This window comes from Staphylococcus sp. HMSC14C01 (assembly GCF_001808085.1).
Taxonomy (GTDB): domain Bacteria; phylum Bacillota; class Bacilli; order Staphylococcales; family Staphylococcaceae; genus Staphylococcus; species Staphylococcus hominis.
In genome coordinates this window covers 1-41,223 of the sequence record NZ_KV792012.1, presented here as the reverse complement: position 1 = coordinate 41,223, position 41,223 = coordinate 1, and the positions used below count along the sequence as shown (strand labels likewise).

The 41,223-nt window shown below is 31.7% G+C and carries 34 protein-coding genes and 1 pseudogene; 23 read left to right on the top strand and 12 right to left on the bottom strand.

Annotated elements, in window-relative coordinates; genetic code table 11:
- The first annotated feature begins 168 nt into the window (after nucleotides 1–168).
- From HMPREF3131_RS01335 to HMPREF3131_RS01305, 7 genes are all read left to right on the top strand, one after another.
- The gene (locus tag HMPREF3131_RS01335) at nucleotides 169–2,955 is read left to right on the top strand and encodes a Z1 domain-containing protein (protein WP_083277824.1); all 2,787 of its coding nucleotides are present in this window, start codon (nucleotides 169–171) and stop codon (nucleotides 2,953–2,955) included.
- Nucleotides 2,952–4,988: a hypothetical protein gene (locus HMPREF3131_RS01330; protein ID WP_048682693.1), complete on the top strand. Its 2,037-nt coding sequence runs from the start codon at nucleotides 2,952–2,954 to the stop codon at nucleotides 4,986–4,988. The genes HMPREF3131_RS01335 and HMPREF3131_RS01330 overlap by 4 nt, the downstream gene beginning before the upstream one ends.
- A gap of 2 nt (nucleotides 4,989–4,990) precedes the next feature.
- Entirely contained in the window at nucleotides 4,991–5,947 is a 957-nt protein-coding gene (locus HMPREF3131_RS01325) for a hypothetical protein (protein WP_049379296.1), read from the top strand.
- A gap of 1 nt (nucleotide 5,948) precedes the next feature.
- Entirely contained in the window at nucleotides 5,949–6,635 is a 687-nt protein-coding gene (locus tag HMPREF3131_RS01320) for a DUF6339 family protein (protein WP_048680958.1), read from the top strand.
- A gap of 5 nt (nucleotides 6,636–6,640) precedes the next feature.
- Nucleotides 6,641–7,603: a phospholipase D family protein gene (locus HMPREF3131_RS01315; RefSeq protein ID WP_070436371.1), complete on the top strand. Its 963-nt coding sequence runs from the start codon at nucleotides 6,641–6,643 to the stop codon at nucleotides 7,601–7,603.
- Nucleotides 7,604–7,802: 199 nt separating this feature from the next.
- Nucleotides 7,803–8,873: a DNA (cytosine-5-)-methyltransferase gene (dcm, locus tag HMPREF3131_RS01310; protein ID WP_240930025.1), complete on the top strand. Its 1,071-nt coding sequence runs from the start codon at nucleotides 7,803–7,805 to the stop codon at nucleotides 8,871–8,873.
- Nucleotides 8,874–9,132: 259 nt separating this feature from the next.
- Nucleotides 9,133–9,324, top strand: a complete 192-nt coding sequence (locus HMPREF3131_RS01305; RefSeq protein ID WP_002448449.1) for a hypothetical protein — start codon at nucleotides 9,133–9,135, stop codon at nucleotides 9,322–9,324.
- A 155-nt stretch (nucleotides 9,325–9,479) separates the two neighbouring features.
- On the opposite strand, the gene HMPREF3131_RS01300 is transcribed toward HMPREF3131_RS01305, so the two are convergent.
- The gene (locus HMPREF3131_RS01300; RefSeq protein ID WP_049382416.1) at nucleotides 9,480–9,761 is read right to left on the bottom strand and encodes a DUF1413 domain-containing protein; all 282 of its coding nucleotides are present in this window, start codon (nucleotides 9,759–9,761) and stop codon (nucleotides 9,480–9,482) included.
- 156 nt (nucleotides 9,762–9,917) lie between these two features.
- On the opposite strand from HMPREF3131_RS01300, the gene HMPREF3131_RS01295 reads away from it, so the two are divergent.
- Nucleotides 9,918–10,613, top strand: a complete 696-nt coding sequence (locus HMPREF3131_RS01295; RefSeq protein ID WP_070436370.1) for an SDR family oxidoreductase — start codon at nucleotides 9,918–9,920, stop codon at nucleotides 10,611–10,613.
- Between the two features lie 124 nt (nucleotides 10,614–10,737).
- The gene (locus tag HMPREF3131_RS01290; protein ID WP_017175013.1) at nucleotides 10,738–11,970 is read left to right on the top strand and encodes an acetylornithine deacetylase; all 1,233 of its coding nucleotides are present in this window, start codon (nucleotides 10,738–10,740) and stop codon (nucleotides 11,968–11,970) included.
- 56 nt (nucleotides 11,971–12,026) lie between these two features.
- Here HMPREF3131_RS01290 and HMPREF3131_RS01285 read toward each other — a convergent pair whose 3' ends face one another.
- A complete protein-coding gene (locus tag HMPREF3131_RS01285) occupies nucleotides 12,027–14,192 on the bottom strand; it encodes an RNA degradosome polyphosphate kinase (protein ID WP_070436369.1) in 2,166 nt (721 codons plus the stop codon).
- A gap of 102 nt (nucleotides 14,193–14,294) precedes the next feature.
- The gene (gene ppx / locus HMPREF3131_RS01280; RefSeq protein WP_070436368.1) at nucleotides 14,295–15,836 is read right to left on the bottom strand and encodes an exopolyphosphatase; all 1,542 of its coding nucleotides are present in this window, start codon (nucleotides 15,834–15,836) and stop codon (nucleotides 14,295–14,297) included.
- Nucleotides 15,837–16,051: 215 nt separating this feature from the next.
- On the opposite strand from ppx, the pseudogene HMPREF3131_RS01275 reads away from it, so the two are divergent.
- Nucleotides 16,052–16,870 (top strand): annotated as a pseudogene (locus tag HMPREF3131_RS01275) (SDR family oxidoreductase).
- 387 nt (nucleotides 16,871–17,257) lie between these two features.
- Here the strand turns inward: HMPREF3131_RS01275 and HMPREF3131_RS01270 are convergent.
- Nucleotides 17,258–18,334, bottom strand: coding sequence for a M42 family metallopeptidase (locus HMPREF3131_RS01270; RefSeq protein ID WP_070436367.1), 1,077 nt, complete (start codon nucleotides 18,332–18,334; stop codon nucleotides 17,258–17,260).
- A 164-nt stretch (nucleotides 18,335–18,498) separates the two neighbouring features.
- Between HMPREF3131_RS01270 and HMPREF3131_RS01265 the strand changes: the two genes are divergently transcribed.
- Nucleotides 18,499–18,957, top strand: a complete 459-nt coding sequence (locus HMPREF3131_RS01265) for a DUF1307 domain-containing protein (RefSeq protein WP_029376762.1) — start codon at nucleotides 18,499–18,501, stop codon at nucleotides 18,955–18,957.
- Between the two features lie 53 nt (nucleotides 18,958–19,010).
- Here HMPREF3131_RS01265 and HMPREF3131_RS01260 read toward each other — a convergent pair whose 3' ends face one another.
- Nucleotides 19,011–20,591, bottom strand: a complete 1,581-nt coding sequence (locus tag HMPREF3131_RS01260) for an FMN-binding glutamate synthase family protein (protein WP_070436366.1) — start codon at nucleotides 20,589–20,591, stop codon at nucleotides 19,011–19,013.
- 183 nt (nucleotides 20,592–20,774) lie between these two features.
- Between HMPREF3131_RS01260 and lnsB the strand changes: the two genes are divergently transcribed.
- From lnsB to HMPREF3131_RS01235, 5 genes are all read left to right on the top strand, one after another.
- Nucleotides 20,775–21,557, top strand: coding sequence for a CPBP family lipoprotein N-acylation protein LnsB (gene lnsB, locus HMPREF3131_RS01255; protein ID WP_049382412.1), 783 nt, complete (start codon nucleotides 20,775–20,777; stop codon nucleotides 21,555–21,557).
- A 22-nt stretch (nucleotides 21,558–21,579) separates the two neighbouring features.
- Nucleotides 21,580–22,389 (top strand): CPBP family intramembrane glutamic endopeptidase, encoded by an 810-nt coding sequence (locus tag HMPREF3131_RS01250; RefSeq protein WP_048762199.1) that lies wholly within the window; start codon nucleotides 21,580–21,582, stop codon nucleotides 22,387–22,389.
- Between the two features lie 129 nt (nucleotides 22,390–22,518).
- Entirely contained in the window at nucleotides 22,519–23,181 is a 663-nt protein-coding gene (locus tag HMPREF3131_RS01245; RefSeq protein ID WP_049382411.1) for an ABC transporter ATP-binding protein, read from the top strand.
- Complete coding sequence (fetB, locus tag HMPREF3131_RS01240; protein ID WP_019835004.1) at nucleotides 23,174–23,950, top strand: ABC transporter permease; 777 nt, start codon at nucleotides 23,174–23,176, stop codon at nucleotides 23,948–23,950. Before HMPREF3131_RS01245 ends, fetB begins: the two co-directional genes overlap by 8 nt.
- Before the next feature lie 131 nt (nucleotides 23,951–24,081).
- On the top strand, nucleotides 24,082–25,257 hold the full coding sequence (locus HMPREF3131_RS01235; protein ID WP_070436365.1) for an MFS transporter: 1,176 nt from the start codon (nucleotides 24,082–24,084) through the stop codon (nucleotides 25,255–25,257).
- Nucleotides 25,258–25,305: 48 nt separating this feature from the next.
- On the opposite strand, the gene HMPREF3131_RS01230 is transcribed toward HMPREF3131_RS01235, so the two are convergent.
- The 3 genes from HMPREF3131_RS01230 to HMPREF3131_RS01220 all read right to left on the bottom strand — a co-directional run bounded on the left by HMPREF3131_RS01230 (nucleotide 25,306) and on the right by HMPREF3131_RS01220 (nucleotide 29,758).
- Complete coding sequence (locus HMPREF3131_RS01230) at nucleotides 25,306–26,655, bottom strand: carboxylesterase family protein (RefSeq protein WP_070436364.1); 1,350 nt, start codon at nucleotides 26,653–26,655, stop codon at nucleotides 25,306–25,308.
- Nucleotides 26,656–26,756: 101 nt separating this feature from the next.
- Nucleotides 26,757–28,400, bottom strand: a complete 1,644-nt coding sequence (locus tag HMPREF3131_RS01225) for an APC family permease (RefSeq protein WP_049379308.1) — start codon at nucleotides 28,398–28,400, stop codon at nucleotides 26,757–26,759.
- A gap of 302 nt (nucleotides 28,401–28,702) precedes the next feature.
- Nucleotides 28,703–29,758 carry a 2,3-butanediol dehydrogenase gene (locus HMPREF3131_RS01220; protein ID WP_002448606.1) on the bottom strand — a complete coding sequence of 352 codons (1,056 nt, stop codon included), beginning with the start codon at nucleotides 29,756–29,758 and terminating at the stop codon, nucleotides 28,703–28,705.
- A gap of 447 nt (nucleotides 29,759–30,205) precedes the next feature.
- On the opposite strand from HMPREF3131_RS01220, the gene HMPREF3131_RS01215 reads away from it, so the two are divergent.
- Genes HMPREF3131_RS01215 through HMPREF3131_RS01200 form a run of 4 tightly spaced genes read left to right on the top strand, consistent with a single transcriptional unit; the run spans nucleotide 30,206 to nucleotide 33,782 of the window.
- Entirely contained in the window at nucleotides 30,206–31,504 is a 1,299-nt protein-coding gene (locus HMPREF3131_RS01215) for a betaine/proline/choline family ABC transporter ATP-binding protein (RefSeq protein ID WP_070436363.1), read from the top strand.
- Entirely contained in the window at nucleotides 31,504–32,139 is a 636-nt protein-coding gene (locus HMPREF3131_RS01210) for an ABC transporter permease (RefSeq protein WP_017174996.1), read from the top strand. The genes HMPREF3131_RS01215 and HMPREF3131_RS01210 overlap by 1 nt, the downstream gene beginning before the upstream one ends.
- A 24-nt stretch (nucleotides 32,140–32,163) precedes the next feature.
- Nucleotides 32,164–33,102 carry an osmoprotectant ABC transporter substrate-binding protein gene (locus HMPREF3131_RS01205; protein WP_048762189.1) on the top strand — a complete coding sequence of 313 codons (939 nt, stop codon included), beginning with the start codon at nucleotides 32,164–32,166 and terminating at the stop codon, nucleotides 33,100–33,102.
- Nucleotides 33,103–33,104: 2 nt separating this feature from the next.
- Nucleotides 33,105–33,782, top strand: a complete 678-nt coding sequence (locus HMPREF3131_RS01200) for an ABC transporter permease (protein ID WP_070436362.1) — start codon at nucleotides 33,105–33,107, stop codon at nucleotides 33,780–33,782.
- Nucleotides 33,783–33,845: 63 nt separating this feature from the next.
- Here HMPREF3131_RS01200 and lrgB read toward each other — a convergent pair whose 3' ends face one another.
- The 4 genes from lrgB to HMPREF3131_RS01180 all read right to left on the bottom strand — a co-directional run bounded on the left by lrgB (nucleotide 33,846) and on the right by HMPREF3131_RS01180 (nucleotide 37,763).
- A complete protein-coding gene (gene lrgB, locus HMPREF3131_RS01195; RefSeq protein WP_002448343.1) occupies nucleotides 33,846–34,547 on the bottom strand; it encodes an antiholin-like protein LrgB in 702 nt (233 codons plus the stop codon).
- A complete protein-coding gene (lrgA, locus tag HMPREF3131_RS01190) occupies nucleotides 34,547–35,002 on the bottom strand; it encodes an antiholin-like murein hydrolase modulator LrgA (protein WP_017174993.1) in 456 nt (151 codons plus the stop codon). The genes lrgB and lrgA overlap by 1 nt, the downstream gene beginning before the upstream one ends.
- A gap of 235 nt (nucleotides 35,003–35,237) precedes the next feature.
- Nucleotides 35,238–36,008, bottom strand: coding sequence for a response regulator transcription factor LytR (locus HMPREF3131_RS01185; RefSeq protein ID WP_017174992.1), 771 nt, complete (start codon nucleotides 36,006–36,008; stop codon nucleotides 35,238–35,240).
- Nucleotides 36,009–37,763, bottom strand: a complete 1,755-nt coding sequence (locus tag HMPREF3131_RS01180; RefSeq protein ID WP_054105857.1) for a sensor histidine kinase — start codon at nucleotides 37,761–37,763, stop codon at nucleotides 36,009–36,011. It lies immediately after the preceding gene.
- 264 nt (nucleotides 37,764–38,027) lie between these two features.
- Between HMPREF3131_RS01180 and HMPREF3131_RS01175 the strand changes: the two genes are divergently transcribed.
- From HMPREF3131_RS01175 to HMPREF3131_RS01165, 3 genes are all read left to right on the top strand, one after another.
- A complete protein-coding gene (locus tag HMPREF3131_RS01175) occupies nucleotides 38,028–39,428 on the top strand; it encodes an MFS transporter (RefSeq protein WP_049379311.1) in 1,401 nt (466 codons plus the stop codon).
- A 256-nt stretch (nucleotides 39,429–39,684) separates the two neighbouring features.
- On the top strand, nucleotides 39,685–40,617 hold the full coding sequence (locus HMPREF3131_RS01170) for a 2-dehydropantoate 2-reductase (RefSeq protein ID WP_017174989.1): 933 nt from the start codon (nucleotides 39,685–39,687) through the stop codon (nucleotides 40,615–40,617).
- 100 nt (nucleotides 40,618–40,717) lie between these two features.
- Nucleotides 40,718–41,191 (top strand): DUF1440 domain-containing protein, encoded by a 474-nt coding sequence (locus tag HMPREF3131_RS01165; protein WP_017174988.1) that lies wholly within the window; start codon nucleotides 40,718–40,720, stop codon nucleotides 41,189–41,191.
- Nucleotides 41,192–41,223 lie beyond the last annotated feature (32 nt).

Sequence of the window (41,223 nt, the reverse complement as noted above, 5' to 3'; positions counted from 1 at the left end):
ATCCAGATACTTTATGTCCCGAACTCTTTTTAATAATTAAACTTCTTTAAAATTTAATTATTGAAAAATATATAAAAGAATTATTGAAAATTTATTTTTAGGTTTATTTATATAAGAAATACTATATTATATAATGATTTATATATATATTAAAATAAGGAGGACAATATGAATATCGATATAAACAACGAAAAATATTCCAAATATATACTTTTCATTGAAAATCAAAGAACATCAAATAAATCTTGGGATGATATAAAGTTTTTTAATCAAAAAAATGGAAATATAGAAGAAATGTTAAATAATTTTGCATTAATGTGGGGTATAGAAGCTATAACGGTAGATGAATGGGAAAGTCTTATAGAAGATATTATAAAACGAGATAAAGAAATAAAAATAAGTAAACTAGGAAGAAATGCAGAAAATGATGCGACTATTTCTGAAAATTATTTTTCATCATGGCAATCTTATAGACGAAGTCTAATTAAAAAGGGATTTTCAGAAAAATCAATATTAAATATTGAAAAATCTTCGTTAGAAATACTTAAATCTTTAAAATTCTCTACACAAAATAGTGGTCCGGTAAAAGGATTAGTAGTGGGTAATGTACAATCAGGAAAAACAGCTAATATGGCTGGATTAATGGCGATGGCAGCAGATAATGGCTTCAATTATTTTATTATTTTATCTGGACTCATAGAAAATCTAAGACAACAAACTGCTAATAGACTTTACAGTGATTTAAAAGGTGAAAATAGAAGTAGCTTACATTGGAACCATATAGATAATCCTAGTTTAGGTAAAAATAGTATTGACTATAGTATCGAAAACTTAAATTTAAGTAAAAACTCGAAAGAAAGATATATTACAGTTTGTTTAAAACATTATTCAAGATTAAACAAATTAAAAAAGTGGCTAACTTTCGATAAAAATCAAGCAAATAATATGAAAATTTTAGTTATTGATGATGAGGCAGATCAAGCAAGTATAAATACAAAAGACATAAATACAGATGTATCAAGAATAAATGATGAAATAAAAGATTTAGTAAATAATAATTCATTTAAAGCAATGAATTATGTTTCTTATACTGCCACACCATATGCAAATGTTTTAAATGAAACTACTGAAGATTCACTTTATCCTAAAGACTTTATTACATTGTTAGAACCCTCAGAAGACTATATTGGGCCTACTCAAATCTTTGGTATGGAAGAACCTGAAGTTAGTCCACATATAGATATTATTAAAGAAATTAACGAAACAGATGCCAATTTAATTAAGGATATTCAAAAAGGAGATACTAATCAAGACATACCTAGAAGTTTTAAAAAGTCAATCCAATGGTTTTTATTGACTGTATGTGCTATGAGGACTTTGAATTATAAAAAGCCCATTAGTATGTTAGTTCATACTAGTTTTAAAGTTGAACACCATGAGAATATTGCTAGAAAAGTTATAAATTACATCAAATATATAAAAGAAAATTTCCAAATTGTTATTAAAGAAATGAAAGAATTATATTTAAATGAACAACATTATTTAAATAAAGAACTTTTTATTAAAGAAATGCCTAACTACTCTACAAAAGATAATATTCCTCAATACCCAGTGTGGAGTGATGTTCTTAAAGAATTAAAGTATCTAGTTTCTCTTAATGAAACTGAGTATATTAATTATATATATTTAGATGAAGATGATGTTCCTATTTTTAATCAGGGTATTCACTTATCAATTGATAATAGTAGAACTAGAATAAATAATGAAAAAGTTAGACTTATTTATCCAGATAAAAATAATATGCCAAATGTAGCACCTGCATTTATAGTTATTGGTGGAAATACTTTGTCAAGAGGATTGACATTGGAAGGCTTAACAACTACTTATTTTTTAAGAACAACCAATCAAGCTGATACTTTGATGCAAATGGGACGATGGTTTGGTTATAGAAAGGAATATGAAATCTTTCCAAGAATATGGTTAGATGATTTAGCTTATCAAAGATTTTTATTTTTAAGTCAATTAAATGAAGAATTAAAAGATGAAATAAAGGAATTTTCAAAAACTGGAAATACTCCTAAAGATTATGCTCCTAGAATTAAAAATTCACCTAATTATAAACTAATTAGAATTACTTCAAATAATAAACAACAATCTGCTGAAATAAAAGAATTTGATTTCTTTGGTTTTAATAGCCAAACTATATATTTCGAAAGGAATACGAAAATATTAAACGAAAATTTAAATTTTACTAAAGAATTTTTAAATAGTTTATCAGAACCAAGTGTGAAGAAAAATAAACTTATATGGAGAAATGTAGAAAATAATAAGATAAAAGATTTTCTTACTAAATATCAGGTTTCTAAGAAAGATAAAAAAATGAAATCTTTACCTCAATTAATTGAATGGTTAGAAAAAAATAGTGAAAGTTTAAAAAATTGGAATGTTATTTTATCAGGTAAAGGTGAAGTAGAAAAAATTGATAGTTCATTAACAGATGAATTTAATATACATGGATATAAGGTGGAATCAGTAGTTCGTACCAAATTAAGAGAAAAAGAAAATGTAATTTCAATAGGTACATTAAGAAGACCAGAAGATTTATATGCAGATATAGAAGAAAATTTATCTATTGATGAAGGTAAATCTGCGAAAATGATTGATGTTCGTAGCACCCGAGAAAAATATGGATACGGTAATATTCCCCAACTTATCATTTATAGAATAAATAAAGGTAATAAAAAGTTTGATTTAAAAAAATCACCTAATGGCGAATATTCTAGAAGAGAAAAATTAGACTTTCCTCAAGATATAATTGGCATAAATATAATGTTACCTGGAGTTTCTAAAGGTAACAATGCAACATATATAGCAGCTAATATTGATTTTACTGATGAAGTTATTGATGAAGATGAATTTAAAGAAGATTTTAAGAATGAGGAGAAAGAAAAATGAAATTAAAGAATGCTCCCAATGACTTACAAAGCATGGCTCAAGATGGTGATGCAATTTTAAGATCGTTACAAAATAAGAGTTTACCTATTGTAGATCTTATGGTTAGAGAGTCTTTACAAAATAGTTTAGATGCTACACTACCAGAAAGTAGTGAAACAATTGTAGATTTTACATTAGGAAATTTCAATTCTTATCAACTTGCAACTAACCTTGAAGGTGTAGAAGACAATTTAAATAGTAAATACAAGGAATATGAAAATTTCATTGCAATAAGAGATAAAAATACTTCTGGTTTAACAGGGAATTATAGTTCTACTGACCCAGAAGAATTAAATAAAAGTAATTTTTATAAATTAGTATTTGGTATAGGCAAAAATCAAGAAGCAGAAGGAGCAGGTGGTAGCTGGGGTTTAGGAAAAACGAGTTATTTCAGAATTGGAGCAGGAATAGTTATCTATTATACTCGCGTGAAGACTGATAATGGTTTTGAAGAAAGACTAATTGCTTCGCTTATAGAAAGTCCAAAACAAAAAGAAAAACTATTACCGAATAATGTAAGAGGTATTGCTTGGTGGGGAGAATATAAAGATGAATCAGATGAAAGAATCTTTCCTCTGACTGATTCAGAAAAAATTAAAGCGTTCTTAGAAATATTTGGATTAAGTCAATATACAAACGAAGAAACAGGAACAACGATTATCATACCTTACTTAAAAGATTTTAATTTAAATGAAGATGAAGAAAAGCTTTATCCTTGGGAAGAAGATAAAGAGATAGCATTAAAATATGCAATTCAAAGATGGTATAACCCAAGATTAAATAATGAAGAATATAGAAAGTTAGTTAATAATTCTAAATTAATTGCACGAGTAAATGAAGAACCATTACTTGATAACTATAATATAGAACCATTTTTTGAAATGATGAAAGATTTATATACAAGTGCTTTAAAGGGAGAAAGTGGAGACAAAACAATAGTCACTCAACCCATTTATCTAAAGAAAAATGGTATGGATAAGCCGAGCAAGACACCGGTAGGACATATTGCTTTTAAAAAAATTTCTAAAGAAGAGCTTAAAATGACGCCCCCTGATAATAGATATTCACCGCTAGAATTAATTGGCCTAAAAAATGAGAAAAAAGTTTTAGAAAATAGTTCTAAAATAATTGCTTATTGTAGAAAACCAGGGATGATTGTTGAGTATAGTATTGATGGTGAATGGGCACCTAAAGCAAGTTTGTTTAATGAAAATGATTTACTAATTGGTTTTTTTGTGCCTAATTCAGAAGGACCATTAGCAATAAAATTTCAAAAAGAAGGCTATGATAAGCTTGAACAATATTTAAGAGCAACAGAAAATGCTGATCATGCTAATTGGATAGACGAAGATGGATTCGGTATTATAAATAGAATGAAAATTACAACAAGTAAAACAATAAGTGATTTTTATCAAGGTAATGATAGTGAAAAACAATCATCAGCTACGTCAGGCATTTCGAGAAAATTTGGTAAGTTATTTTTACCTCCAAAAAATTACGGAAGAACTTCTACAAGTAAGAGAAAAAATATTACTAATTCTAGAATCTCAAGTGATAAGAATAGATTAGCTGATATCAATATTTTATCTTCTGAACCAATTGATAGAAATACAGTGAAAGTAGAGTTTGAAGCAAGTATTAAAAATACAGCTACTAGTGTTGTTTATCTTGAAGTTTTATCTCAAGAGAAAAAAATGACGAAAAAAGACTGGATAAAAACGATGGGAGAAGAAATTCAGTTTCCTTTTGAAATTAGTGACATTAAAATAAATAAAATTAATGAACAGATTTTAAATAAAAATATTAAACAATTTAATGATGAACAAATATCAATTTATCAAGAGTCTAATAATTTAGATGAATTTATTATAAAAAATATGAGTAACGATAAAGTTATTGTCTCTGGAGAAATGGTTATAAAAACTAATACCTTAGACTTTATACCTAATGTTTCTATAGCTTCAGATAAATATAAAGAGAAAGGAGATGATTAATTTTGACTCTTTCGACAAATCAAATAGCATTATATAGAAAGCTAAATGAGAAGTTTATTGATGAAGCAGGGGTTAAATTCGAACAACTCAGACTATATTATTCTTCTAATGATTTGGAAGAAGAAAAAGAAATTTCAATAGATAGCGAAAATGGAGTTTCTATTAATATTAATGAATTTGACTCAATGTGGTCTCCTTACGATAACAATCTTAGATTAGAGCAAAAATTGATTATTGAAAAACCATATTTATTATTCGGTAAAAATGGTATCACATGTACTGATAATACTATAGGTTTAGCAGTACATATTTATTCAAAAAGCTCTAGCTTTCAAGAAACAGTGAGAATTGCATCTTTTAAAAATCAAGCAAATAAACTAGAAATTACATTTGATTATAATTTTGAGCCTTCAACGATTAGAGGAGTAATCAATCTAGATTTCTTTTTATACTTAAAAGAAGTAAAAGATACGCTACCATATATGGCAAATACACAAGGAATGACTTTATCTTATGAAGATTTAAATCCTATTGAATTAGTAGTGGATGGAGTAGGATCTAGTTTTCCTATTACAGAGTTTGAAGATAAAGAAGGACCATTGTGGAAAATTGAAAAAAATTGGATATCGCCAGATGAAGATACATTAGATGCATCTAATGTAAGTATTGCATTTAATATTAAACATCCTCTGTTTTCAGAAGTGAAAAAAGAAACAAGAAAAATTAATCTTGGATATATGAATCATATTATTATGCAAGCTATGGCACTTATTATTCAAGAGGTAATTCTCATTGAACAATATTCTATAGACGATGAAGAAAATTTACTTCCTGGTACAATTCTTTCAGCTGTTTCATATTGGGTAAAAACTTTTAATGTAGATACTAGTGATATATTTTCTATCCAAAATAGCCTTATGAATGGTATTGAAAATTTAAATCAGGAGGAAACAAATTAATATGATTAATTGGGAAAATATAAGATACGATATAAGTAATGCCAATAAAGACTTTGATAAACTAATCGTTAATATAAATGAAATTGAACCTATTAATCCTCCAAAAGAATTTGAACATTTACGTGAACAATTAATTGAAGCTAGAGATTCATTATATGATGAATATAATTTTGATAATGCGAATAAATTGGACTATCAATTTGACGTTTTATTTGGATTAAAGTTATATGATATTTTAAGAAAAGATGATAATTTTTCTAATAGAGTAGCGGCAAATGACGAAATTTGGAGATTTTTATCTATTAAAGTGATACCAGATATTGTACATGCTAGATGGGGAATGAATGCTTCTCATTTTTATCAAACATCACGTAGAATTTGGTTGAAAACGATATGGTGGTATATTCATTTGTCATGGCAAAATAGTATTGACGAAACTTACAAAATTTTAATAGGTAATACTACTGATACTATACTTCAATTAGTTGAAAGACCAGGTTTAGGATATAATGTTGAATTATTTAGAGAAATTATGAAACAATATGCAAATTATAGTGATAGCTCAAGAAATTTATTTAGAACAGTTTTAAAATTAAATACTGCCAAAATTCTTACTACATCTCCTGAGTTAGTAGATGGAGGAATTGAAAAATATGTTGATAGTTTGTTTAAAATGGCTAAGGTCTAATAGTAATGATTTATAATAATGAACTATATTTAAATGTACTAAAAGAAAACTGTAAAATTTATGATAAGTTATCGATTATTTCAGGATATGCTTCAGCATCTTTTTTAGAACGAATTATAGAAGAATTTCCTGATTTAAAAATAGAGTTATTCATTGGTATGAGTCAAGAAGGCGTATTAAAAGCTAATCATAAACAGTATTTAAGAATTATGAGTATAAATAAAAATGTAAATATTTATTATCAGTATAAGGCAGCTTTAACTCATATTAAAGCATATGTTTTTTCTAACTATGAAGAGACTAAAAGCTTCGTGGGCTCTGCAAACTTTACAGAAAATGGATTTATATTTAATAATGAATTATTATGTGAAACTAATGAGTCTTTAAATGAATTATTCAATGATCAAAAAGAGAAGTCAAAATTATGTAATGATAACTCGATAAATGAGTATTTGCAAATTGTAGATAAAAGAAATTTAAGAGAAGATATTTTTAATGATATCGATTCTATTAAAAAAAATATTAAAGAATTTAATAAAAAAAATAATATAAAATCTGACTTAAAAGTGGATAATTCAGATGTTTTTATTAAATTACCAATTGTTGTACCTTTAAAAGCTAATAAGAGATGGGATAGTTCAGGAATAAATGGCGAATTTTCTAATAGGAAACCTCATTTAATTAAATCTAATTATAATAATGTAGCTGATATGAAAAGCTTTTTTATTCAAGATGCTGAACTTGACATCATTGATTTTAAGGGAGAATCTATAAAAGGTAAATTAGATGGGGAATTTAATAGAGAATTACATTTTCTAAATATTAATTTGTATGATTATTTTAGTAATATAATTGGTTTAAAAGAAAAAACCCCTATAACTCACGAACATCTAGAGTATTTTGGTTATAAATTCTTTACTTTCAAAAAAGTTGATAGTAATAAATATTTATTAACATTTACAAATTAAAGGGGGAATTAAAATTTTTAGAGTAATAGAAACGTTTAGTGGTATAGGCAGCCAAGCTCAAGCATTAAAAAACTTAAATATTGATTATTCAGTAGTAGCAACTGTTGAATGGGAAATTGGCGCTTTATATGCATATGATATCATTCATAATGGTTCACAAGATCTTAAACCACTAAGACATCATACGAGAGAATCTATTTTGAAGGTTTTATCAAAATATAGTTTATCTAATGATGGAAAACAACCGATGACTCAAAGAGGTTTAAGTGCATTAAATATGACTCAACTTAAGTCAATATTAATTGCAATTGGAAGAACAAATAATTTAGTAGATATCACTTCGGTAAAAGCTATAGATTTGCCTGATGCTGATTTACTTACATATTCGTTTCCATGCCAAGATTTATCAAAAAGCGGTCATTGGCATAAAAATGAAGGTGGTATAGATAGAAATGCCAATAATAGAAGCACATTGTTATGGCAAATTGAAAGAATATTAAAAGAGTATGTTGAACAAGATAAAACGCTACCTAACTTCTTATTAATGGAAAACGTAAGTGAAATTTTATCAGATAAGCATAAAGATAATTTTATTGAGTGGTGTGAGTTTTTAGAATCTTTGGGATATGTAAATCAAATATATACATTAGATTCTAGAAATTTTGGAGTGCCACAAAGTCGAATAAGAACTTACATGATGAGTATTAAAGTCAATAATGAATATCAACAAAGAAAATTAGAACAATACTTATTTGAAAATAACTTAGAACATTATCAGTCTATTAACTTTCATCCTTTATCTGAGTATTTAAAGCTTGATTATAATAATGATATATATAGACATGAAGCTATAGAAAGCACTCCAACCTTTACTCCATCTCGAGAAAAAATATTAAAATTAAATAGACATCTTGCTAAAGATAATATTGCATTTGATAATACTATTGCTAGAACTATTACTACCAAACAAGATAGACATCCTAATTCGGGTATTATTTTATATGATCAAATTAAGTTGGTAGAAAAAAATAAAATGTATCGAAACCTTACTCCTAGAGAATGTTTTTTATTAATGGGTTTTGATGAAAAAGATTTTGATAACTTAATGAGAAATAATATTGTTTTTGAAAATGATAGAAAAATCTTACCTAATTCTAAGCTTATTCGTTTAGCTGGTAATAGTATCGTTGTGAATGTTCTTGAAAAAATATTTTCTCAAATGCTAGAAATTGAAAAGACGATTATAAATAATCAATTTCTTAAAAGCTAAGACTTAGTATGTTTTTAAGTCTTTTATTTATGCGTGCATTTGCGACATTCCTGAAGGAACAGGATAAGGAGCAAAATAGCACGCATTTTTTCTATTCACTAACATACTTGTCATTTAAATTCAACTTACATGTGAAAAAATGAACAAACAAATTTTTAAATTATTGAACTATTTGTGAAAATCATCACATACCCCTTTTAAAATAAAAAAAAGCGTGTATGATAAGAATTGTAAGGAATAAGTAATTGGAGTGATACTAATGAGAAAGGTAATAGAAGGCGTTATTTTTTCTGAAGAAGGTAGCTACGATATTTATTTAAAAACAGGCGTAAACCAAGGATTAATTAGTGATATAAAAGATGGATATATGACAATTGATTCAATGTCTTATTTAGATGCTGAACGTTTATACTTCTATGGTCTCGAACGTAAAACACTAGTTACAAATTAAAATACAGAATTGAATGACCTCCTATAACATTCATGAACGTATAATATCATGCCCTCGTTGGTGAGCAATCGAGGGCATACCCTAAATATACCCCCAATCATTTTTGGATAATGTGTTAAAACCCACATCTCACTTCCCTTGATGTGGGTTTTTTATTATAAAGATTTAAAGTTGTTCTTCACTTCGTTATATTGATACTCTTGATTATACAATTTGAACTTATAGCCATCTTCACTAGAAAAAGGCATTCGAATATTTGGAATGTGATCCATTCGTGCAATAAATTCTCTTTCTTGACGTGTGCGTTCTTTGACACTCATGTTTAACCATTCTTCTTTAGTAAATAAATCTTCGAAACGAAATGAAAAACTTGTGCGGCCTACTTTTTGACGTAATGCTTGAACTAATGGACTAAAATCTTTCGCAATCACAGACATATTCTATTCCCCTTTATTTATAGTCATATATATCTTCACTTTATTACGTTTACTTTTAAATTACAATCTATAATTGAGACTTTAAATTGATACAGACGTTTATTTATAGAGAATTATGGAAATTGAATGAATAAACAACAATAAAGGATGATGAATATGGCTAAATTAACAGATAAAGTTGCGATGATTACAGGTGCGAGTAGTGGAATTGGTGAAGCAACAGCCAAACGACTTGCTGAAGAAGGCGCTAAAGTTGTACTAGCTGGTCGTAGTGATGAGAAGTTACAACGTGTTGCAGAACATTTGAATGAAGGAGACTACCTTATTACGCCAACCAATGTGATGTATCGTGATGACGTTGATGCTCTTGTAGAAAATGCGATTGCTAAATTTGGAAAAGTCGATATCTTTGTCAATTGTGCAGGCATTAACTTATCTTCTAAAATCACAGATTACAAAGTAGACGATTGGGATAAAATGGTTGATACGAATATTAAAGGGTTATTATATGGTCTGAATGCCGTACTTCCTCATTTTGAAGAACAATCTAGTGGTCATATTGTCAATATGGCATCTATTTCAGGCTTTGAAGTTAATAAGACAAGTGCATTATACAGTGCAACGAAATCTGCTGTATTACGTATTGTAGAAGCTTTAGAAAAAGAGCTTGCGCGAACGGGTATTAAATCAACCAGTATTTTACCAGGAATGGTAGATACACCTATGACAGAAGGATATGACTTTGGTGATAGAAAGAAATTAGATCCTGAGAATATAGCTGATGCGGTAATCTATGCAGTGACGCAACCTGCACATGTAAACGTTAATGAAGTCGTCGTTCGTCCAGTTTAAATCTAATGAGAATAAGAGCGTTTCTTGCCTATGGTAGGAAACGCTCCTTTTTACCCTTCAATATTAGTGTTGAAATGTTACACTTATATTGAAAGATCATATAACTTAAAAGGGTGATAAAGTGATGGAACAACGTTTATTTGAATTGTTAGATGGATTAGTTAAATATAATACGGAAAGTCCTCCTGGACGTAATACGGATCCTTTACAAGATGACATTGAACAATTATTAAAAACACTAAATTTTGATATTCAACGTGAACATTTATATGAAAATGATAGTGTTATCGTCGCAACATTAAAAGGGGAAGATGAGGATGCACCTAAATTAATTCTCAATGGTCATGTAGATGTGGCGAATGTGGACGATGATTCTAATTGGCACTATCCACCGTTTCAATTAACTGAAAAAGAGGGATGGCTATATGGTCGTGGTGTGAGTGATATGAAAGGCGGTATGGCCTCGCTGTTTTATGTGCTTGAAAAACTACATCAAGAAGGACGACGACCTAAAGGAGATATTGTCGTGCAATCTGTAGTAGGAGAAGAAGTGGGTGAAGCGGGAACAAAACGCGCATGTGAAATCGGTCCTCAAGCAGATTTAGCATTAGTATTAGATACAAGTGAAAATATGGCACTTGGACAAGGCGGGGTCATTACAGGGTGGATTACGGTTAAAAGTAAGAATACCATTCATGATGGTGCACGTAGTCAAACGATTCATGCTGGCGGAGGTTTATTTGGTGCAAGTGCAATTGAAAAAATGACTAAAATCATTCAAGCACTGAATGAACTTGAACAACACTGGGCAGTAATGAAACATAGTCCTGGGATGCCACCAGGTGCGAATACGATTAATCCAGCAGTTATTGAAGGGGGACGTCATCCTGCTTTTATTGCTGATGAATGTCGTTTATGGATTACGGTTCATTATTTACCTAATGAAAGTTATGACGACGTTACAAAAGAGATAGAAGCGTATTTAAATCGTGTTGCAGATGCAGACATTTGGTTGAGAGAGAACCCGTTACAGTTCGAATGGGGCGGTGAATCAATGATTGAAGATAAGGGAGAAATTTTCCCAAGTTTTACTATTCCATTAGAACATCCCGGCTTTAAACAATTACAAGATGCGCATTATCACGTTCATCACAGCGAAATGAAACATGGTATGAGTACCACAGTGACAGATGGAGGTTGGACAGCTCATTTTGATATTCCAACCATTTTATATGGTCCAGGTAGTTTAGAAGAAGCCCATAGTGTAGATGAAAAGATAGAAGCACAAGAACTTCAAACTTATAGTGATGTGTTATATACATTCTTAAAACACTGGTATGAACATCCTGAGAAATAAATTAAAAAGCCAAGTCGTGCTTATGAATGACACGACTTGGCTATTTTATAGTCATATTATTTTTTTAATGTTTTTCGAAGACGATTGACCCAGCTAGCTCTTCTTTTGGAAACGACGGGCATTCCTGAAGGCTGGGTTGTCTCCTTTTTTAGCTTTTTACCATATTTAACTGCTTCTTTCATCAAGTAAGCTTGTGAATTTAATGGTGATAAATCATTTTGAACGTAATGATAATCACCATATTGATCTTGATAACGTCCTTTTTGATTATCAGATAATTGTAAATTCATAAAGTCTACAAGACGTTTACCGATTTCTTTATCTTCTACAGGGAATAAGATTTCAACACGTTTAATCATGTTACGTGTCATGACGTCTGCAGATGATAAATAAATACGTTCGTCACCATTATTGTAGAAGTAGTAAATACGAGAGTGTTCTAATAGACGACCTACAATACTGACAACTTCAATATTTTCGCTGACCCCTGGAATGCCTGGTTTTAGGCAACAGATACCGCGAATAATGAGTTGAATTTTAACACCTGCTTGAGATGCTTCAAATAATTTTTCAATGATGGCCTTATCAGTTAAGGAATTCATTTTCATCATAATTTTACCGTTACCATGTTGACGATGACTTGCAATTTCTTTATCAATGCGATCAATAAAGACGTCACGAATATCGAATGGTGCGACAATTAATTTATTATATTCAGGTTTAACTGAGTAACCACTTAAATAGTTAAAGAAATTAATGGCATCTTCAGCAATTAATTTATCTGTCGTAATGACACCCATATCTGTGTATAGTTTTGCAGTTTTATCGTTATAGTTACCTGTACCTAAGTGTACGAATGAAGTTAATTTGCCTCCGATGCGTTTAACGACTAGAGCAATTTTACTATGCGTTTTTAAATGGGTCATACCATAAATAACGTGACAACCTGCATCTTCTAACATACGTGCCCAATGAACGTTATTTTCTTCGTCGAAACGTGCTTTTAATTCTACAAGTACAGTCACTTGTTTACCATTTTCAGCCGCTTCTTTTAAGCTTTTAATAATGGGTGAATCTTTACTTACACGATAAAGCGTTTGTTTAATCGCAATCGTGTTAGGATCTTCAGCTGCTTCACGAATAAAGTCTACGATAGGCTCAAATGATTCGTACGGGTGATGGAAAAAGACATCACGTTTTAATGCAAGATCATACACATTATTGTTACCTAATGAACGTGGAATTTGTGGTGTATATTTATCATATGTTAAATATTTCAATTTATGGGATAGATGGTCAACTAAGCCAAAGATAAATGTTAAATCTAAAGGTCCATTAAGTAAGTAAACGTCTTGTTCATCTACTTCTAAAGTGTCTGTTAACCATCCTAAATCTTCGATAGACGCTGTACGATTGTCGACTTCTAAGCGTACAGCAGAACCACTTTTACGTTCTTTTAAGAAGCGTTCAATTTCGATAAGTAAGTCTTCAGCGCCATCTTCATGAATCGTTAAATCAGCATTTCGAGTAATTCTAAATGTAAAGGTATTTAATACTTCATAGCCTGTAAATAAGTGATTGATGAAGTGTGTAATGACATCTTCTACCATGACTACATATTGTTTTGAACCTTCATTATAAGTTAAGAATCTAGGGATAAGAGATGGAATTTGAACAATCGCTGAGTTAATGGCATCATCAGTATCGATATCTACGAAGATATTTAGACTTTTATTATTTAGTTTTGGGAAAGGATGGTATGCATCTATACCAAGTGGTGTTAACGTTGGTAAAATAGTTAGTTTAAAATCTCTTTCTAACTTGCTTAAAATAGAGTCAGATAAGTTTTCTGGTTTACACATAACAATGTCATAATTGCGTAATTCTTCGATAAGTTCGTTATAGCGTTCATATTGCATATTGACATATTTTTTAGCTTTTTCTTGAATAGCATCTACTTGTTCTTGTGGTGTCATTTGTGTTTTGTTTTCAGGTTTATCGAATCCCATTTTTACTTGGTCTTTTAAACCAGCCACACGCACCATAAAGAATTCATCTAAGTTCGAACTAAAGATAGATACGAAATTTAATTTTTCTAATAGTGGATTGTTGTTATCATAAGCTTCTTGTAATACACGATAGTTGAAATCTAACCAACTGAGTTCGCGATTATTATAGTACTTCGGCAAGCTAATATCATAGTCTCCCAATTGAGTTTGCATATTCAAAATACACCTCGTCATTTCTTCGATTATCAATCTTTCTATTTGTAAAAATATATAGTCTATGACAGAACTATCTACCTATAATATAGCATACAAATTTTAAGATTTTGTAAAGACAATGGATACTGATCCTTTAAGAATCTTTTCGATATGCTTTTTCTGTCTTAATGCTTGATATTTCTCAGCAATCGGTTCACCTTCAGTATAATGTACGGTCAGTTCATAATCGTCATTGCCTTTTTTCGTTTCTTTTAAAGTCACGTCTTCAACAAAGCTAGTTTGTGAAATATTTAAAGCATTCACAAATTTAATAATGCCACCTAGTGCTTGAATTGTTTCAATTTCCTTATTACTGAACCAATCTGTTTCTTTACAATAGAACTTAAGTAAAGATTTATTTTTAAAACTTGCTAAAAGGGCAAGTTTAACGCGATCTTTATGTGTATAACCATTAATCATTGAGTTCGCAATAATATAATACGTATGTGGAGAACTTGAATCTGAATCAATAAATCTACCTAAATAATAAATATAGGTCGCTTCTTCAAAGAGACGTTGCTCTGTGTCATTAATCTTTAAATCACCTAAATCCATTAATTGTTTTAATAAAGATTGCGCTAATTTTAGACGACCTTGTGAGCTATGTTCTTCGATGTGATAATCATGGGCTAAGAAATAAATCGATTCTTTACGCACATTATTTTTGTCAAATACATCTGGATAGCGTGAGCGAATTTGTTTAATAATATAACCTTCACGTAAGCCATTTCTTGAAAATGTGAATTGCTTCGCATCTATTTTTTTATAAAGTGTCTTAAATACTGACACCGCTGGAAGAATAATATCTGCACGATCGCGACTTAATCCATCTAGGTTATTTAACTCATCACGTGAACTTTTACGTATAATATCGTACACTTCATCAATATCTTTATCTGACATTGTATAATTGTGTACGCCACTTATAGGATAAGTGTGTTCAGATTGATGGATACGTGCTACGTTACGTGCGGAACCACCGACGCCGACTAATGCAACATCTTGATCTTTAAGCCAATCTAATGTACTAAATTGTTGAGATAGAAATTTCTCCATATCTTTGATCGCGCCTTTATCATTGTGGTCTTTGCCATCAAAGAATTTACGTTTTAACGTTACTACACCGAAAGGAAAACTATGTGATTCAAATAATTCTTTATCCTTAAATAAAGTAACTTCAGTTGAACCACCACCGATGTCTACAGATACACCATTTTCAATTTCCGTAGTATGAGTAATAGCATAGTAACCATAATATGCTTCGTCTTTTTCAGGAATAATTGAAATTTCAATATCAAGTTCATCTTTCACTTTTTTAACAATGTCATCCTTGTTCTCAGATTGACGAATCGCTGCTGTTGCGATAGGATGCAATTCTTTTACTTCAAATTTTTCAGATACAGATTTAAAACTGCGTAATGCTTCAATGAGCACTGTAATACCTTCTTGGCTCATTTTATTTTCTTTTGTCAAATATTGACTCAAGCGAGCAGGCGTTTTAATGTTGAGCAATTCATTTAATCCTGCATCTTTGCTAAATCTAAAGATAACTAATCTAATCGTATTCGAGCCAATATCTATTAATCCTATACGTTCTTCCATCATGCCCTCCTAAGTCTTTCAATACTTCCTAATATAGTTTTATTTTACATGAATTTTATTAATAGAAAAAGATACGAATCATATTTACATTTCTTTGGATATAGAAAAGAATTCAAATGTAAAACGATTTCATTTTTAGTATCACGTTTAATCTAAACTGTTTAGTGGAAGAATAAGGTTGTATTAGAAAACATGTTCACTAGGAGTGTGACAAGATGAAACGTTTAGAGAATAAAATTGCAGTCATCACAGGTGCAAGTACAGGTATTGGACAAGCATCAGCAAAAGTGTTAGCGCAAGAAGGAGCGCATGTCTTAGCACTTGATATTTCAGATGAATTAGAAAAAACTGTAGATGACATTAATCAAGAAGGCGGTAAAGCGACAGCTTATAAAGTTGATATCTCTCAAGATTAACAAGTGAAAGATTTTGCTGATAAAGTTAAACAAGACTATGGTCACATTGATATTATCTTCAACAATGCAGGTGTAGATAATGGGGCAGGACGTATTCATGAATATCCAGTTGAAGTATTTGATAAAATTATGTCTGTCGATATGAGAGGTACATTCTTAGTAACGAAATTCTTATTACCATTAATGTTGGATAATGGAGGTTCAATCATTAATACAGCTTCATTCTCAGGACAAGCAGCAGACTTGTATCGTTCTGGTTATAATGCCGCTAAAGGTGGCGTCATTAATTTCACTAAATCGATTGCGATTGAATATGGACGTGAAAATATTCGTGCGAACGCGATTGCACCAGGTACCATTGAAACACCGCTTGTAGATCATTTAGCTGGTACATCTGAAGATGAAGCGGGTAAAACATTCCGCGATAATCAGAAATGGGTCACTCCACTTGGTCGTTTAGGACAACCTGAAGAAGTAGGTAAATTGGTTGCTTTCCTAGCATCAGATGATAGTTCATTTATTACAGGTGAAACGATTCGTATTGATGGTGGTGTGATGGCATACACTTGGCCTGGTGAAATGTTAAGTGAAGATAAATGGAAACATTCTGTAGAATAAATCATAGTGGATATATTAGCGTTTAAGTGTGAGAGATGGTTTCAGTATGAGGCTGTCTCTCACTTTTTATATATTTAGATAAATTATTCTAATTTATAAAAATGTTATAATGTTGTTGTCGTCTTTCCTTTAGACAGTAGTACGTTTAAAGGAGGTGAAGTTATGACGTTAATATTTGTACTCGTTATTGCACCTATATTAAATAGGTGGCTCAATATATTGTTTGATTATTGGTTTGAACAATATAAGAATAAAAAAGACGGCAGATAATCCAATACACAAAGAACCCCTAGTCTAGGGCAATAGACTAGGGGTTCGTATCGTTATGACGTTAATACTCGTTAATGTGATATTAACATAAGTAGATGTAACATTTCAATATTCAAATTACCAGTTGATTTGATTATACGTTTGATCATTTAAAGAACGTACAATTTCAGTGATTAATCGTACTGAATTTTCATAATCATCTGTATGGAGAACAGATACATTTGAGTGCATATAGCGTAATGCCACACCAATAGCAATTGTTGGAATACCATCGTTAGCAACATGGATACTACCAGCATCTGTACCACCGCGTGGTGTGGTATCCCATTGAACCGTAATATAATGTTTTTTTGCCACTTCTTTAATATGTTGACGTAAGCCTTGATGTGCCACATTTGAAGCATCCATTAAAATAATTACTGGGCCGTCACCAATGGCTGTATCACTACCATATTGTGCCATTCCAGGTGTATCATATGCGACCGCAACGTCGACTGCGATAGCTAAATCGGGGTTGATTTTATTTGCTGCGACTTTAGCGCCACGTAAACCAACTTCTTCTTGTACAGTGCCACCTGCATATAAATTAATACCGATCGATTCATCTTTAAGATTGTTAAGTACGTCAATAGCAAGTGCACAACCGTATCGATTATCAAATGCTTTGGCAGTTAAATATTTACCATTTGCAAGTTGTTCAAACTCACTATAAGGTGTAATCATATTTCCAATTTCAATACCGTATTGTTCAGCATCTGCTTTACTTCTAACACCAATATCAATAAACATATCTTTGATATCGATAGACTTTTTACGTGCTTCTGGTTCAAGTACATGTGGAGGTTTAGAACCAATAATACCTCGTATTTCTTTACCATCGTCAGTCGTGATGGTTACTTTTTGAGATAACATCACTTGGCTCCACCAACCGCCAATAGGTTGGAATTTAATAAATCCATTATTATCAATTTTAGTGACGATGAATCCAATTTCATCTAAATGACCAGCTAACATTAATGATTTAGATCCCGTTTTACTTTCCTTTTTACCGAAGATACCACCCAAACCATCTTCGATAATCTCATCACTAATAGGTGTTAAATAGTCTCGCATTTTTTCTTTAACTTGGTACTCATAACCAGCGATACCATTAACATCTGTTAATGTTTTGAGTAATTCGATAGATTCTTTCATACATTGAGTCCTCCTAAAAAATTCGTTAAGTGTATTGTAGCATGGATAAAATGAATTTTATGAACAATAGTTTATCATATCTATGCAAATTAAATGTATCCCATTCATAGTTGGTAAGTGATATAATTTGTTTAAAATTAAAGATGGGGAAGTAGATGAGCATAATGAAAAAAGTCTTAACATTATTTGTGTTGTCAGTGTTAAGTGTTTGTATATTAGGGGCTTGTAGTCAATCACGTTCAAAAACATACGAAGGTGATATTGATGGTAAGCATGTTCTTACAACATTAACTTATAAAAAAAATAAAGTGATTAAACAATCAACTGTCAGTACTTTAAAATATGATGATCTGGGAATGTCTAAACAAGAAGGTGAAAAATCTTTTAAAGACTATCGTCCATTAAAAGGGGAAAAGGGCGTAACATATACGCTAAGTAGTAGGCATCAAAAAATAGTTGAAAACATAGATATTGATTATAACAAAGCAAACTTAAAAGATGTTAGTCGTTACTTTGCATTAGCACATTATTCTAAAAACTATAAAAAAGTGACAATGGATGGTACGGTCAAAGAACTTAAAAAAATTGGATTCAAGAAAAAAAGCAATATGAATGAAGAATAATAAAAAAGTGAGACAACCTTTCGATGATATAGATTGTCTCACTTTTTTGTTGACTATTGAATAAGTTTTAATTTATAACTTGCGATATCTTCAATATATCCATTTTTTCTTTTAATCACAATATGATCTTCTGTAATTTCATTTGGACTTTTAACACCTACTGCAGCTGCAACATTAAATAATCCCTCATGTAAACTAGTCACATAGTTTGTGACACGATATTGCTTTTCTTCAACAATTAAAGCTTTTTCTTTTTTAGGATCAGTTGTTGCGACGCCAACTGGGCAAGTATTTAAATGACATTGTTGGCTCATAATGCAACCAATACTGATCATCATACCTCTTGCAATATTACATAAATCAGCACCAAGTCCAAGTGCAATGGCTATTTTATCTGGTGTAATAAGTTTTCCAGATGCGAATATCTTCATATATTTGCGTGCATCATAACGTTCTAAAACACCAGTAACGATTGGAAGGGCAGTAAAAAGTGGGAGGCCAACACCATCTTGTAATTCTTGGAATGTTGCCCCTGTTCCACCTTCACCACCATCAACAGTAATAAAGTTTGGATAAATATCTAGGTTAATCATTTCTTGAACAAGGGCCTCAATTTCATCAACTCTGCTTACCACAATTTTAAATCCCACAGGTTTCTGACCGAGTTTTTGCAACTTAGCTACAAATTCTAATAACTCTTTCGGATTATTAATGAAATCGAAGCGGTTAGGTGAATTGATTGTCTTATAGGGTTCGATATTACGAATTTTAGCAATTTCTTCTGTAACTTTATTGCCCTCCATATGACCACCACGTGTCTTAGCACCTTGTGCAAGCTTAATTTCAAATGCTTTAACTTCTTTATGGTTTGCCACATTTAAGAAAGCTTCTTCGCTAAAATCACCGTCTTTATTTCTTACGCCGAATAAACCTGGTCCAATTTGATAAATGATATCGCAGCCACCTTTAAGATGATATTCAGATAATCCACCTTCCCCTGTATTCATCCATGTGCCAGCACGTGCAAGTCCTTGAGATAATGCAGTAATCGCGCGACTACCTAATGAGCCATAACTCATACCAGATTGGCCTACTAAACGTTTGACTTTAAAGGGATGTGCTAATTCTTCACCTATAACAACTGCATGATCATCTGATAAATAATAAGGATCAATGTTTTTGTTCTCACGATGCTCTTCACGCTTAAACAATCGTTCATTATCGATTGAATAAATAAACGTTGAAATCATTGAATGGTTATCAATTTGAAGTTCTGACTTTTGTAATGGAAACATAGCGTTTCGAATATAAAAACCTTCTTCATAATTTTTTTCTGTACCAAAACTAGTCATTCTTGAATGATATTTACCTGCTAAAACGATATCAGTATATTGATTTCTTGAAAATGGTTTTCCTTCGGTATCATTTGCAAATAAATATTGACGTAATTCTGGTCCTATTTTTTCTGAAAAGTAACGTACTCTTCCTAATACAGGAAAGTTACGTAACACACTATGTTGTTCTTGTCTTTTATCTTTGAATAAAAGAAATAATCCAACAATTAATATAGAAAGTAACACCATAATAATAAGAATATTAACTATAAATTGCATGACAGTAAGTAAAGTTGTCATGCCCATCCCCCCTCAATTCTCTTTATATTGTAAATCTTACATCAAAAAATTTTATTTACAAATATAAATAAATAGATTTAATATTTATCTTTGAATATCAAATAATGGAAAAGTTAGAATCTCTTATGACAATAATGTGTTTAAATGATAAAGTACTATATACGTAGATCGTTGAGGTGATATATGAAACAAGAAAAAGATGTGATCACACAAGTGGTATCAAAAAATCGATGGGGTAATCCTGAAATAATAAAAAAAGATTTTCTACTCATTCCTTTGTTTATCTTTTTCCAAATTTTAACGCCTATTATTATTGTTTTTGGTGTATTAGGTGTGACGGCTATGGTTACCCAACAACCACCGCCATCTTATTTATATAATGTGATGCTAAGTTTAAGTTTTGTGATTGCTCAATGTATTGTGTTAGGATTATTTTTCACATTACATAAGTTTTATATTGCGAGTGTTGTACGACGACAATATCGTATTGCGATTCATCAGTATTTGAAATTGATTATAATCACCGTAATCGTTAGTGTGATGTTATATTATGGTTTTAATGCATTGGCACACATGTTACCGCATCCTTTTGGCTATGTAGACACACAAGCACAACGTCGTTTAGAAGGATTGTTTATTCATCCAAGTGCACTGATATTCACTTTTATTTCAGTAGTATTATTACGACCCTTAATTGATGAGTTACTATTTCGTCATCTATTGATTCATGAATTAGGCAAAAAATTTAATCTTTTAGTAATGATGATTGTTAGTGTTTTAATAGAAACCATTGTCCAAATATATGATTTAATTTCAATATTGGAAGCCATGCCTTACATGATTATTTCAATAGGTGCAGTGATTGTATATATGAAAAGTGGGAAAAATTTAGCAGCGTCCTATCTTTATCATAGTACTGTACAACTCATCATATTTATTATTACAATGATTGATAAGCTTGTTTAAATAGAAAGAATAGGAGAGTTATATGACTTCGGAACATAATGATACATACTACCAAACCTCAGAGCAACGACCGATAAGAAATGAATTTGATTCAAAACGTATTGTTAAACGTGATTTTTGGCTAATACCTACATATTTAGTCATGAATATAGTTTTTCCGTTGATTCTTACATTTATTGTGATGGGAATAATTTCAGGCATCACAGGTGGTCATATATCGGAAAGTAAGTTTACAAAATATTATTTAGGATATGCCCAAGTCTTTACGTTAATTGGTCAATGTCTTGTATTAGTAGTCTTTTATTTAATGCATCGCAAAACCATTATTCCTATTGCCATCTCACGATTCAAAGCTTTAAAAAAACATATTCCACTCATTATCATTGTGATGGTGGCCCTTTATTTGTTGCAAGGCGCATATGGTTATTTAATGGAATTTTTACCGAAACAATATCAGTTTGATGATACAGAAAATAACAAAATGATTATTAAAATGTTTGAAATCAATTGGCTTTGGCCTGTTTTATTTTTAGATATTGTAATTATTACACCTTTTGTAGAAGAATTATTATTTAGACATTTGTTAATTCATGAGTTAGGTAAAAAATTAACGTATGGTGTGATGTATGTCGTGTCAGTGCTCGGATTTGCAGGATTACATATGACAAGTGCATCCTCACCATTTGAAGTTGGCCCTTATTTAATTATGGCTACAGGATTTGTTGTGGCATATCACTTAAGTGGTCGAAATTTAGCGATGACAATTACCCTTCATATGATAAATAACTTTGTTTCTTTTATAGCGATTATTATGAGTATCATTTGGGGTTAAGAGTAAGAGGTAGAGTCATTGAAATTCAAAAAATAGTAACATTGAATTTCATTACTTTGCCTCTTTTTTTGTTATGATAAAAAAGAATATATCATCCCATTAAAAAGTAAAGATAAGGAGGAAACGCTTGTGTTATTAGAAGTAAAACATCTGACCTACAAAGCAGATCAACGAACGATACTCAATAATATTAATTTTAAATTAGATCAAGGTGAAACCGTTGCAGTAGTTGGTCCTTCTGGAAGCGGAAAAAGTACATTCTTAAAGCAACTCAACAATTTAATTAGTCCGACTGAAGGAGAATTATTATTTAAAGGAAAACCATATGATGAGTATCGTCCTGAAGAATTACGTTCTAAAATTAGTTACATGATGCAACAAAGTGAATTATTTGGAACGACAGTAGGCGACAATATGGCTTTCCCAGCATTAACGCATCATGATCAATTTGATGAAGATAAAGCGAATGATTTACTTAATAAAGTCGGCTTATCAAATTATAGTCTAGATTCAAAAATAGAACATATGTCTGGCGGAGAACGTCAACGTATTGCTATTGCACGCCAGTTAATGTATCAACCAGAAATATTACTTCTAGATGAATCAACGAGTGCACTTGATACGCAAAATAAAGAAAAAATTGAAGATATTATCTTTAAATTAGCAGATGAAGGCGTCGCTATATTATGGATTACGCATAGTAATGATCAAAGTATGAGAAATTTCCAAAGAAGGATTACTATTAAAGATGGTCAGATTACAAATGAGGAGGTGTTAAATCATAATGAGTAATACAGCGCTTTGTTTAACAGCATTATTATTATTAATTCCTATTATTATTTCATATAAAGAAGGCTTACATATTATCAAAGATTTAGTCGTCGCTTCGATTAGAGCGGTGGTTCAATTATTAATTTTAGGATTGATATTAGAATATATTTTTAAAATTGATCAAGTATGGATATTATTGATTGCAGTATTAGTCATTATTATTAACGCTTCTTGGAATACCATTAATCGTGCATCGCCTGTTATGCATCATGTGTTTTGGATTTCTTTTGTTTCTATATTTATATCAACAGCAATTCCATTAGCATGTGCAGTGCTTGCTGGTGCCATCGATTTTAAAGCAAATGATGTCATTCCTATCGGCGGTATGCTTGCAAATAATGGTTTAATTGCCATTAATTTGGCATATCAAAATTTAGATCGTGCGTTCGTTCGAGATGTAGACGATATTGAATCTAAGTTAACATTAGCAGCAACGCCAAAGCTTGCGTCTAAAGGGGCGATTCGTGAAAGTATTCGTTTAGCGATTGTTCCAACAATTGATTCTGTAAAAACATATGGGTTAGTGTCTATTCCGGGTATGATGACAGGATTAATTATTGGAGGTATGGCACCATTACAAGCCATCAAATTCCAATTACTTGTTGTGTTTATTCATACTACTGCAACGATTATGTCTGCATTGATTGCAACGTATTTAAGTTATGGTCAATTCTTTAATGCACGTCATCAACTCGTAGCACGTACAACTAATATAAAAGACAATAACTAAATCTCAATGACATATTTTTTCGCACAAAAGTTTAAGAAATTATTATATAATGAAACAGTTACGAATGATAAAGGTTACCATTGCGTAACTGTTTTTTTATGCCAAAATATAGAAAGAAAGGAGTTCTATGCATGTCTGTCATGCGAGTGGCAACCTTCATTATTAGTGTGTTTATCGTCGGTATGGTTGAGATGATGGTTGCAGGAATTATGAATTTAATGAGTGAAGACCTCGGTGTCTCTGAAGCGATTATTGGTCAGCTTGTGACTTTATATGCATTAACCTTCGCTATTTGTGGACCCATACTTGTTAAGCTTACGAATCGCTTTGCAGTACGACCGGTCTTAATATGGACACTCGTTGCATTTATCATTGGAAATGCAATGATTGCGATGGCGCCTAACTTTACTATCTTAGTGATTGGACGTATCTTATCTTCAGCAGCCGCTTCACTCATTATCGTTAAAGTTTTAGCTTTAACAGCGATGTTAACGATACCTAAAAATAGAGGGAAAATGATTGGTGTCGTTTATACTGGATTTAGTGGGGCTAACGTATTTGGCGTCCCAATCGGTACGATGATTGGGGATGCAATAGGTTGGAGATTTACGTTCTTATTTATTATTATTGTGAGTGTGATAGCCGGTGTACTGATGATGGTATATTTACCATCAACATCAGAATTAAATCAAGTTCAACGTCAATGGGGTTCAACTTCAAATAAACAGCTAAATACATCTAAAATTTTAAGACCAGCAGAGGTAGTCAAATATTTAGCGATTACTTTTTTAATTTTAGTAGCAAATTCTGTGACATTTGTTTATATTAATCCTCTTATTTTGAATCATGGTCATCAAATGGGATTTGTATCATTGGCGTTATTAGTGAATGGGATTGCAGGAGTGATTGGTACGTCGTTAGGTGGCATATTAGCAGATAAACTTAGCAGTAAACGTTGGCTAATTATTGCCTTTTCTATTTTTATAGTTATGATGTTGATAATGAATCTTATTTTGCATACTGTTACCATATTATTAATAGGATTGTTTATATGGAATATTGTACAGTGGAGTACCAATCCAGCAATTCAAAGTGGTATGATTGAACACGTTGAAGGTGATACTAGTCAAGTGATGAGTTGGAATATGTCGAGTCTGAATGCGGGAATAGGATTTGGAGGCATTATTGGAGGACTCGTTGTTTCAAATATCTCTGTTCAAGCAGTCACGATTGTGAGCGCAATAGTTGGAACTATGGGTCTTATTATTGTCATAAGTTTAAAAAATATGTCTTATATAAAAAATTAAGTAGGAAGTGGAACAGAATTCATTTTGAATTCATCGTTCCGCTTCTTTTTATTTATATATATAACAATAAGGTGTTTGAGGAGAATAAGATGACCACGGCATAGTGTGGTATGTTGCAAAATAGATTAAATCATCTATCATATGTTTACTGAGATGACGTTCATGTTCTAATGAGTTCACACCATGCGCTTTTAAAATCTCTAATTTTCCAAACCAAAACACTAAATCTAAAATATGATAAGCAGATTGAAACGGTGATACATTAGAAAGGCACCAGTCAAAACGTAATTTCCAACAATGGGGATTGTTTTCAAGTTGATTTAAAAATGAAATCGCAGGTGTTTCAAAATAATGCGTTGTCACCATACGGGCTTGGTCTTTACCAGTTTGAACTTGAGAAATGTGAAGGTGTATATCATTTAATTTCATAACTTCTACAAAGCGTTCAGATGATAGTTTTCTAGATTCATTACGAATATAGATATTGCCTTCCTCTTTCGTAGTACCTATAACAACTGGTTTAGTAAATTGAGAAAGGGGACGAGACATGTTTGACTCTTGAATAGGTGCATAAATCAATTCAAGACCTTTTGATTTCCCACGTGATGCTTCATCATAAGCCATTAATGATAATATATCTAAAGTTGTTAAGTGAGTCATTCTTTTTTTAGGAAAATAGGTATCTTTCAGATAGGCAAAATGGGCTGCTTTCTTTTGTCCTAATAAATGAGAATCAAGACGTAGCGTTCCGCTTAATAACATCACTTGATGATAGTATTTGTCTAATTCTGGTCGTTGCATTAATGCCATAATACTCATACTACCAGCAGACTGTCCCATTAATGTTATATTGTTTGAATCTCCACCGAAATATTTAATAAACGTATGTACCCATTTGAGTGCATTAATTTGATCAGACAAACCATTGTTTTTATTATAATCGCTATTGAAGTAAGACCAGTCTAAAAACCCTAAAGCACCTAAACGATAATTAAATGTAATTACAATGACATCATGTCGAGCAACGATATGTTCAGGTGTATAAAGTTCCTGAGAACCATGTCCGTTCACAAAGCCACCACCATAAAAATAGATAATGACAGGCTTATTGTTATATTGATTGTTTTGACACCAAATATTTAAATATAAGCAATCTTCACTTTGGTTAAATAATTGAGCATGTGATGAGAAGAAGGTTTCGAGTTTGTTGTGTGGTTGTGGTGGTATAGATTTAAACGATGTTGCCTCAATGGTCTTATCCCAAGTTTTTAAGCATTTCGAGTGTTTAAATCGATGTTCATTGATAGGTTGATTAGCATAAGGAATCCCGAGAAAGTAATTAATTTTCTTTTTAGTATAGCCTTTAATATCTCCGGCATGTGTTTTAATTAAAGTCAATAGTATCATCTCCATACTTATCTTATGTCTAATATAACATTAAAAAAAACGTCTGAAACAAGTTGAGACTATTCTCTAACTTATTTCAGACGTTTGAATGATTATTCGTTACCTTTAGCAGCTGCTTCAGCTTCTTCTGGTGAGCCGTCTTTCATTTTTTTATTGATTTTCTTAGCACGTTTGAAGTAAATACTATTGAAGTGACTTGAAGAACCAATTTTATAAAAAATGAGTGACAACACAATAATAGCAATAAAGTCATATGGGTAGTGAATCCAGTTCATACCTTTAAATTCCTTACTACCTACAAATGACATAGCAGCTAATAAAATAAGATAGACAATAATCCATAAGCTACCGCCAATTTGTTTTTTAGTATTTTTCCAATTCATTTTATATTCATAGAAGAAGTAAATTGGTAAACCTAAAATAATAATTAAAATAACTTCTGCTGTAGTAGGCCACATTGCCCAATAAATGGCCAGTGATGCTAATACGAATGATAAAGGTGCCATGATTTTTAATAATTTACCACGGAAGGGACGATGCAATTTAGGTCCCATTTTACGTAACGAAATAACTGTAGTAGGGCCTGTAAGATAGGCTACTAATGTTGCAGTCGAAATAACAGCTGCAAGTACGCCCCAATCACGGAATAACGTTACCATGATCATACTCATGACAGCATTAAATGCAATCGCAACACGTGGAATATTATATTTTGAATTAATTTTTCCTAAGAATTTAGGAATATGACCATTTTTTTCCATAGCGCTTAATACGCGACCAGTAATGGCTACAAATGATACACCAGTACCAAATGGAGATACTACGGCTTCAATATAAAGTAAAATGGCTAACCAATTAATACTTAATAAAATTGCCATGTCTGCAAATGGTGAATTAAAGTTAATACCGTGCCAACCATGTGAATGAATCATTGATTGTGGCATTGAAGTGATAAATGTACTTTGTAAGATAATATATAAAATTGCACTTAATATTAGTGAAATGCCGATACCACGTGCAATGTTTTTCTCAGGATTTTTAATTTCTGAGCCCATATTAATGATCGTTTGGAATGCATTAAATGAGAAGATAATACCTGATGTTGTTGTTGCTGCAAAGATAGGAGCACTACCATATGGCATAAATGTATTCAAGGAATGACCATAGTTTCCTGAATCAAACCCTGAGATCGTTAACATAATAATTGTTAGGAGTGGCACCCCTAATTTAAATACAGAAATTAAACTTGTAAATGAGGTTAATAATTTTACAGACCAATAATTTAATAATGAAAAGACAATGATGATAATGTAAACAACAAATAAACCAACTGTACTTATAGAACCATTATGCATCAATGCCTGAGTTGGCTTAGCCCAGTCCCAAGGCCAAGAGCTGATATATTGGACTGCAGATACTGCTTCAATTGGAATAATCGTTACGAGTGAGACCCAATTTGCCCATGCAGCAATGAAGCCAAGTAATGAACCATGTGTATATTGAGCATAGTTACTCATGCCACCAGATTGTGGAAACATTGTTCCTATTTCAATATAGTTATAAGAAATCGTTCCAATAACTATGAAGCCTATGACCCATGAGATAATGGCTGCTGGTCCAGCAACTGAAGATGCTTCCCAAGCTCCAAAGAGCCAACCAGAACCAATTAACGAACCTAAACCGAGTAACACGAGTTGCGTCAAGCTAATTTTATTATCGTTTTTATTCTTTCCCATAAATACTCCTTTTAATTTATTTTATTTTTTATAAAAAAAACACGATATAATTATACGCTTATCATTTAATTAGTCAAACTAAATATTTAATAGATTTCAAAATATTATTAAAAGGAGTTTATTAAATTTTTTCTATAATATAATGATGATAATGTTATGAAAAAGTATGTAGTGAAACCGATGTAGAAAGGGAATAAATGATAAATAAAAATAGAGATAACAGGCATAGAATCGTATGATTTGAAATAATACAAAAAACCCTGTAAAGCAGTTTTCCTGCTTTACAGGGTTAAAACATTTAATTAATATTTTTGGTCACCATTTAATTTCACTAGGATTTTAGCTTGTGATTTATCATTCACTAATTGATTGAATCCTGATTCAACGATGTCAGCTAATTCAATTTTATCTGTTACAACGCTCTTAACATCTAAGCTGCCATTTGCGATTAAATCAATTGTTTGTTGGAATGTTGTTGGTGTATAAGCAATAGTAGACGTTAATTTAACACCAGAGTTTGTCAATAACATTGGATCAAAGTTAACTTCGTGTGCAAAGATTGAAACAATGACAACACTACCTCTTGGGCGTGTTACTTTTACAGATTGTGCTAATGTTACGCCAACACCAGCTACTTCAAAGGTTACATCTACACCGTTTTCAGTATGTTCGTTTACGAATTCTAGTGGATCAGTATGACCAGAGTTTACAACGTGAGTTGCGCCCACTTCTTTAGCTTTAGCTAAACGTTCTTCTGATAAATCAAATACAAAGATTTTACTAGCACCAGCTGCTTTAGCTGCAACGACTGTTAATAAACCAATTGGACCTGCACCAAAGATAGCCACTGTATCACCAAATAATAAGTTACCTTCTTTAACAGCTTGCACTGCTACTGCTGTTGGTTCAACTAATGCACCTTCTTGAGCAGACACATTTTCAGGTAAGTGATACACATTGTCTTCAGGTGCATTAGTAAATTCAGCGAAACCACCATCTGAACCCAATCCGATGAATGTATACCCATCATATAAATCTAAATTTTCTTCTTTTTCACGTGCAGAAACAGTTGGGTTTACAACGACACGGTCACCTTTTTTATATTTTGTAACGTCTTTCCCCACTTCTTCAACGATACCTGAGAATTCATGTCCTAAAGTTACAGGTGCTTTTTGACCTAAGAATGGATCAGGTTTGTCAGTTGAAATAAATACTGGACCTTCTAAATATTCGTGTAAGTCAGTACCACAAATACCAGCCCAAGATACTTTAACTTTTACTTCGTTATCTTTTAATTCTTTTGGTTCACGATCTTCAACGCGAACATCTTTTTGACCATACCATACTGCTGCTTTCATGATATATAACATCCCTTTCATAATAAAAAACACTTTGTAATTATAGATTAATACTAGGAACTCAGAAATTCAAATATATATAAATGAATTGTTAAACACTTTAGAAAAATTTGACAATTTTTCGAACTTTAATTGTAGACAATATAAAAAAGTTGGAATGTACTATTTACAAAGAATAGTTGTATATAAGTAATGTTAAATTTAAAAACTTAAAAAAATAATTAGGTAAAAAAATTAATTATTACATATAAATAATGTTTCAAAAAATTATAAAGGGTATATAAGTATAGGTGGTGGAATTTTAACGATTTCTATTAAAATGCAATTTTTTAAAACTTTATTACGCAATGGCCATATGGTTCTTGATTGAGACAATCAAAAATAGAATACTTTGGCTTTTTTGTATTTAAAATTTTCCATCATTAATACGATAGAAGGGGACATCCTATGACGCTTAGTATAAAGAACCTTACTAAAATTTATTCTGGAAATAAGAAAGCAGTCGATAATATTTCTTTAAATATTGAAGCTGGAGAATTTGTTGCATTTATTGGAACAAGTGGTAGTGGTAAAACAACAGCATTAAGAATGATTAATCGCATGATTGAACCTACAGAGGGTTCAATTGAAATGAATGGTAAAGATGTACGTAACATGAATCCAGTAGAATTACGTCGTAGTATTGGATACGTGATTCAACAAATTGGATTAATGCCACATATGACTATCAGAGAAAATATTGTGCTCGTTCCAAAACTTTTAAAATGGTCTAAAGAAAAGAAAGATGCTAAAGCAAAAGAGTTGATTAAATTAGTCGATTTACCTGAGGATTACTTAGATCGTTATCCGTCTGAACTGTCGGGTGGACAACAACAACGTATTGGTGTAGTTAGAGCGCTTGCAGCAGAACAAGACATTATTTTGATGGACGAACCGTTCGGTGCATTAGATCCTATAACTAGAGATACGTTACAAGATTTAGTTAAAGATTTACAAAAAAAGTTAGGAAAAACGTTTATTTTTGTAACTCATGATATGGATGAAGCGATTAAGCTAGCAGACAAAATTTGTATTATGTCGAAAGGCCAGATCGTTCAATATGATACACCGGACAATGTTTTAAGATATCCAGCAAATGATTTTGTTAGAGAATTTATTGGACAAAATAGACTGATTCAAGATCGACCAAACATGAGAACGGTTGAAGATGCAATGATCAAACCAATTACTATTCAGGCTGACGATTCTCTTAATGATGCAGTCAATATTATGAGAACCCATCGTATAGACACTATTTTTGTAGTGAATAATAAACATCGTCTTTTAGGGTTTTTAGATATTGAAGATATAAATCAAGGATTACGTCAAGGTAAAGAATTAATTGATACGATGCAACGAGATGTTTATCAAGTACATATCGATTCAAAACTACAAGATTCAGTACGAACTATTTTAAAGCGTAATGTACGTAATGTGCCTGTAGTAGATGATCATGATACATTAATTGGACTGATTACACGAGCAAACTTAGTAGATATTGTGTATGACTCCATTTGGGGTGAAGAGAATGAAACGAGTCACTCTTCTAAAACCTATTCAAATGAAGTTGAGCGAGAGAATGAACGTCAAAATGAAACACAACAACGTTTAACAACACAAGGTACACAACGTTATCATGAAGATATTATGAACGGAACAGATAGAGAACATACCCATAATACGGATGATACGGGAGTGGATCGTTAATGAGAGACTTTTTTGCACAATACGGAGAAGAACTCGTATCGAAAACGATAGAACATTTCTATATTTCTATTATTTCGTTACTTATTGCTATTGTCGTAGCTGTACCACTTGGTATTTTATTATCAAAAACAAAACGTACGGCGAATGTTGTATTGACTATTGCAGGTGTACTTCAAACGGTACCAACACTTGCCATTTTAGCGCTTATGATTCCAATTTTTGGTGTAGGTAAGACACCAGCAATTGTAGCTTTATTTATCTATGTATTATTACCTATCTTAAATAATACAGTATTAGGAGTTCAAAATATTGATAAAAACATTATTGAAGCTGGAACAAGTATGGGGATGACAAAACTTCAATTAATGAAAGATGTGGAATTACCCCTTGCCTTACCATTAATTATTAGTGGTATACGTCTTGCAAGTGTATATGTCATTAGCTGGGCTACACTTGCGAGTTATATTGGTGCAGGTGGTCTAGGTGATTTAGTATTTAATGGCTTAACTCTCTATGAACCACCAATGATTATTAGTGCTACAATTTTAGTGACTTGTTTAGCACTAATTGTGGATTTCTTATTATCTTTAGTTGAAAAATGGGCTGTACCTAAAGGTCTTAAAGTATCTAGATAGTTTAAAAGGGAGGAATGAACAGCTATGAAAAATATTAAATATATATTTATCGTTCTTACATTGTCTCTCGTAGTATTATCTGGATGCGGCTTACCCGGTTTAGGTGACAGTAATTCGAAAGACAGTGTGAAAATTACAGCGACTGAAAGTAGTGAAACCAAAATAGTAGCAAATATTGAGAAATTAATGATTGAACATTATACAAATGGAGATATCAAACCAATCATTATTGGAAATTTAGGTTCAAGTATTGTTCAACATAATGCACTTATGCGTGGAGATGCTAATATGTCAGCGGTGCGTTTTACAGGAACAGAGTTAACCAGTGTACTCGATGCACCCCCAACTAGAGATGCGAATAAAGCCATGGATGAGTCACAGCGATTATTTAAAAAGAAATATGATCAAAAATATTATCATTCACTTGGCTTTGAAAACACGTATGCGTTTATGGTAACAAAAGAAACTGCTGATAAATATCACTTAGAAAAAGTATCAGACTTAGAAAAATATAAAGATCAGTTACGCTTGGGTATGGATACGCAATGGATGAATCGTGCCGGAGATGGATACCCAGCTTTCCAAAAAGAGTATGGCTTTAAGTTCAAAAGTGCACGTCCAATGCAAATTGGTTTAGTGTATGATGCACTTAAAAACAAAAAATTAGATATTGCCGTTGGTTACTCCACAGACGGACGTATTGCGGCATATAATTTGAAAATCTTAAAAGATGACCGTAACTTTTTCCCTCCATATGATGGCAGTCCATTAGCCACAGAAGAATTAATTAAAGACCATCCAGAGATTGATAAAGCTTTAACAAAATTAGAAAATACAATAAGTACAAAAGAAATGCAAAAACTGAATTATGAAGCAGATGGAAAAGGAAAAGAACCAGCCGTCATTGCAGAAGAATTTATTAAAAAACATAACTATTTTGAAGATAAGAAAGGTGGTCAATAACAGTGAAAGGGAATTTGTTAAGTTCGCTTTATGAATATTACACTTTGAATTTTGGCTATCTGATGGAACTCTTTTTTAAACATTTATTAATGTCTATATATGGAGTATTGTTTGCATGTATTATTGGCATTCCAATTGGTATTTTAATTGCACGTTATTCAAAAATAGCATGGCCAGTGATTACTATTGCTAATGTTATTCAAACCGTGCCAGCCATTGCAATGCTTGCTATACTGATGTTGGCGTTAGGGCTCGGTCCATCAACGGTTGTATTTGCAGTATTTTTATATTCCTTGCTACCGATCATAAAAAACACCTACACAGGTATTACAGAAGTTGACTACAATATTAAAGACGCAGGTAAAGGTATGGGAATGACCAATAACCAAGTTATGCGTATGATTGAGCTTCCACTATCGCTATCTGTAATCATCGGTGGTATTCGTATTGCACTTGTTGTAGCAATAGGAATTGTTGCTATTGGTTCATTTATTGGTGCACCGACGCTAGGAGACATTATTATTCGTGGAACGAATTCTACTGATGGTACAGTCTTTATTCTTGCAGGTGCGATTCCAATTGCATTAATTGCGATTTTAATTGATATTGGTCTACGTTTATTAGAGAAAAAATTAGATCCCACACATCGTTCTAGTAAACAAGTACAAAGTTTAAGATAAATTAAAAGCGTTGCTTAGACGATGACTAAGTTGTTACTTAGTTCGTCAGCAACGCTTTTTTTATTAGAATAATAGTGAAGCAAGTGGTGGTACGATTACAACAATAATCACACCTACAATTACTACTGCAATACTTCCCATTGATTCTTCTGTTTCTCCTAGTTCTTTAGCAGCGGCAACACCAAGTGTGTGTCCACTTGTACCAAGAGCTAAACCACGTGCAATTGGATTTGAAATTTTAAACATTTTTACAATTTTTCCACCTAATGCTGAAATAACGACAGCGTTAAGGATAACTGCTAATGATGTTAATTCTTTTACACCACCGATACCGTCAGATACTGGTAAGGCAATCGCAGTTGTTGCAGCTTGAGGTAACATAGACGCACTAATTTGATCACCTAAGTGGAATAATGTTGCAACTAAATAGATTAAGATTAAAGCTACTAGTGTACCCACAGCAATACCACCAAAAATTTGTAACCAATATTTTCTAAGTACTTGACGTTTTTTATAAAGTGGAATCGCGAAACTAATTGTTGCAGCTTCTAAGAAGAAGTTGATAATATCTCCACCAATTTTATAGTTATCATAACTAATACCTGTTACTTTTAAAAAGACAATTCCTGCCACCATCGCTACAAATAAAGGTGCCAGTAGGAAAAAGCCATTTGTTTTTTTATAGAAATATTGTGCAATAATATATGGAATTAATGAGACTAAAATACCAAAATAAGGTGTTGTAATACCTAAGTGATCAGCCATTAGTTTTCCTCCTTAAGTCGTGTTTTTTCATTTTGTTCTTCAGTAGGGAATAATGTTTTTGTTACAAATAATTGTGATACATAGCCCACACTGACTAATAATAATAATGTTGAAATAATAATTAATAGAATAATTAAAATTGGATGTTGACTTAAAAGTGGTAACGAATTAATAACTGATACACCGGCTGGTACGAATAAGAAGCCGATATTATTTGTTAGAGCGGTTCCCACACCCTCTACTTGACGTAATTTTACGACTCCTGAACTTAATAAAATAAATAATAATACGAGTCCGATTACCGATGCAGGCATTGGAAACGGAATAAATGATTCAATAATTTTTGAAACAAATAATACAGCAACAATAGTTAATACTTGGATAAAGAAATTGTAAGTTTTACCTGCTTTCTTATTTCCTTGAGTATTAGCGGTAGTTGAATTGTTTTTCGCCATATTGATACTCTCCCTCTTTTTCTTTTCTCTTGATGTTAGTATAAAATGAAACCGCTTTCTTGAGTTATATTTAGAAGTGAGTTACGAAAATTAATAGGTGAGTTGCAGTATTTTCCAGTTGAAAATCAGAAAGTGTTTATAGAACAATAAATGAACTGTGATGTCATTAAAAAAGCTTTTAATCTAACACTTGATCATATGAAGTGTTAGGTTAAAAGCTAACTTAGAATATATATTAAGCAAGACCAATTTCTTGTTTAAATGATTTCATAAATGAACGACTAACTTGAAATTTAACATTCGTTGTCATTGTCACTTGATACGTATAATTAAACCAGTGTTCGACACTTTCGATATACTGCTTGTTAATAATCGTAGCTCTATGAATTTTTATAAACAACTGCTTAGGTAATTTCTTCTCATAATAATTGAGCGGTTCTGTCGTTTCATATGTTTTTTTTAAAGTCGTAATAGTCGAAATTCCATTGTTCACAGAAATCGCAACAATATCGTCTAAATTGATGACATAAATACGCTCATCCACTTCGATAGGAAGTACACTTTGATGATTAGTATAAGAAGAAGTATTCGTTTGTGATTGTGGAGAGTGGATAGGGTCTGACAATGTTTGAATCTGTTGTTTAGCGTTTAATAATCGTTTTACTTTTTGAACTGCTTGTTCAATTCGTTCTAATTCAAAAGGTTTTAATATATAATCAACTGCATCTAATTCAAATGCTTTGACTGCAAACGTATCATGTGCCGTAGCAAAAATGATATAAGGGGGTTGTTTCATTTTTCGAATTTTATGAGCTAAATCAATCCCATTTTCATCCATTAAATTAATATCTAAAAACACTAAATCATAGGTGTGACAGAGCAGTTTTTCTAAAGTGTCTTCAATATTTTCAGCTTCATCGATTATTTCGAAATCAGATATTTCATTTAATAAGTAATGTAATTCATTACGTGCTAATGGCTCATCGTCAACAATAAGTGTCCTCATTTAACGTTCCTCCTTGATTAAATGATATGGAATCTTACAGGATACTGTTGTTCCGTAATTAGATGTATCAAAGTGTAATTTTGCATTAGAACCATATAAACCAGTGAGACGGCGATTTAAATTTTCTAGTGCACTACCAGTTCCAGTTTCTGAAGCCACACTGATTTGTCCAAGTGAGGGTAATTTTTCAGGCGCTATACCATGTCCATTATCACTAACTGATAGTTTTAATGAGGCTTCTTTGTATTGAACGTCTACACAAACAATGTTATCTTTTCGTCGATGTTTGAATGCGTGTTTAATTGCATTTTCCACCAAAATTTGAATGATGAATGGTGGAATTAATACTTGTTTATAGGCATCATCAATATGATATTTAATTGTAAATCGATCTGGAAAACGTGCTTGTTCTAATGATAAATATGCTTTGACTTGTTGTAATTCTTTTTCTAAAGTAATCGTGCTATTACGCGCACCTTGTAAGTTTGATCTGAAAAATTGACTCAATTGCAAAAGTAACTTGCGTGCTTTTTCACTGTCAATACGTACAAGTGCTGAAATGGTGTTAATCGCATTAAAGAAAAAGTGTGGATTAACTTGAGCTTGTAGAGACTTAATTTCAGCATCTCGTAATAATTTACTTTGCGTTTCGGCCAGTCCCAGTTCTAATTGACTTGAAAAAATATCTGCTAAACCCCGAGCAAGTTGTTTAGTTGATGTCGTAATATGGTTATAGTCTGTAAAATAAAATTTTAAAGTACCTGCGACGTTTCCATTCGTCATTAAGGGCACAACGATAGCTTCTCGAAGCGGACAATTCGGATTATTACATCCAATGTCCTCTTTTGAATTGGCTTCTTTTAATTGGCCTGTACGTATGACTTCTTTAGATAAATTAGTAATGATTTCTTTTTTAGCGACATGATGATCACTACCCGCGCCTACGTGTGTTAAAATATCGGTTTTATTGGTAATTGCCACAGCAGATACTTTCATTAGCCTCAGTATAATTTCAGCTACAGGACGAGCAGATTTTTCATTTAATCCTGAACGAAAATAAGGTAGTGTTTTGTTTGCTAATTCAAGGACGTCATGAGTTTGAATTGCACGTGTTTGCTCTTCTTGTTTTAAAGTAGACAGAATAATAGATAAAAATAACGCAGTTCCAATACTATTAATTAATATCATCGGTAAAGCAATAAATTTTACCAATGCCCAAGCATTAGAAACATCGTCAGCAAAAATTAAAATACAAGCCATCTGAATACTTTCGTTTATTAATCCAATCATGGCACCTATTAAAACAGTTGGATAGCGATTATGTCTCATGGTGCGATATCCATAAAATCCAGAAATTAATGCAATGATGACTGATGAAAATAGGTAAATATAAGCATTTGCGCCACCAATGAGGATTCGTGATAAGCCCGAGATAATACCAACGATAATCGCTACAAAAGGACCACCAATTAAACCAGACATTCCAATCGTTAATACCCGTGTATTCGCAAGTGACGTTTCATTATTTAGATGATAGTAAATATTACTAGAAATAATTTTGTCATGCTCAATTTCAATTCCAGTAAAGTTAGAAATAATTGCGAATAATGAAAATAAGATGGTGAGTTCTATTTGAGCACGTAATTTTTCACGTGCACTCATAATCGTCTTGAAGTGATTAATATTCATTAAAATGTAAGCAATAATAATAATTAAGCCTACACGTTCAAGTAATAAAATAAATAAATTAAACATTTTTGCACCTATTAAGTATATTAATAAAATTCAAAATTTTTACTACACTTTTTATTATAGTATGGAAAATTTAAAGTTGATAGTTTAAAATGTTTACTTATAAATACTTAGCACTTAATTTATATTAAATGATAATTTATTTTGGAAAATAATATTTAAAAAGAAAAAAAGATTTTTATATCCCATTATAGTAAGCTATGATAAAATTTTAATGTAGTTTAAAATTATATAGTTTTTGGGCAAAGTAGGAGGAATTTTTTTATAATGGAGTCTTCAAAAGAATTTAAGGGAGATAATCGGTTACTCGTTGGAATTATTATTAGTGTATTAACATTTTGGTTGTTTGCGCAATCGTTACTTAATATTGTGCCAACACTACAATCATCATTTAATACCGATTTGGGTACTATTAATATTGCAGTGAGCTTATCTGCCTTATTTTCTGGTTTGTTTATTGTAGGTGCTGGAGATGTTGCTGATAAATTTGGTCGCGTCAAAATGACTTATTTGGGACTAGGCTTAAATATCATTGGTTCATTATTATTGATTATTACACCAGTTCCATGGTTATTACTGATTGGACGTGCTTTGCAAGGTTTATCAGGTGCATTCATTATGCCATCAACTCTTGCGATAATTAATGAATATTACATGGGAAAAGAAAGACAACGTGCATTAAGTTTTTGGTCTATTGGCTCATGGGGCGGAAGTGGAATATGTTCATTGTTTGGTGGATTTATCGCTTCAACAATAGGATGGCAATGGATTTTTATTATTTCTATTGCTTTGTCAATACTTTCATTTTTCTTAATTAAACACACGCCAGAAACAAAAAATGAACCAGATACGGATACAGACAATAGCGGTTCAAAATTTGATTTTATAGGTTTGATTTTATTAGTTATTACATTATTAAGTGTCAATGTGATGGTAACACAAGCTTCTGATCGTGGATTATTATCACCTGTCATTCTATCGTTATTTGGAATATTTTTAATTGCTGGTATATTCTTTGTTCTTCGTGAATTTAAAACTGAGAACCCACTTGTTGATTTTAGTTTATTTAAGAATAAAGGATATAGTGGTGCTACACTTTCAAACTTCATGCTAAATGGAGTAGCAGGTGGTACGCTTATCGTAGTAAATACATATTACCAAAGTCATTTAGGTTTCACTTCATTACAAGCAGGTTTAATCTCTATCACTTATTTAGTAGCAGTGCTTGTAATGATTCGTGTAGGTGAAAAACTATTACAAAAATTAGGTGCTAAAAAGCCATTGCTTATAGGTAGTGGATTTACATTTTTAGGGTTACTACTTTTATCACTAACCTTCTTACCTAATTTGTTTTATATTATTTCAAGTATTATTGGTTACCTACTATTTGGTATTGGGCTTGGTATGTATGCCACACCATCTACAGATACAGCAGTTGATCAAGCGCCAGATGATAAAGTGGGTGTTGCCTCTGGATTGTATAAAATGGCTTCATCACTAGGAAATGCATTTGGTGTAGCTTTATCAAGTACGATTTATGGTGTTTGTGCAGCGAAAATGAATTTAGAACTTGGTGGTTTAGCGGGCGTACTCTTTAATGCCATCATCGTTTTAACTGCTTTCTTTGTCATTTTCTTCTTAATTCCAAATAAAGCTAAACGTGCTTAATTAAAACTGGATATTAATAAAATTTAAATCTGAGGTGCGAATAGAGTACCTCAGATTTTTTATATTGAATAAAAGAATAAATGTAAACATAATAATGAGTCCTTATACAGGGGGATAATGACTTCTACGTCAATTATTGAAAAATAAAAAAAGTTCTAAATTTATCAAATTATTTAGAATATTCTGTTTATATTATTGACGATACTTTATTAAAGTAGTATTTTAAAAATAATATTAAAAGAAGGAGTCGAATATTATGAAAATAGCAATTGCTGGTTCAGGAGCGTTGGGAAGTGGTTTCGGTGCAATGTTATATCGCCAAGGTAATGATGTGACACTCATTGATGGTTGGGAGCCACAAGCAACAGCTGTAAAACATGAAGGTTTACATATTGATATAAATGGAGAAGACTATCATTTAAATATTCCTATGTATCAAGATACAAAAATACCAAGTGATCTTCAATTTGATATTGTATTTTTATTTACAAAAGCTATGCAACTTGAGAGCATGCTAACACATATCCAGCCACATATTCATGATACAACAATTATGGTTTGTACAATGAATGGTCTAAAACATGAAGAACGTATTGTAAATTATGTAGATAAATCACGTATTGTTCGTGGTGTAACTACGTGGACGGCCGGCTTAGAATCACCTGGACATACTCATTTAATGGGTAGTGGTCCAGTAGAGATAGGTTCTCTTGTGCCAGAGGGACAGAATAATGTTGAAGTGATATATAATCTATTAGAACAAGCGAAGCTCAATCCACATAAAAGTGAAGACTTGCAACAATCTATTTGGAAGAAGATTTGTGTAAATGGGACAGCAAATGCGCTATGTACAATTTTAGAATGTCGTTTATCAACATTAAATGAAAGTGAATATGCAAGAAAACTTGTATATGACATTACTAAAGAGATAGTAGAAGTTGCTACTGTTGATGGTGTACATTTAAATGCAGATGAAGTCTATCATTATCTTATCGATTTAAATGATAAAGTAGGTCCACATTTCCCATCAATGTATCAAGATTTGATTAATAATAATCGACGTACTGAAATTGATTATATTAACGGAGCAGTGGCTCGCTTAGGTTCAGAACATCATATCGATGCGCCAATTAATCAATTTGTAGCGAATATGGTACATGCCAAAGAAGAGCAACGTCAAGCTAAGTAAATAGAATGCAAAAGTGAGTTAAAAGTGATTAACTCACTTTTTAATTTGTAATCATTAAGGGTAAATATAATATATAGTGAGATAAGGAGTTGTGAAATTAATGAAACAATCAACGAAAAGAGTTATCATGACGGGCGTTATTGGCGGATTATTAAGTGGTGCAGTTAAAATGGGATGGGAAGCACTCATCCCTCCTAGAACGCCACAACGTGAAGAAGAACCACCACCAATGACATTACTGCATAAATTGAATTTACCTGACAATGTTAAACATGCTACGTACCGTTATAACGAGAACGATATACCTATAACTGTCATGGGTATTCATTATGGCTTTTCAATTGCAAATGCTATGGTATATGGATTACTTGCTGAAAAGTGTCCAAAAGTGGCGACATTAAGAGGTACATTCTTCGGTATTTTGATTCATATTGCTTTTCATGAATATATACTGCCTAAATTAAATCTAACACCACAAGTTAAAGATTTACCTAAAGAAGAACGCATTTCAGAATTATTAGGTCATATTGTTTGGATGAATACGATTGATTTAATACGAAATAGTCATCGATAAATAAAAAGAGGCTGGGACATAATTCCTAACAA

Excerpts from the sequence above, each read along its gene's own strand:
- HMPREF3131_RS01335 (WP_083277824.1), top strand. The coding sequence starts at position 169 with ATGAATATCGATATAAACAACGAAAAATATTCCAAATATATACTTTTC.
- HMPREF3131_RS01330 (WP_048682693.1), top strand. The coding sequence starts at position 2,952 with ATGAAATTAAAGAATGCTCCCAATGACTTACAAAGCATGGCTCAAGAT.
- HMPREF3131_RS01320 (WP_048680958.1), top strand. The coding sequence starts at position 5,949 with ATGATTAATTGGGAAAATATAAGATACGATATAAGTAATGCCAATAAA.
- HMPREF3131_RS01315 (WP_070436371.1), top strand. The coding sequence starts at position 6,641 with ATGATTTATAATAATGAACTATATTTAAATGTACTAAAAGAAAACTGT.
- HMPREF3131_RS01305 (WP_002448449.1), top strand. The coding sequence starts at position 9,133 with ATGAGAAAGGTAATAGAAGGCGTTATTTTTTCTGAAGAAGGTAGCTAC.
- HMPREF3131_RS01300 (WP_049382416.1), bottom strand. The coding sequence starts at position 9,761 with ATGTCTGTGATTGCGAAAGATTTTAGTCCATTAGTTCAAGCATTACGT.
- HMPREF3131_RS01295 (WP_070436370.1), top strand. The coding sequence starts at position 9,918 with ATGGCTAAATTAACAGATAAAGTTGCGATGATTACAGGTGCGAGTAGT.
- HMPREF3131_RS01290 (WP_017175013.1), top strand. The coding sequence starts at position 10,738 with ATGGAACAACGTTTATTTGAATTGTTAGATGGATTAGTTAAATATAAT.
- HMPREF3131_RS01285 (WP_070436369.1), bottom strand. The coding sequence starts at position 14,192 with ATGCAAACTCAATTGGGAGACTATGATATTAGCTTGCCGAAGTACTAT.
- ppx (WP_070436368.1), bottom strand. The coding sequence starts at position 15,836 with ATGGAAGAACGTATAGGATTAATAGATATTGGCTCGAATACGATTAGA.
- HMPREF3131_RS01270 (WP_070436367.1), bottom strand. The coding sequence starts at position 18,334 with ATGAAAGAATCTATCGAATTACTCAAAACATTAACAGATGTTAATGGT.
- HMPREF3131_RS01265 (WP_029376762.1), top strand. The coding sequence starts at position 18,499 with ATGAAAAAAGTCTTAACATTATTTGTGTTGTCAGTGTTAAGTGTTTGT.
- HMPREF3131_RS01260 (WP_070436366.1), bottom strand. The coding sequence starts at position 20,591 with ATGACAACTTTACTTACTGTCATGCAATTTATAGTTAATATTCTTATT.
- lnsB (WP_049382412.1), top strand. The coding sequence starts at position 20,775 with ATGAAACAAGAAAAAGATGTGATCACACAAGTGGTATCAAAAAATCGA.
- HMPREF3131_RS01250 (WP_048762199.1), top strand. The coding sequence starts at position 21,580 with ATGACTTCGGAACATAATGATACATACTACCAAACCTCAGAGCAACGA.
- fetB (WP_019835004.1), top strand. The coding sequence starts at position 23,174 with ATGAGTAATACAGCGCTTTGTTTAACAGCATTATTATTATTAATTCCT.
- HMPREF3131_RS01235 (WP_070436365.1), top strand. The coding sequence starts at position 24,082 with ATGTCTGTCATGCGAGTGGCAACCTTCATTATTAGTGTGTTTATCGTC.
- HMPREF3131_RS01225 (WP_049379308.1), bottom strand. The coding sequence starts at position 28,400 with ATGGGAAAGAATAAAAACGATAATAAAATTAGCTTGACGCAACTCGTG.
- HMPREF3131_RS01220 (WP_002448606.1), bottom strand. The coding sequence starts at position 29,758 with ATGAAAGCAGCAGTATGGTATGGTCAAAAAGATGTTCGCGTTGAAGAT.
- HMPREF3131_RS01215 (WP_070436363.1), top strand. The coding sequence starts at position 30,206 with ATGACGCTTAGTATAAAGAACCTTACTAAAATTTATTCTGGAAATAAG.
- HMPREF3131_RS01210 (WP_017174996.1), top strand. The coding sequence starts at position 31,504 with ATGAGAGACTTTTTTGCACAATACGGAGAAGAACTCGTATCGAAAACG.
- HMPREF3131_RS01205 (WP_048762189.1), top strand. The coding sequence starts at position 32,164 with ATGAAAAATATTAAATATATATTTATCGTTCTTACATTGTCTCTCGTA.
- lrgB (WP_002448343.1), bottom strand. The coding sequence starts at position 34,547 with ATGGCTGATCACTTAGGTATTACAACACCTTATTTTGGTATTTTAGTC.
- lrgA (WP_017174993.1), bottom strand. The coding sequence starts at position 35,002 with ATGGCGAAAAACAATTCAACTACCGCTAATACTCAAGGAAATAAGAAA.
- HMPREF3131_RS01185 (WP_017174992.1), bottom strand. The coding sequence starts at position 36,008 with ATGAGGACACTTATTGTTGACGATGAGCCATTAGCACGTAATGAATTA.
- HMPREF3131_RS01180 (WP_054105857.1), bottom strand. The coding sequence starts at position 37,763 with ATGTTTAATTTATTTATTTTATTACTTGAACGTGTAGGCTTAATTATT.
- HMPREF3131_RS01175 (WP_049379311.1), top strand. The coding sequence starts at position 38,028 with ATGGAGTCTTCAAAAGAATTTAAGGGAGATAATCGGTTACTCGTTGGA.
- HMPREF3131_RS01170 (WP_017174989.1), top strand. The coding sequence starts at position 39,685 with ATGAAAATAGCAATTGCTGGTTCAGGAGCGTTGGGAAGTGGTTTCGGT.
- HMPREF3131_RS01165 (WP_017174988.1), top strand. The coding sequence starts at position 40,718 with ATGAAACAATCAACGAAAAGAGTTATCATGACGGGCGTTATTGGCGGA.